The 53030-nt window shown below is 34.3% G+C and carries 59 protein-coding genes, 1 riboswitch and 1 other annotated feature; of the genes, 5 read left to right on the top strand and 54 right to left on the bottom strand.

Translation table 11 applies throughout. The annotated features are described in order from the left end of the window. Positions 1-230 precede the first annotated feature (230 nt). Complete coding sequence (locus M2098_RS01290) at positions 231-431, top strand: cold-shock protein (RefSeq protein WP_134167208.1); 201 nt, start codon at positions 231-233, stop codon at positions 429-431. Positions 432-492: 61 nt separating this feature from the next. Here M2098_RS01290 and M2098_RS01285 read toward each other — a convergent pair whose 3' ends face one another. From M2098_RS01285 to M2098_RS01180, 22 genes are all read right to left on the bottom strand, one after another. Beyond that, complete coding sequence (locus M2098_RS01285) at positions 493-1782, bottom strand: neutral/alkaline non-lysosomal ceramidase N-terminal domain-containing protein (protein WP_280680652.1); 1290 nt, start codon at positions 1780-1782, stop codon at positions 493-495. Between the two features lie 149 nt (positions 1783-1931). Further along, positions 1932-2843 (bottom strand): homoserine O-succinyltransferase, encoded by a 912-nt coding sequence (gene metA / locus M2098_RS01280; RefSeq protein ID WP_280680654.1) that lies wholly within the window; start codon positions 2841-2843, stop codon positions 1932-1934. Between the two features lie 2 nt (positions 2844-2845). Next, positions 2846-4117 carry a PLP-dependent transferase gene (locus M2098_RS01275; RefSeq protein ID WP_280680656.1) on the bottom strand — a complete coding sequence of 424 codons (1272 nt, stop codon included), beginning with the start codon at positions 4115-4117 and terminating at the stop codon, positions 2846-2848. A 36-nt stretch (positions 4118-4153) separates the two neighbouring features. Further along, positions 4154-4387, bottom strand: a binding site (T-box leader). Between the two features lie 109 nt (positions 4388-4496). Continuing rightward, on the bottom strand, positions 4497-5021 hold the full coding sequence (locus tag M2098_RS01270; RefSeq protein WP_280680658.1) for a hypothetical protein: 525 nt from the start codon (positions 5019-5021) through the stop codon (positions 4497-4499). 51 nt (positions 5022-5072) lie between these two features. Continuing rightward, positions 5073-5600 carry a hypothetical protein gene (locus M2098_RS01265; protein WP_280680659.1) on the bottom strand — a complete coding sequence of 176 codons (528 nt, stop codon included), beginning with the start codon at positions 5598-5600 and terminating at the stop codon, positions 5073-5075. Between the two features lie 4 nt (positions 5601-5604). Further along, positions 5605-7344 carry a hypothetical protein gene (locus M2098_RS01260; protein WP_280680660.1) on the bottom strand — a complete coding sequence of 580 codons (1740 nt, stop codon included), beginning with the start codon at positions 7342-7344 and terminating at the stop codon, positions 5605-5607. After that, entirely contained in the window at positions 7325-7549 is a 225-nt protein-coding gene (locus M2098_RS01255; RefSeq protein WP_280680663.1) for a hypothetical protein, read from the bottom strand. The genes M2098_RS01260 and M2098_RS01255 overlap by 20 nt, the downstream gene beginning before the upstream one ends. Positions 7550-7569: 20 nt before the next feature. After that, entirely contained in the window at positions 7570-7833 is a 264-nt protein-coding gene (locus M2098_RS01250) for a hypothetical protein (protein ID WP_280680665.1), read from the bottom strand. 109 nt (positions 7834-7942) lie between these two features. After that, on the bottom strand, positions 7943-9400 hold the full coding sequence (locus tag M2098_RS01245) for an alpha-amylase (RefSeq protein ID WP_280680667.1): 1458 nt from the start codon (positions 9398-9400) through the stop codon (positions 7943-7945). An 84-nt stretch (positions 9401-9484) separates the two neighbouring features. Beyond that, positions 9485-10153, bottom strand: coding sequence for an MmcQ/YjbR family DNA-binding protein (locus tag M2098_RS01240; protein WP_280680669.1), 669 nt, complete (start codon positions 10151-10153; stop codon positions 9485-9487). Positions 10154-10213: 60 nt separating this feature from the next. Further along, positions 10214-10714: a hypothetical protein gene (locus M2098_RS01235; RefSeq protein WP_280680671.1), complete on the bottom strand. Its 501-nt coding sequence runs from the start codon at positions 10712-10714 to the stop codon at positions 10214-10216. A 1-nt stretch (position 10715) separates the two neighbouring features. Then, the gene (locus M2098_RS01230) at positions 10716-11147 is read right to left on the bottom strand and encodes a DUF4430 domain-containing protein (protein ID WP_280680673.1); all 432 of its coding nucleotides are present in this window, start codon (positions 11145-11147) and stop codon (positions 10716-10718) included. A 38-nt stretch (positions 11148-11185) separates the two neighbouring features. After that, positions 11186-11363: riboswitch (cobalamin riboswitch) on the bottom strand. An 89-nt stretch (positions 11364-11452) separates the two neighbouring features. Then, complete coding sequence (locus M2098_RS01225; protein ID WP_280680675.1) at positions 11453-13831, bottom strand: homocysteine S-methyltransferase family protein; 2379 nt, start codon at positions 13829-13831, stop codon at positions 11453-11455. Continuing rightward, positions 13822-14445, bottom strand: a complete 624-nt coding sequence (locus M2098_RS01220; RefSeq protein ID WP_280680678.1) for a vitamin B12 dependent-methionine synthase activation domain-containing protein — start codon at positions 14443-14445, stop codon at positions 13822-13824. The genes M2098_RS01225 and M2098_RS01220 overlap by 10 nt, the downstream gene beginning before the upstream one ends. After that, on the bottom strand, positions 14438-15328 hold the full coding sequence (gene metF, locus M2098_RS01215) for a methylenetetrahydrofolate reductase [NAD(P)H] (protein WP_280680679.1): 891 nt from the start codon (positions 15326-15328) through the stop codon (positions 14438-14440). Before metF ends, M2098_RS01220 begins: the two co-directional genes overlap by 8 nt. A 154-nt stretch (positions 15329-15482) precedes the next feature. Next, entirely contained in the window at positions 15483-17714 is a 2232-nt protein-coding gene (locus M2098_RS01210) for a metallophosphoesterase family protein (RefSeq protein ID WP_280680681.1), read from the bottom strand. A gap of 70 nt (positions 17715-17784) precedes the next feature. After that, complete coding sequence (locus M2098_RS01205; RefSeq protein WP_280680683.1) at positions 17785-18396, bottom strand: hypothetical protein; 612 nt, start codon at positions 18394-18396, stop codon at positions 17785-17787. A gap of 217 nt (positions 18397-18613) precedes the next feature. Continuing rightward, on the bottom strand, positions 18614-19396 hold the full coding sequence (locus tag M2098_RS01200; protein ID WP_280680684.1) for a histidine phosphatase family protein: 783 nt from the start codon (positions 19394-19396) through the stop codon (positions 18614-18616). A 51-nt stretch (positions 19397-19447) separates the two neighbouring features. After that, the gene (locus M2098_RS01195) at positions 19448-20884 is read right to left on the bottom strand and encodes a glycoside hydrolase family 1 protein (RefSeq protein ID WP_280680685.1); all 1437 of its coding nucleotides are present in this window, start codon (positions 20882-20884) and stop codon (positions 19448-19450) included. 20 nt (positions 20885-20904) lie between these two features. Further along, entirely contained in the window at positions 20905-21249 is a 345-nt protein-coding gene (locus tag M2098_RS01190; protein ID WP_280680686.1) for a PTS lactose/cellobiose transporter subunit IIA, read from the bottom strand. Positions 21250-21268: 19 nt separating this feature from the next. Continuing rightward, positions 21269-22522: a PTS transporter subunit EIIC gene (locus M2098_RS01185; protein ID WP_280680687.1), complete on the bottom strand. Its 1254-nt coding sequence runs from the start codon at positions 22520-22522 to the stop codon at positions 21269-21271. Positions 22523-22650: 128 nt separating this feature from the next. Beyond that, entirely contained in the window at positions 22651-22962 is a 312-nt protein-coding gene (locus M2098_RS01180; RefSeq protein WP_134167251.1) for a PTS sugar transporter subunit IIB, read from the bottom strand. Positions 22963-23239: 277 nt separating this feature from the next. Here M2098_RS01180 and M2098_RS01175 point away from each other — a divergent pair, with 277 nt between their 5' ends. Continuing rightward, positions 23240-25150, top strand: a complete 1911-nt coding sequence (locus tag M2098_RS01175; RefSeq protein WP_280680688.1) for a PTS sugar transporter subunit IIA — start codon at positions 23240-23242, stop codon at positions 25148-25150. A gap of 11 nt (positions 25151-25161) precedes the next feature. Next, a complete protein-coding gene (locus tag M2098_RS01170; RefSeq protein ID WP_280680689.1) occupies positions 25162-26001 on the top strand; it encodes a Cof-type HAD-IIB family hydrolase in 840 nt (279 codons plus the stop codon). Between the two features lie 51 nt (positions 26002-26052). Here the strand turns inward: M2098_RS01170 and M2098_RS01165 are convergent, their stop codons facing one another. The 7 genes from M2098_RS01165 to M2098_RS01135 form a co-directional block, all read right to left on the bottom strand. Further along, entirely contained in the window at positions 26053-26361 is a 309-nt protein-coding gene (locus M2098_RS01165; RefSeq protein ID WP_280680691.1) for a PTS sugar transporter subunit IIB, read from the bottom strand. Between the two features lie 5 nt (positions 26362-26366). Beyond that, the gene (gene hydF / locus M2098_RS01160) at positions 26367-27569 is read right to left on the bottom strand and encodes a [FeFe] hydrogenase H-cluster maturation GTPase HydF (RefSeq protein ID WP_280680693.1); all 1203 of its coding nucleotides are present in this window, start codon (positions 27567-27569) and stop codon (positions 26367-26369) included. Between the two features lie 160 nt (positions 27570-27729). Further along, the gene (locus M2098_RS01155) at positions 27730-29037 is read right to left on the bottom strand and encodes an RNA polymerase sigma factor (protein ID WP_280680694.1); all 1308 of its coding nucleotides are present in this window, start codon (positions 29035-29037) and stop codon (positions 27730-27732) included. A gap of 98 nt (positions 29038-29135) precedes the next feature. Then, positions 29136-30527 carry a hypothetical protein gene (locus tag M2098_RS01150; RefSeq protein ID WP_280680696.1) on the bottom strand — a complete coding sequence of 464 codons (1392 nt, stop codon included), beginning with the start codon at positions 30525-30527 and terminating at the stop codon, positions 29136-29138. A 386-nt stretch (positions 30528-30913) separates the two neighbouring features. Further along, positions 30914-32326: a [FeFe] hydrogenase H-cluster radical SAM maturase HydG gene (gene hydG / locus M2098_RS01145; RefSeq protein WP_280680698.1), complete on the bottom strand. Its 1413-nt coding sequence runs from the start codon at positions 32324-32326 to the stop codon at positions 30914-30916. Then, the gene (hydE, locus tag M2098_RS01140) at positions 32326-33384 is read right to left on the bottom strand and encodes a [FeFe] hydrogenase H-cluster radical SAM maturase HydE (RefSeq protein WP_280680701.1); all 1059 of its coding nucleotides are present in this window, start codon (positions 33382-33384) and stop codon (positions 32326-32328) included. The genes hydG and hydE overlap by 1 nt, the downstream gene beginning before the upstream one ends. Then, a complete protein-coding gene (locus M2098_RS01135) occupies positions 33371-33616 on the bottom strand; it encodes a TM1266 family iron-only hydrogenase system putative regulator (protein ID WP_134167269.1) in 246 nt (81 codons plus the stop codon). The genes hydE and M2098_RS01135 overlap by 14 nt, the downstream gene beginning before the upstream one ends. Positions 33617-34037: 421 nt before the next feature. Between M2098_RS01135 and M2098_RS01130 the strand changes: the two genes are divergently transcribed. Continuing rightward, complete coding sequence (locus tag M2098_RS01130; RefSeq protein ID WP_280680703.1) at positions 34038-34337, top strand: YciI family protein; 300 nt, start codon at positions 34038-34040, stop codon at positions 34335-34337. Between the two features lie 91 nt (positions 34338-34428). Then, positions 34429-34722 carry a hypothetical protein gene (locus M2098_RS01125; RefSeq protein WP_280680705.1) on the top strand — a complete coding sequence of 98 codons (294 nt, stop codon included), beginning with the start codon at positions 34429-34431 and terminating at the stop codon, positions 34720-34722. A gap of 41 nt (positions 34723-34763) precedes the next feature. On the opposite strand, the gene M2098_RS01120 is transcribed toward M2098_RS01125, so the two are convergent. The 25 genes from M2098_RS01120 to rimP all read right to left on the bottom strand — a co-directional run bounded on the left by M2098_RS01120 (position 34764) and on the right by rimP (position 52927). Continuing rightward, complete coding sequence (locus M2098_RS01120; protein ID WP_280680707.1) at positions 34764-35924, bottom strand: aminoacetone oxidase family FAD-binding enzyme; 1161 nt, start codon at positions 35922-35924, stop codon at positions 34764-34766. Positions 35925-35968: 44 nt separating this feature from the next. Next, positions 35969-36181 (bottom strand): hypothetical protein, encoded by a 213-nt coding sequence (locus M2098_RS01115; RefSeq protein WP_280680708.1) that lies wholly within the window; start codon positions 36179-36181, stop codon positions 35969-35971. Continuing rightward, positions 36181-36666, bottom strand: coding sequence for a dCMP deaminase family protein (locus M2098_RS01110; protein WP_280680710.1), 486 nt, complete (start codon positions 36664-36666; stop codon positions 36181-36183). The genes M2098_RS01115 and M2098_RS01110 overlap by 1 nt, the downstream gene beginning before the upstream one ends. A gap of 2 nt (positions 36667-36668) precedes the next feature. Further along, on the bottom strand, positions 36669-37919 hold the full coding sequence (locus M2098_RS01105; protein WP_280680712.1) for a rhomboid family intramembrane serine protease: 1251 nt from the start codon (positions 37917-37919) through the stop codon (positions 36669-36671). Continuing rightward, positions 37916-38830: an RluA family pseudouridine synthase gene (locus M2098_RS01100; RefSeq protein ID WP_280680713.1), complete on the bottom strand. Its 915-nt coding sequence runs from the start codon at positions 38828-38830 to the stop codon at positions 37916-37918. The genes M2098_RS01105 and M2098_RS01100 overlap by 4 nt, the downstream gene beginning before the upstream one ends. Then, positions 38823-39305 (bottom strand): signal peptidase II, encoded by a 483-nt coding sequence (gene lspA / locus M2098_RS01095; protein WP_280680714.1) that lies wholly within the window; start codon positions 39303-39305, stop codon positions 38823-38825. Before lspA ends, M2098_RS01100 begins: the two co-directional genes overlap by 8 nt. A gap of 56 nt (positions 39306-39361) precedes the next feature. Further along, on the bottom strand, positions 39362-40015 hold the full coding sequence (gene nth / locus M2098_RS01090) for an endonuclease III (RefSeq protein WP_280680715.1): 654 nt from the start codon (positions 40013-40015) through the stop codon (positions 39362-39364). Next, positions 40015-40557 (bottom strand): DnaD domain protein, encoded by a 543-nt coding sequence (locus tag M2098_RS01085; protein ID WP_280680718.1) that lies wholly within the window; start codon positions 40555-40557, stop codon positions 40015-40017. The genes nth and M2098_RS01085 overlap by 1 nt, the downstream gene beginning before the upstream one ends. Continuing rightward, positions 40557-41012 (bottom strand): hypothetical protein, encoded by a 456-nt coding sequence (locus M2098_RS01080; RefSeq protein ID WP_280680719.1) that lies wholly within the window; start codon positions 41010-41012, stop codon positions 40557-40559. The genes M2098_RS01085 and M2098_RS01080 overlap by 1 nt, the downstream gene beginning before the upstream one ends. A 2-nt stretch (positions 41013-41014) precedes the next feature. Further along, positions 41015-41695, bottom strand: coding sequence for a 5'-methylthioadenosine/adenosylhomocysteine nucleosidase (locus M2098_RS01075; protein WP_280680721.1), 681 nt, complete (start codon positions 41693-41695; stop codon positions 41015-41017). Continuing rightward, complete coding sequence (locus M2098_RS01070; RefSeq protein WP_280680723.1) at positions 41692-42396, bottom strand: class I SAM-dependent methyltransferase; 705 nt, start codon at positions 42394-42396, stop codon at positions 41692-41694. The genes M2098_RS01075 and M2098_RS01070 overlap by 4 nt, the downstream gene beginning before the upstream one ends. Then, positions 42389-42730 carry a ribosome silencing factor gene (rsfS, locus tag M2098_RS01065; RefSeq protein ID WP_243833707.1) on the bottom strand — a complete coding sequence of 114 codons (342 nt, stop codon included), beginning with the start codon at positions 42728-42730 and terminating at the stop codon, positions 42389-42391. The genes M2098_RS01070 and rsfS overlap by 8 nt, the downstream gene beginning before the upstream one ends. Continuing rightward, a complete protein-coding gene (gene nadD / locus M2098_RS01060) occupies positions 42717-43754 on the bottom strand; it encodes a nicotinate (nicotinamide) nucleotide adenylyltransferase (protein ID WP_134167296.1) in 1038 nt (345 codons plus the stop codon). Before nadD ends, rsfS begins: the two co-directional genes overlap by 14 nt. Next, positions 43751-44035, bottom strand: a complete 285-nt coding sequence (gene yhbY / locus M2098_RS01055) for a ribosome assembly RNA-binding protein YhbY (RefSeq protein WP_134167298.1) — start codon at positions 44033-44035, stop codon at positions 43751-43753. Before yhbY ends, nadD begins: the two co-directional genes overlap by 4 nt. Continuing rightward, entirely contained in the window at positions 44035-45102 is a 1068-nt protein-coding gene (gene yqeH, locus M2098_RS01050) for a ribosome biogenesis GTPase YqeH (protein ID WP_134167299.1), read from the bottom strand. The genes yhbY and yqeH overlap by 1 nt, the downstream gene beginning before the upstream one ends. Then, positions 45095-45619: a YqeG family HAD IIIA-type phosphatase gene (locus M2098_RS01045; RefSeq protein ID WP_134167301.1), complete on the bottom strand. Its 525-nt coding sequence runs from the start codon at positions 45617-45619 to the stop codon at positions 45095-45097. The genes yqeH and M2098_RS01045 overlap by 8 nt, the downstream gene beginning before the upstream one ends. A 188-nt stretch (positions 45620-45807) precedes the next feature. After that, positions 45808-46365 carry a hypothetical protein gene (locus M2098_RS01040; RefSeq protein ID WP_134167303.1) on the bottom strand — a complete coding sequence of 186 codons (558 nt, stop codon included), beginning with the start codon at positions 46363-46365 and terminating at the stop codon, positions 45808-45810. A 29-nt stretch (positions 46366-46394) separates the two neighbouring features. Further along, a complete protein-coding gene (locus tag M2098_RS01035) occupies positions 46395-47456 on the bottom strand; it encodes a hypothetical protein (protein WP_280680729.1) in 1062 nt (353 codons plus the stop codon). Then, complete coding sequence (locus tag M2098_RS01030; protein WP_134167307.1) at positions 47446-47988, bottom strand: VanZ family protein; 543 nt, start codon at positions 47986-47988, stop codon at positions 47446-47448. The genes M2098_RS01035 and M2098_RS01030 overlap by 11 nt, the downstream gene beginning before the upstream one ends. Positions 47989-48004: 16 nt before the next feature. Next, on the bottom strand, positions 48005-48352 hold the full coding sequence (rbfA, locus tag M2098_RS01025; RefSeq protein ID WP_134167309.1) for a 30S ribosome-binding factor RbfA: 348 nt from the start codon (positions 48350-48352) through the stop codon (positions 48005-48007). Between the two features lie 2 nt (positions 48353-48354). Next, positions 48355-50187 carry a translation initiation factor IF-2 gene (gene infB, locus M2098_RS01020; protein WP_134167311.1) on the bottom strand — a complete coding sequence of 611 codons (1833 nt, stop codon included), beginning with the start codon at positions 50185-50187 and terminating at the stop codon, positions 48355-48357. Between the two features lie 8 nt (positions 50188-50195). Next, complete coding sequence (locus M2098_RS01015) at positions 50196-50489, bottom strand: ribosomal L7Ae/L30e/S12e/Gadd45 family protein (protein WP_280680734.1); 294 nt, start codon at positions 50487-50489, stop codon at positions 50196-50198. After that, positions 50482-50748 (bottom strand): YlxR family protein, encoded by a 267-nt coding sequence (locus M2098_RS01010; protein WP_134167315.1) that lies wholly within the window; start codon positions 50746-50748, stop codon positions 50482-50484. Before M2098_RS01010 ends, M2098_RS01015 begins: the two co-directional genes overlap by 8 nt. Positions 50749-50759: 11 nt before the next feature. After that, entirely contained in the window at positions 50760-52451 is a 1692-nt protein-coding gene (gene nusA, locus M2098_RS01005; protein WP_280680736.1) for a transcription termination factor NusA, read from the bottom strand. Between the two features lie 14 nt (positions 52452-52465). Further along, on the bottom strand, positions 52466-52927 hold the full coding sequence (gene rimP / locus M2098_RS01000; protein WP_243833708.1) for a ribosome maturation factor RimP: 462 nt from the start codon (positions 52925-52927) through the stop codon (positions 52466-52468). Positions 52928-53030 lie beyond the last annotated feature (103 nt).

Here is a 53030-nt window from a genome sequence, read left to right as displayed (position 1 = left end):
CCTCCTTTCAATTGTCCCGAAACATAAAGTCACTTATATTATACCTTGTATCATCTGATTGCAACGAGGTGTTGCAATTAAAAAAATAATTGAGGGATTTTCACTCAAATACGCGAATTCGCTTGTTGTTTTAGATTTAGTGTGTTACAATCCAAGAGTAATGTAAGAAGTAGGTTGGCTTTAGAGTTTCAGTAATACCTCTTATTGTTATAGACAGGAGGTACAACTTAATGGAATCAGGTAAAGTAAAATTCTTCAACGAAGAAAAAGGATTTGGATTTATCACAACTGATGGTGGGAAAGATGTATTCGTACACTACTCAAACATCAACGCAGACGGGTTCAAAACTTTAAAAGAAGGTGACTACGTTCAATTTGACGTAGAAACTGACCCACGTGGTGATAAAGCTGTTAACGTTACATTAGTATAATTAACAATCTAGACGGTTCATAAGAATCGTCTTTTTTTAAGCAAAGAAGCAGTATTGGCATTTAGTCCAATACTGCTTCTTTGTGTTTTTGACGAATTCTTTCTTTGATCTTTTTTACTTTTTCATTGATGAAGTGTACAAATGCTTCCCCTTCACCTTTTTCATAGTAAGTCATTAATGCTTCATAGTATTCCATATCATAGGCACTTTTATCTGGTAAGTAATATGCATATCCATTTGCATAATTTACAACGATACAATCTTCACACTCTAATTTATTTGCTAGTGTGGAGAACATCTCAAATGGCATAAAGATAAAACTGATAGGTCCAAGAACGACAATCGCAAAATGAATTTCTTGTGTTGGTAAACCATCATCATGTTTGATTAAGTTACAAAACATGGTCTCCCCTTCCACAATACTTTGTAGAAAACGAATTTCCATAGGATCTTGTAAGTTATCGGCAATCGCTTGATCTAAATGCTTTTGCGCTTTATCGATTTGGTTTTGGCAAACTTCAAGTGGTGGCAATTCACGTTTTTTCATATCATACGAAAAATGAAGTGCATAAATTTCATCAAGTGGCACTTCACGAGCCTCCACTAGTGATTCTTTAATTGCTGTTGCTACTTTTTTACCTAAACGACGAACCTCTCTAGGAGTACTGCTTTTACGGGTAAAGCGTGTACTAATATTACCCGAAGGTCCATTTAAAAACATTTGGTTTTTGTATTCTGGTAAATGATGTGCAATTCCACCAACTAAATCTGAAGAAATCGCAGTACTTTCCGCACGTAAAATCGTAGGGTGTACAGGATAATGATACAACAAGATTGGATCTTTATCTTTACGTTCAAACTTAAATGTTGTCACTACATTATCAATTGGAATGTATGGATCATGACGACTTGCAGCAACCCCTTCTACTTCTTTTTGGGCTACTGAACAAGTAAACTCACTTAAATCCATAACTGCATTTTTTACAGCACTAATACTATTCACTGCTAGATGACGTAAAAAAGCCTCGTCTACTTCACCAAACAGGTCCTGTAAAGATTTCGATTCACACACTCCTTTTGGAGCAGAATGCGTATGTGTTGCAATAATTTGAATATCACTAAAGTTGTAAAGACGTACTTCCAACTCTCTTTTAAGTTCATTATAGAAATGATAATCTACTGCGACAATATCTAGAGTTAACCATAAATATTGTTTTTTATTTTCTTGAAACACCAATGCTTTTGCATAAAGTGGTGTATCGATTTTCGTTGATACACGCTTACCTAAAAAACCGGCTAATTCAATACCGACCTTTGGTGTAATATCAACTTGGGCAAAGCCTATTTTCATAACATTCACTTCCCTTCTCATCTTTTATTATACCTTTTTTTATACAGTAATGAAAGATAATGAAACTATTGTAACATCATTGTATGAAGTTTTCGTGAAGTTTCATACGTTTTCAGTAAAAATTAAAAGAGATGCATTATACATCTCTATCATTGAATATCATCTACATTATAAGGTGTCTCTTGATAAATAAAATTTAACCAGTTTTGATATAGTAAATTCGCATGTGCTCGCCATGTATAGTATGGCAAACGTTTTGGATCTTCACCAACAAAATAGTTATGAGGTTTTGCAGTCGCAAGACCTTTGTTTGCATCGCGAATATACTCTTTAGCAAGTGTATCTAAGTCATATTCTAAGTGCCCTAAAATAAAGAAGTTCTTTTCATCTTTACTCATTATCATATTTGAACCGACATCGCTCATTTTTGAAAGCACTGTAAGTGCATCACTATTTGATACTTGCACTTCATTGACTCCTGTATAGCGCGATTGTGGACAGTCAAATATTTCATCAAAACCACCAACCACAAAATGTTTTCCTACAAGTTCTTGTTTATAGATGCCAAATAGTTTTTCATCATAATCTACTTTTTCAATACCATAGTGATAATAAAGGCCTGCTTGTGCACCCCAACAAATATGTAAAGTACTTGTTACATTGTGTTTTGACCATTCCATCACTTCACATAGCTCGTCCCAGTAATCAACATCTTGAAATGCGTATTGTTCAACAGGTGCACCAGTAATAATCAAAGCATCATACTTTGTATTTTTCACATCAGCAAATCGTAAATAGTATTTATGCAAATGTGATATATCCGTATTCTTTGATGTGTGTGATTCCATTCTTAGAAAATCGACATCCACTTGTAAAGGTGTTTTACTGATTAAACGCAATAATTGAATTTCTGTTTCCACCTTTTTTGGCATTAAATTTACAATCAACAATTTTAAAGGTCGTATGTCTTGCGACATTGCTCGCTCATTGGATAAAGCGAAGATACTTTCCTGATCCAATGCTTTTTTTGCAGGAAAGTCATCATGTACATTAATTGGCAAAACTAAACTCCAACATGTGTAAGTGCTTGTTCAAGATCTGCAATAATATCATCTGCATTTTCTAGACCAATAGAAATACGCACTAGATTTGCAGGTATATTTGCAGCTTCTAATTCTTCATCACTTAATTGACGATGTGTTGCACTTGCTGGATGTAAGGCACAAGTTGCACTATCAGCAACATGAACTTCCATTTTGATTAGTTTCAAGTTATCCAATAATTTTGCAGCATCTTCACGCCCACCTTTAAGAATGATTGATAATACACCACTACAACCTTTTGGTAAGTATTTTTGTTGGAGGCTGTAGTATTTATTTGATGGTAAACCTGGATAGTTCACCGATTCAATTTTTTCATGATTTTCTAACCACGTTGCAACTTTACATGCATTTTCATAGTGACGGTCCATACGTAAGTGCAATGTGTCAATTCCTAGATTTAAGTAAAATGAATTTTGTGGTGCTGGTGTACATCCTAAATCACGCATCAACTGTGCAAGTGCTTTGGTAATATATGCTTGTTTACCAAATGCTTTTGTATAACTTAATCCATGATATGAAGGATCTGGTTCGCTAATTTGTGGGAATTTTCCATTGTCCCAGTTAAATGTTCCTCCATCGACAATACATCCACCAACAGCTACTGCATGACCATCAAGATATTTCGTTGTTGAGTGCGTTACAATATCTGCTCCAAATTTCAATGGATTACAGAAATATGGAGTAGGAAATGTATTATCCACAATTAACGGTACATCATGATCATGGGCTAACTTACTAAACTTATCAAAGTCTAATACACTCAATTGTGGGTTTGCCAATGTTTCAGCAAATACTGCTTTTGTATTGTCTTTAAGATATGTTTTTAGTTCATCTAATGGTAAATCTTGATCTACAAATGTTACTTCAATTCCCATTTTCTTTAATGTATGCGCAAATAGATTGTATGTTCCTCCATAGATGTTACTACTAGAAAGAATATGATCACCACTATGCGCTAAGTTTAAGATGGCAATAAAGCTTGCTGCTTGTCCACTACTTGTACATAGTGCCCCAACTCCACCTTCTAATTCAGCAATACGTTTTTCAACTGCTGCAGTTGTTGGGTTTGCAAGTCTCGTATAAAAGAAGCCAGGAACTTTTAAATCGAATAAATCACCAACATATTCTGTTGAATCATATGTAAATGTTGTGCTTTGCGTAATTGGTAAAACTCTAGGTTCTCCATTTTTCGCTTCATAGCCACTGTGTAATATTTTTGTTTCTACTTTCATGTGTAATCCCCCTTATAAAACAAAAAAATCTCTCATCCATAGGACGAAAGATTCGTGGTACCACCTATATTCGTATAGCTTTCACAAGACTATACCTCTTCGTGTTCTAACAAACACTATCGCTTTAACGGGCGAACCCGATATACATTTACAAATGCTCATGTATACAACTCCAAGACCATCTTCACTAATTATATCAATGTTCCTTTTCACCACCCAGAACTCTCTAAGAATGACGCCATTAGTTACTCTTCTTTTCTTCGTTTTTGTTTTTTACATTGTAACATATCACTTTTCAGTGTCAATCACGAAATGTATTTTTTTCTTGACAACTAATCAAGTGATTGCTTTCACTCACTTAAATGTTTCTCTATTTTTTCTATCCCTCAGGATTGTATTCTATATCTTCGTACCCTTGTTCTACATACCATTCTAAATAATCAAAGAAACCTTCATGACTCAATCCATATTCTCTATAATATTGGTTTACCCATGCTTCTGCTTCCTTCATGCTTTCAATTACTTCTTCATCACAATCAGTTTCTTCTGTTTCATAATCATATGTACAATATGTAATATCTATTTTCTTATTATTATATAATTCTGCTTCTTTAGCACGACTATTATCAATACTATCAAATATCACAATATTCTTATCCTCTTCATACCTATAATCAATCGAAAATTTTTTTTGCCCAGATCCACGGTATCGCCAATAATATATTCCCAAATCGTTTTTTGGATTGATAGTAACACTTATTGAAGTTGATCGAGTATTAATTGAATCAATTACTACTCCAGCTTTATCCATTTTCTCTTGGTATTTCTCTCCACTGAATGTTTGATTACATCCCATCAACATGCACATTACAACCAATATACTTAAGATTCTTTTGTTACTCATGCCCTGTTATCCCTCTTCTCACAGCACTCACTTAAGTACTTATCCACTTTTTTATCCTTCAGGATTGTATTCTATATCTTCGTATCCTTGTTCTACATACCATTCCAAGTAATCAAAGAAACCTTCATGGCTTAATCCATATTCTCTATAATATTGGTTTATCCACACTTCTGCCTCCTCCATACTTTTAATTACTTCTTCATCGCAATCAGTTTCTTCTGTTTCATAATCATATGTACAATATGTAACATCATTTTCCTTATTACTATATAATTCTGCTTCTTTAGTACTACTATTATCAAGACTATCAAATATTACAATTCTCTTATCGTCTTTGTACTCAAAACCAATTGTAATTGTTTTCTCTCCTACCCCTTGTGATAAACGTCTATAATATACTCCTAAATCGTTTTTTTGATTGAGAGTAATACTTATTGAAGTTGATCGAGTATTAATCGAATCAATTATGACTCCTGCTTTATCCATTTTCTCTTGGTATTTTTCTCCACTGAATGTTTGATTGCATCCCATCAGCATACACATTATAACCAATACACTCAAGATTCTTTTTCTTCTCATAGTATTACTCCCCTACTTTCTTATTCATAAAATTTTCAACTTCAATTACAATGTCTTCAATTTCATTCACATATTCTAAATCGTTATACAAATCGGCTACATCTACTTTAGGCAGTTTAATGTATAATGTCCCATTCTCATTTTCACTGTACTCACAACTAGACAAAGAATTACACATTTTCTTTATTTTACTAAAATCTCTCTCACCTATTTTACTTGTATCAACCCCATACGTTGCTATTGCATCTAACTTCTGATTATAATTCTCTACTGCTGTTCCTGTAGCTTCACTGAGAATAAACTGTGTCTTATCTTTCACTGTTATACACTTCAGATCAAATTCATCTACCAACCCTGAATTAAGTAATACATTTTCTTCTGTAAATCTTGAAGTACTTGTATACTTTCCGTTTTTATACTTTTCTATTTGCTTTGAATCAATTCCATACACATTCATAATATCGGATAATGCAATTGCACCATCTACCACAGTTAGTACTCCTATTTGATCCACAAATCCGACACCATAACTCATTAACCCCAGTAGAGTATCTACCCGATCCATCATTCGTTTATTTTCTACATAATCGATTATCATTTCTTTTTCTCCTAATCGACCATGTGATTTTACTTCAAATTCCACAGAATTGTCATTACCTGAATTTGAATACGATACTCCGGTAAGCAATCCTTTTCCATCTATCTCGTCATATGAAAATAGCGTTTCTGTTCCTAATATACCTCTTAGATCTAACACATAATCTAATTGTATGCTCATTTCCAACATTGCTTCTACTTTTACAAATCGTTTCGCATATTTTTCCCATTCGAAATCTTTGTTGTTTACATTTAGGATTCCTTCTTCTCGTAGTTTATGTTCACTCATAAAAAGTACTAATTGAAATAGTGGTGAAGGTGAATACCCATTCTTCACCTGCGATTTTTCCGTGTCATATATTTGTGTTATGTCATATGGCACATTATATCCATACGTCATAATTAATGGCATTTCACTTTCATCAATGCGAATGATAATATCCGTGATATTCTCGAATTCTTCGCGACTAACGTCACCAATATCTTTCTTGAGTATTCTTTCGATATACTTCTTTCCTTCTTCAGTCAATTTACCATCTACAGCAATGTATTTAGATAAATATGCGTCTTTCGACTCTTCTACCCATGATAAATCAACATCTGTAAACTGCAGTTTTTTAGTATCAAAACTTACATCCTTTACTACTTCGATTCCGCGCTTTAACTGTTGAATGTATATCTCTGTGTGATCATAATACTTATTTGCTTGTATGTCATAATCATAAAGATCATCTATCTTTCTTCTCAACACTCTTAAATTATATTGATATAGTTCTTCAATTCCTGCAGTAAACTGCATTGGCATACTTTCCAATTTTCTCAACATTCCGTTTATACTCATAATTATTGTCTCAATTTCTTCCTCATTAAGATATTGATCTCCGAGCATACATGTATATAGATTTTCAGTACTTCGATTTGATTGAATCAGTTCCTCACACAACCAAATATGAATCTGATATAAATTATAATACACACTCCGTATATAACGTTTATGAGCTGCAAATGCTTGTCCTTGTAATTCTTGATTCACACAAAAAGCATCAATCTCTTTCAATACAGATTGACTAGTTTCTTTCATTTCTCTTAATGCACTATTTAAATCACTGAATTGGTTTTGCATTTCTCTAAGATGGAAGGACTTCATTATCTGTTTCCTCCTCTTTACTTATTTCTCTTTCTATTTCTTCTAACTCTTGACTTACTTTATTCATTGCCCTTTTATGAATATCCAAGCTTTCCTTTGACATATTCCCACTGTCAGTCAAAGGAAATATCTCATAAAGATTTGCAAACAATTCATTGCTTTCCTTTAATAATTCTCTTAGTTCTTCAAGTTTCCCTTTTTGCATATACAACACCTCTTTATTATTCATTTTCCAATTTCTTCTCCAATCTTCGCATCAAGATTTTTAAAGCTTTTGGAAATAGTCTCTACTTTACCCATATCTCTTTTAAAGTAATTATGAATACTTTTGTGTATAGTAAAAGTTTCATTTGCTTGAAATGAAATTCTTTCTTGTGTAGATAGATTAGTAGCAGATGAATATTTTACTTGATTGATAGTTGTTTTTACTTTAGCTTGTAGTTTATTAAGAAAACTATTTATATACTTATGATTAACTCGCACTGACATTCTTTTCCCCTCATATCATTTAATTATATAATTATAACAGTTGAGATTTTTTCGTCAATGTTCGTTTACTTTACCTAAAATTCGCAAAATGTAGTATTTTTTTTATTTTCTACTTAATTTTACTTAGTGCACTTTCATTTACCCAAATGGAAACGGAACCATCATTCACTGGGAATTGAGCACGACCATCTTCTTCAATCACCAGTTTCTCACTACGATTTCCAAGACAATCCACAAAGGTATGACCAGCTTGCATTGCCCCAACACTCATGCGTTTACTTCCACCTTTTGCATTGGTTAAAACAATAGCAATTCCTGAATCTGGATGTTCCAAATCTCCATAACGAGTAAACCCAACAATATCTGGATCATCAAAATAATCCATTTGTGAGCCATACGCTAAACATTCACGCGCTTTGATAATGGTACGAATTGGTGTCTTTACTTCTCCTGTTTGTACATCAAATAAATCGGTGTAAAAAACACAAGGAATTCCTTCATCTCTAAGTAATATCAAACTATATGCCTGTAATTTAAACCATTCCTCTACCCAAGATTCTAAGCTTTGTCCTTGTTGAGTATCATGATTGTCAACAAAGGTAACCGCCCAATCATGTCTTGAAGCAAGTAAGGTTTGATCAAAGATTTTTCGCATATCGTATGTACCATTTGAACTGCTTGCATGGAATAAATTAAAGTGTAAAGGCACATCAAATAGATGCATCATTCCACCACATGAATCTAAGTAATTTTCCAAACGTTCAACTTCTCCATTCCAGTATTCACCTACTGCAAATAGTTCACGTCCAGCTTCTTCATTTCGTTTTTTTAACCAATCGATAAAAAATGAAAATTGAATGTGTTTGACTGCATCAATGCGAAATCCATCCACATGAGTTTGTTCAAGATACCAACGCCCCCATAAATCTAGTTGTTCCACCGTTTCTTTGTAGTCCATATCCAAATCGGCACCCATTAAATAATCATAGTTTCCATTGTCGTGGTCAACTTCACTTTCCCACTGTTTTCCTTCAAATCCCCAAATAGCATTATTTCCTGTGCGTTCATCATGATTCACACCTTTAAAGTTTTTCCATGTCCATGTGTAATCATTATACTTTTGCTGGCGATTTGGAAAAGTAAATTTCGTCCACGCAAGAATACTTTCTGGTTGACTGATAACTTTGTTTCGATTGTTGTCGGCAAAACGTAAGGCTTCTACTTCTTCGGTTTCGTCTGCTCCTAAGAAGTGATCAAAAACAATATCGGCATATACTTGAACATCGCAATAATGAAATGTATCAATAAGGTCATGATATTCTTGTTTCGTTCCATATTTTGTTGGTATACTTCCTTTTTGATCAAATTCACCTAAATCATATAAGTCATAGGTTCCATATCCTACATCTTCGATTCCTTGTGCCCCTTTATATGCTGGCGGTAACCATACACCTGTAATTCCCGCTTCTTTGATCGTATTTGCTTTATCCGCTAAAAAACGCCAATGACTCGCATCGGCTTTTATATACCATTCAAATCCCTGTAAAATTGTTTTGTTTCTCTTCATATTCCCTCATTCTTCGTTTCCTATTATACCCTTTTTTTGACACTAACAAAACTCTAAAGCAAGAGGATATCCATCATAATCAAACTAGAGGGCTAATTCGTAACTTATATCAATGCGACGTTTTATTTCCTCAATAGATACAGAGTCATCAAGAATTATCGTATACCAATGTTTCTTATTCATGTGATAACCAATATGATATCGCTTATAATCAATCAAGTGTTCTAATTCCTCTGGTTTTGCACGCAACCCAATAATTTCTACTTTTTTTGTATCTGCTAGTCCAAGTTTTTGTTTAGAAATACGCATCATTGTTCCAAACCATTTATTACTATCTGCACGACGTAATATCGCATTATCAGAAAACTTCTCCCATAGAAATTCAAGTTCTGCATGATACATTTCACGAACATAATGTAGAATGTCTTGGGCTTGTTGACTATGAAAGATTCCTTGTTCAAAACATGCTTCTTTGATTGCAATAAGCACTGCTTCATATTCACTACGAACCGTGGCAATAAATGCACCACCTTCAATGTTTGCTTCATGTAGGTGATATGGTTCATGTGTATCTACATCGATCAGTTTGGTTTGTACATGACCTTCTATATCAATTTCTACTTCCATTATAAATTGTTCATTTACAATTTTCGTAGTGTATACAAATCTTGAATTTGATTGCACAAATCCATATGGTTCTAATGTATCAAAATTAACTTGTTCATTTTCAAAAATGTAATCGACTCGTTTCATGTATCTATCATATCATGTAGACAGTCACTTGCGTATAAGAAAAGCATGTGCAAGCACATGCTAGAGTTTGTATTTTATACTAAGTTGACCAAGTACTTGGTTTACTTTTGAAAATAGTATTAGCATAATCATAAAATTGGCAATTCCGTGAATTACATCGTATGGAATTCCACGCACATAATATGCAATTCCTGTTTCAAATGACATCATAAAGTATGGAATCGAAAACAAGAAACCAAAACTTAAACCAAATAGTCCGCTAAAAAATGCCCAACGATATTCATCCGTACATATCTTTTTACACAATTTCGTTATACAAACAAGTCCTGGCCAAACCATGAAATAAACAGGTGTCCAAGTTCCTACTCCATAGAGAATCATTTGCAAAAAGCAAAAGAGCACGCTTATAAATAAACATCCACGTAGTTGAAAATGTAACGCATACATAATCAGTAGAAAGCTCACCAATTCGACATTTGGTAGAAAAGCTAACATCTCTTTGGAAACAACAAGTAAAGCTGCACACATTGTGTAAATGACAATACTTTGTACATTACGCATGCTATTCAAAAGCCATTAAAGTAAATGTAAAGGCATCGTTATCAACGATATTTAAATCTTCAGCTGATGGGCAAAAATCCGCTTTTGTACATTGTTCATTTGTATCTGATGTATAAGTCCAAAATGTATTGGCAGTTTTATCTTCTTTATACATTTTTGAGCCACCCATTCCCGTAATATACATTCCATAGTCACTGTTTGTATAGTCTAGTTTAATGGTTTTTTCATCCTTCAATTCTTTTAGTAAATCAGCAAGTGAACTTGCATTAGTTTTTACTTGTTCATTGAAGACTTCTTTGTCATCAGCAACAATTACGACTTGCACTGTTTTTTTACTATCATCTTTGTTGAGTTCGCGATATCCATAGATTCCACCTACAACAGCAAGTAGTAAAACAAGTGCTCCAACTATCAATTTTGTTTTTTTATTCATCTATCTCTCTCTTTCCTTGCTTCAACCCTAGAAAACAATTATAAACATTAGACAATGGCAGGTCTTCTGACTCTACTTCAACAAGTATATCCCTTCCCATGGATTCCACAGTGGTTTGATATACTTTCCATATTACAGCTGCTAGGACAGTTGTAGATTTTCACTACATTCCCTATTCTCCATCTTTAGGATGGCACCATTGAATATAAATTGACATTGATTATTATAGCATGCCAGTCAAGCAATTCGACACCTTCATATAAACAAAAAAAGGATATGGCACGATAATCCATATCTCTTTTGCTTTATCCGATAATTTTTTTCACAATTTTGACTGTAGCCATAGCATCCACACCATAATAGTCAGCATGAATCTCATCTGCGATTTCCTGCGTTAAGACTGCCCCACCAACCATTATTGGACAAACCTCATCATATTGACGTAAGGCTTCAATGGTTTTCTTCATTGAAACAACAGTTGTTGTCATCAATGCAGATAATCCTATTGCTTTTGGCTTATATTTCAAAAATGCATCAACTACACTTTGCACTGGAACATTTTTTCCTAAATCGATGACTTCATAGCCATACGATTCCAATACAACTTTCACAATATTCTTACCAATATCATGAATATCACCTTCCACTGTAGCCATTATAATAGGCCCTTTTTTTGTTGCTGAGCTTCCTTGCATTCTACTTTGGAGTACTTCAAAAGCTACTTTCGTTGTTTCTGCTGATTGAATGAGTTGTGGCAAGAAGATCTTTCCACTTTCATAATCATCACCTACTTGATTTAAAGCAGGAATTACAATATCTTGGACGATATCGAGTGGTTGTTTAGTTTCTAATTCTTGTGTAGCTAATGTATGCACTTCATCTTTTAAGCCGCGTTTTATTGCTTCATATAGTGACATTTGATCAAAACTTTGTGTTGTATTTGTATGATGTTGAATCACTTTCTTTTCGACAGTCACATTTGCTTGATGTGCAATGTACTTTGTACTATCCACATCTTGATTTGTGATTACATTGAATGCATCAATGGTTGACATCAATTCAAAATCCAGCGGATTAATAATTGGCAAATCTAGACCTGCTTGCATCGCCATCGTAAGGAACGTACGGTTTAATAATGGACGATTCGGCAAACCAAAAGATACATTACTTACACCTAGTACCGTGTGATATCCAAGCTCTTTTACCATTTGTAGAGCTCGTAGTGTTTCTTGCACTTCTTTTTGTTGAGCACTTGCAGTTAAAGTTAAACAATCAATAATTACATCTTTAGGATGAATTCCATAAGCTACTGCTTGTTTTATCATATCCTTAGCTATTTGAACACGTTCACTAGCTAATAGCGGAATTTGATCAGCAAGAGTTAAACCAATAACTACTCCACCATACTTCTTAGCAATCGGTAGTATACTATGCATTACTTCTGGTTTCGCATTAATCGAGTTAATTAGTGGTCGTCCATTGTAATAGCGACACGCTTTTTCTAGCGCTTCGGGTGAAGAACTATCCATCTGTAGTGGTAAATTAATCACTTCTTGAATCATTTTCACCACTTTTGTCATGACTTGGCTTTCATCGATACCTGGCACTCCGACATTTACATCAAGAATATCTGCACCAGCTTCTTGTTGGTGAATGGCTTCACGTAATACTTCATCATATTTTTCATCTAGTAGTGCTTGTTTTAACTTTTTCTTTCCCGTAGGATTCAAACGTTCTCCACATACAATTACCTGGTTATTAAAAGTAACCGTTTTACTACCACTAGATACTCTTGTTTTCTTCTTAGCAGGTGTAAAATGCAATCCTAACTCACTTGCTTTTTTTGCTTCTTGAATAAATGCAGGTGTTGTTCCACAACAACCACCAATGATACTGACTCCCATTTCTACAAACTTTTGGACATACATTGCATATTCTTCACTTGTTAAATGATAATGCGTTTCTCCATGTTCTAAGCATGGTAAACCAGCATTTGGTTGTACAATCATTGGAATTCTAGCAACTGCTAAAATTTCTTTGACAATCGGTAATAGTTCTTTAGGACCAAGTGAGCAGTTTACACCAAGTACATCTGCACCTAAACCTTCTACGATATTCACAAATGATAATGGATCTGTTCCGGTTAATGAACGTCCATTTGCTTCAAAGGTCATAGATACAATAATTGGTAAATCACACGTTTCCTTGATTGCTAGTATTGCTGCTTTGATTTCATAAATATCAGTCATTGTTTCCACAATAAATGCATCTACTCTATCTTTAGCAAGTTCTACTTGTACTTTGAATTGTTCGTAAGCTTCATCAAATGATAATGTTCCCATTGGTTCTAATAATTGTCCAATCGGTCCCATATCATAGGCGATATACACTTCACGATTTACACCTATCTTTGCTTGATTTGCATTATCAATTGCATGTGTAATCAAATCTTCTAATTCATACAAGCTGTCTGCCATCTTATAAGGCGAACAACCAAATGTATTTGTACTAATAAAATCAGCACCTGCATCAAGGTATGACTTGTGAATACGAATCATATCCTCTTTACGGGTGATGTTGTATTCTTCAGGAATGTCTCCAGCTTTTAAGCCAATGTTTTGCAGTTGGGTACCCATCGCCCCATCAAAAACGAGAACTCTCTTCTTTAACTGTTCTAGTAACATGTGCTCCCCCTTTTCAAATACTCGCAGTGTTCTTTTTGTGTGCAGCTTTTACACGTCTTCTTTTGTTTATCCATATGTAAACCTACAAATCCAGTCATACTTTTCATTGGCACAAATAAACTGGATGCATCTAATGAAACCCCAATCTTTTTATGCAAATTCATAAGTTTGCATAACTGTTGATTTAATTCTAATGGTATATCACCATACCCAGGTGCATAGCGAAAACTATGATCTTTGCCAAACACTTCATCTTCATATGCATCGCAACAAGCTTCCACATAAGCAGAAGCAACTGCATCAAAAACTACAGCTTTTTGCATATCAAGTGAATGATAATATCGAGTTCTACTATCAATTTTGCTTCCTAAAGTACAAGCGATAATCGCAATTTCTTTGCATGAACCTAATGCTTCAATTAAGTCATTTGCATCTACACGTAAATCAAAGGCACTTAAAATAAAAGGTGCTTGTAACTCACTAATCACATACGTTGCTTTAAAGTGTGAAAGCTCTTTTACTTCTTTCTCGCATGCATCTAATAGTTCAAGAAATGTATCACTCAATTCTTGATTACTATACCCTAAGTATTTTAATGCAGTTTGTTTAATCATAATGATAAAAATCTTTCAGGATATTTGGAATTTGCGCAAAGATACTTTTGGCAATTTCTGGTCGATTCATTGTGTAAATATGAAGTCCATCTACACCATTCGCAATTAAGTCAATGATTTGATTTACAGCAAAACTAATTCCCACTTCTTGCATTGCATCATCGTTGTAATAGTACTTTTCAATTCGTGTAGATAATTCATAAGGTACAGTACATCCACACATTCTTGTTGTTCGTAAAAGTTGTTTTGCATTTAAGGCAGGCATAATTCCCGCAAGAATTGGTACATCAATACCAATTTTACGTGCTTCACGTACTAAGCGATAGTAATAGTTATTGTCATAGAAAATCTGTGTAATTACAAACTTTGCACCTGCATCTACTTTTGCCTTCAACGCTTTTAAATCATTTTCAAAACAATCTGCTTCTTGATGCACTTCAGGATAACAAGCACCAGCCAAACAAAAATCATTTGGAAATGTTTCTTGAATGTGTTCAATCAAATCTGTTGCATATGAAAACTGTTTTGGACATACAACACGATCATCTAAAGGCATATCTCCACGTAATGCCAATATATTATCTACATTACTTTCTTTAAGCTTCATACAAAAATCATTTACATCTTCTTTTGTTGAAACGATACTCGTAAGATGTGCCATCGGTTCGATTCCATAGGTGTTTTTAATCATATCCGCAATTTCTAAAGTTTTACCAATAGTAGAACCACCAGAACCATAGGTTACAGAAATAAAATCCGGATCCAAATCTTTTAGTGCTTCAACCGTTTGATAAATACTTGAAATATCTCCACTTTTATTCTTTGGTGGAAAGATTTCAAATGATAATGTTTTCTTCTTTTTTAATATTTGATCGATATGCATAACGTGTCCCCCTATTACAATTTTGTTTATTATAGCATAAACAATTCTAAATATAGTTATAAAAACAAAGAAAAACACCAGACCAAAATCTGATGTTTTCTTCCATTCATCCATACATATATAGCTGTTGTACATATCTAACTACTGCTTATTGTTATTGCTTGCTATCTTTTTTGATAAAATACGTGCCAAGTATAATTCCACTTACTAACATAAGTAATATAAGTACATATGTTTGTGTATGATCCATCGTATCTACAGCAGCATGAACCGTACTACTATTTTCTGGTTTTGTTTTTGTATCTTCTGTTGGTGTTTCTGGTGTTTCTGGTTGTTTGATTTGTTCATCTGTTTTCTTTGTTTTCTTAATTGTATAACTATCAAACACAGCTAGTGAATCTGTACGATAGGATTCCATAGTAAAGGTATCTTTTGTAAATGAAAGATGCATAAATACTGGAACTTTATATTGTGCAGAAAATGCAAGATATTCATATCCGCCAGCAACTAAATCATAGTACTTTGAACCAGTTGATGAACTTGTTGTTAGATAGAGTGTTCCTTCTGGATCTTGCACTTGTGTTTGTCCAACATACTCTTCCATTACTTCGAATTCTTTCATGAGTTCACTTCTTGCATAACAGTGATCATGTCCCATTAAAACAACATCAATTTCATGTCGATCAAAAGCAGGTACAAGTGTTTCTCTTCGTAATGGTACATCTTTATTTGTAGATTGTTTTCCAGCTGCATAGATGGAATTATGGAACATGACAACTTTCCAATCAAATGTTTGATCCTTAGTTTCTTCCATTACTGCATCCATGAATGCAACATGTTCTAAATCATTTGCTGAACTTGTATTTAAAACCATATACAGCACATTTCCATATACAAAATAGTAATCACTATTCGCTACTGTTTTCCCATAAGACGAAGCATTTGGTTCATTGAAATGTGAACCATAATTAGATGCAATATCATGATTTCCTACAGCAGTTGCTGTTGGTAGTGTTTGTAGGATTTCTGTTGAAAAATATCCATCATACTCCCCTTCTTTTGTTGCTACGTCAACAAAATCTCCTGTATTAATAATGAAACTAAGATTTGGAAATAATGAGGTAGCCTTTGTTAATGTATCATTCCAAGCATGTTTATCAGTCAATACTGTACCCGTTCCGATTTGAGGATCTGATACAAATAAAACCTCATAACCACTTTGTATATCTTTTGTTTGCAGCTTATATACTTTTGAAAAACCTTCATCATTTCCTACCCGATAGACATAATTCTTTCCAGGTGCAATTGTTGTATAGACTGCTTTATTTGAGTAATAATGTTGATCTGTAAATTTGGTATACGCTAATGTTGGACTACTAGCCGCAATAGATGTCGCACGCTCTAATGGGAATGTAACATTTGGATCATCACCTTCAGCGATTTGTAAATATCCTTGTGCATTTGAACGTGAATACCATGCAACATTCAGCTCATTTTCAGATGCACCTGTGTTTAATGCAACACTTTTTATCGCATCACTTTCTGGCAAAATATCTGTTGCCGGATTTAGACGAAATGACAACAACTCAAAATATGCATCTGTATCATTTTCATCACTTGTATGTAGTTCAACCGCTATGGTTATATCGCGGTAACGATTTCCATCAGCATCCACATAATATACCGTGTTTTCTTCATCTACGACTTTTTGATTTTCTCGCTCGGTGCCATCTACATATTGATAGTCACCTGCAATTCCACCATTTTTAAAGCTTGTTGTATCTTCAATTAGAAATGCTTCTTCCTTATAGCCATCAACAACTTTATCCTGACAACCATATGAAAGATTTGTTTTATAGTTTGAAGTAGGTATGTTAAACCATGAGTCTACTGGTTTTCCATTAATGTACATAATCATCGCATCATTGTAGCGTACTGCACCACTAATGGTGTACACTTCATTTGCTAAATCTTCACGTACACGAAATGTATGACGGAAGAAATATGTCGAACCAACAAGTTCTCCTTCTCTTTTTTCTAGAATTTGTCCGTTAGTAGATGCATCAGTCGAAAAAAGCGATCCTTGATAGTCTTTCCATCCATCTTCTTCAAATTGTAAATAGACTTCTCCATCCCAATCATGCCATGTTGTAGGATAACTCCATCCATTTCTTTTATTCCAACTTTCAAACCATGTCCCAGTGTTTGGATCACTAAAATCATCCAAATATTTCCATTGCATATCATTCGTTACCAATTCTAAATTATCAACAGATGTAATTGTTGATTCTGCTGCACTCACTTTTGATTGTTCAACGTTTAAAACAAGCGAACCGCTAGCTAATAACACAAAAGCGATAATACTAATCCCTATTTTCTTAAACATTTGTTTCTCCTTTATTTTTATGAATCTCCCCGAATTTTTTTCCCCTAAAGAGTTCACCCAAAAGAAGTTTTTATGTAGTAATCGTTTTTCGATCTTTTTTTGTGATTGTTTGTAATGTGAATTGTAGAACGGGACCAATGCATATAATCCCACTAATAGGACCTAAGCCAACCGTTCCACCTAGTAGAAAACCAATCACACATAAGATTACATCACATCCACTTTTACTTAACCAAATTGGAATTCCTAGTTTATTGGATAATCCACCGATAATTGCATCATAACTCGACCGTCCCATATTGGCACTCACATAAACACCTAAGCCAATTCCAATACAAACAATACCGAGTCCCATCGCTACAAGATGTGGCAAGGCATATAACGTTTGCCAACCATATAGAATGGTTGCATCTAGTGTAATTGAAGCAATCACAGGTGATGCAATCGTTCCAATCCCTAATTGCTCACGATAGAAAATAAATGCGAGTGGTATCCAAATAAAATAAAATAAAACTGTCGCATTTCCAATACTCGTACCAATTAAGATACTCACACCTTCTGAGAACACAGAAATTGCATCTCCTCCTTGGGTAGAACATATCGCAAGTGCAATTCCAAAACCTAAGATAATTGAACCTACAATCATACGTATAATACGTCTACCTACATATTCATCATTCATGATTTGCACCTTCTGTTTTCTGTAAGTGCTTTATATTTTTATATTTCATATTTCCTCCAATGAATTAGGTCACGACATAACTAATTCTTTTATTGTTTTGATGTCGCGGTTTTAAAAAAAGCCAGCTAGAAAACCTAGCTAGCTTTTCTAAGTTACCTTTTGGTATACTTATGAAATTTCAAACTATATCGGTCTTGTTTGAATCTTTTTATTAATTTTATTCTACGTACGTTGTGTCACCGATAACATCAACTGTGTACTTTCCATCTTTGTATTTCAGTACAGTAACACTGCAGTTTGCAATTTTTTCACCATTATACTCACCTGGTGCAATCGCTTCTAAAATTAGTGGAATAATTCCTCCTGATGAGACAATCAGTACATTACTTCCATCATCTCCAACTGACTCCATCATTAATTCCATTGCTTTTGCTCCACGTTCTTTAACTTGTTGCGCAGTTTCTGCAGTTTGTGAAGGATCTACTTCTGCAATTTTACTTGCTAGTTCTTCTGCAGTCATCGTTTCTTGAATGAAATCCCAAAGTGCATCACTTTCTGTTGGGTATTCGACACCAAGTGTTTCTACTACTGCTAGATTCATTGTGTCATTTGATCCACCTTCAAAGCTACCATAATTCTTCTCTCTAAATTCTAAGAGTTCAGTAATCGATGGAATCTCATTTGTATTCTCAGACAAAATATACTGTGCAGTACTTCTTTGTCTACCTAAATCACTTGAAAATGCATGACTAAATGCAACATCCTTTAATCCAACACCTACTTTTTTAGCTTGTTCTACTCCGACATCAGTAAGTGGAGAATCACTCCATCCTTGTACTTGATTGTTTGTATTGAACCAAGTTTTTCCATGTCGAACTAAATAAATTGTAATTTCTTTTGACTCTTGCTTTTCTGCTTCTTCTTTATTTGCGCTTGTATTACATGCAGCCATTCCTACAAGTAATACAATGCTTAGTATCACTTTACATATTTTTTTCATATTCCCTCATATATTCGATCAATTCTAATTTTCTATTATTTACGAACTGTTTTAATCTAAATCTGTTCCATCTGAAGCAATGACTTTTTTATACCAATAGAATGAATCTTTACGAATTCGTTTACATTCTTTTGGATCTTCATCTGTACGATCTACATAAATCAACCCATAACGTTTTTTGTATCCGTTACTTGTTGATAATAGATCTAATGCTGACCATGGCATGTATCCAAGTACTTCTACACCTTTATCCATTGCACGTTTTGTTGCTTGAATATGTGCTCTTAAGTAGTCAATACGGTAATCATCATGAATCTTTCCATCTTCAGTTAAATCATCATATGCTCCAAGTCCATTTTCGGTAATCATAAATGGTACTTTGTATCTTGTGTATAAATCACGGTATACATATTCAAGTCCAATTGGATCAATCGCCCAATCCCAAGCAGTTGTATCTAATTCTGGGTTTGGACACATTTGGTAGAACCCTGGATGTGTTTCGAATCCTGACATATCCCCTTTTTTCCCTGTAAGGTTATATCCAGACCATGAACGTTCTGCACCTTCTGGACATGCATGTGCACATTGTGAATCATAGTAGTTAATGGCAAAGAAATCTGAGATGTTTGCTCTAAACAATTCTTCATCTCCTTCTTCAATAACTGGAGCCAGTCCATTTTCTTGAAGATATGTTAGTGGAGCCACTGTATAATATCCTTTAAAATAAACATCTAAGTAGTATGAGTTACGTAAATCATTTGCATTCAATGCAGCAATTTGATCTTCCGGCTTACATGTTCTTGCATAAATTGGTGAATATCCAAGTGCTGGACCTGCAAGTGCTCCAACCTCATGTGCGTATTTTACTGCAATCGCTTGACATAAATTCATATGGTGATTAATTTGATAGCGTAATTGATTTTGATTTTGGTACTCTTCAGGTACATAACATTTTTGTGTCCAGTATTGAACGATAATACTTTGCTCGTTAATTGTTACCCAATATTTAATGTCATCTTTGAATTCATTAATAATGAATTTTGCATAAATTTCAAAATCTTTAACTACTTCCCTAGATAACCAACCATTGTACTTTTCAACAAGTGCCCATGGCAAATCATAATGATATAGCGTTGGAATTGGTTCAATCCCGTTATCTTTACACTCTTTAATTAGATCGCGATAGAAATCGACTCCTGCTTGATTGACTTCATCTCCTCCATTTGGAAAAATACGAGTCCAAGCAATGGAAAAACGATAACTTGTAAATCCCATTTCTTTAAACAATGCGATATCTTCTTTATATTTATGATAATGGTCACTAGCAATACTAGCATCCGCAAAACCATATGCTTTATGTCTTTCTGCATTAATCACATCTTGTTGTGAAAGGCCTTTACCGTCCTCATTTGCTGCACCTTCTACTTGATATGCACTCGTTGCAGCTCCCCAAAGAAAATCTTTAGGAAATCCTTCTAATTTACTCATTTATATTGCCTCCATGTTTCTTAATTTTTGCAGCATTTGTGATACATCACTTCAAACATATCAATCATTTCATTGGCCATATTATTTTCACTCATAATGGTCATCAATGTATCTTGTGCGTGGTTAAATAATAAGCTTGGTTCATACACCATTCCACGTGTTTCGTTTTGAATCACTTCCGTTTGGCTTTGATGCGCCAAGCGGATACATTCCTTTGCTTCAACTAGACTTTTTCTTGCTGCTTCAAAATCTAATTCTTTACCATGTTTCAATGCTTCTTGAATTTTGATACGTGCATCTCCTGCATGTAAAATAATCTGCATTGCAACACTGATTAATTCATTTTCTTTCATTTGTTCACTCATACCCTATGCCCTTCTTCCGTTACATGTTTGCTTTTTCTGTCACTGCCTCTGCTGTTTCAGCCGCAATACATTGTTTTTCATATACTTTGTAGAATGGATACCATGTTAATCCATAAATCACACATAATACGACATACCAGATAATTGCACGTAAATCTCCATTTGTTACTAAGACAGAGTTGATTGGTGCTGGTACTTGTGCAATTTGCATTAATTGATCTGGAATATTTAGTAATCCACTACTCATCGCAAACCAAATCACAATTGGTCCAGTAATTGAGTTAATCCACATTGGTAACATCAATAATGGGTTAAATACAATTGGTGCTCCAAACACAAGTGGTTCATTAATGTTGAATAATGAAGGTCCAATACAAATACGACCCATTGTTTTTAATTTCTTTGATTTTGAGAATAACATGAAGAAGTTAAGCATTAACGTTGCTCCAGTTCCTCCCATCATAATAAGTGCTAATGTATATACTGTTTCGTTAGTTACGATGTTTGTTGCTGCACCACCAGCTGCAACAGCTGCAATATTTGCATTGATTCCAGCCATGAAAATTGGTGTTTGTACTGCTGAGAATAGCCAAGTTGAAATCCCCATTGTATAGAAGAATGCAGGCACAAATACCAACAGAATAAGTCCTGGTAATGTTTGTCCAAACGCTTGTAGTGGTAAAAAGAAATCTTCTAATGCTTGATATACGTCAATTTGTAGTACAACTGTTAAAATCATTCCTAATCCCAATGTTGCAATAATAGGAATTACCGTATTGATCCATTCTGATACGAAATCTGGTAATGTTACATTATTCTCTAGTACATGTAGTTTTGCATATAAATTAAATACGATAGCTACAACATTTCCTGAAACCATCCCTGTTAGGATACTCGATGGTCCCAAACGATCCATTAGGTTTGTTCCTTCAGGTGCTGCTGCTGTACAAAACATAAACATTAAACAAACAGATACAATCCCAACATTTACACTGTAATGTGATAAATCTTTTTTCTCCATTAATTGGTATCCCATCATAAATGCTGTAATCATACCAATTAAGAAGAAACTGTATGTTGATATTGGACCTAAGTCTGGTAAGAAGTCCAGATATCCTTTAAATACGTTGTAGAAGAAAATTACCGATCCTGTAAGAATAAACGGTAAAATCTTTTGCATTGCGCTTGAAATCCCACTAATCCATGGTTTACTAAATAGTTTATTAGCTGCTGGCGCAAATGAATTTGCTAACCAATCCATAAATTTTTTCATTTTCTAATTCTCCTTTTAAACTTTTCTTAAGTTTCTGTTATCTCTTACAATCGTATTTATGCTATACTTTCGTAAAGAGATATTCGCGTGTCTCTTGGAGTTAAGCTATCGCTTAGCTCTTTTTATTTTTATTCAATTGTTTGTATTGCCAAATCCAACAATGCTTCCCCATTCAAACCTGCATAAATATCTTGTGGAATTACGACTACAGGAATATTATATGGTGCTGCCATTTGTTCGAAGTTTTCTAATCGTGATGCGTAATGTGGTCCAACAAATAAGATATCAATAGATTTAAGATATGCACCTACTTCACTTTCCGCTCTTGCATCAACTGTAGCCGCAATTTTTCTTTTCTTTGCTGCTTGTCGTGTCTTTTGTGCTAAAAACCCACTCGACATACCTGCACCACAGCATAACAATACTTTCATTTCATTCATGATGTTCACCTCCTTGTGCTTTTGTCACCCTCATTATCTAAAAATTGATTTTTTTGTTCAACTTAACTTTTGCACCACCTAGTGCAAATCATGTTATGCAAACACATAATACACATCATAACTCACTGTTTTTGTGTATATTTTGGTTTTATGCAGGAATCGTGAAGTGTATATGTTATGATGAAATTACAAATTTGCACCACCTGGTGCAAATAACGGATTGATGTAGAAACTAAAGATTTCTATAATAAAGTAAAGGAAACCACGAGGGGACATAATGAATAAAAAATATGTAGATGTAATTGAACTTCTTTATAATAAAAACACTTCAGTTACCAGCAAAGAAATTGCAAATAGTCTAGGTATTTCTGTGCGTACTGTAAAAAATTATGTAAGTGCAATTAACCTTGAACATGGTGAGTCACTCATTTATTCTTCAAACAATGGGTATCAAATCAATCGAAGTTCATGTGCTAAATACTTGGAAAAGGATACGTCATATATACCGCAAACAAGTGAAGAACGTTCTTTTGAAATTATTAAACGTATTTTAATCGAACATTGTCTACAACTTAATATTTATGATCTATCAGAAGATTTGTTTGTAAGTTATTCAACAATTAAAAAAGATATCTCTCGAATGAATCATACATTCTCTAATTTTCATGTAGAATTTGTGATTGTAAACGATACGATTCAAATTGTTGGAAAAGAGAAAAACAAACGAAAATTAGTAAGTTATGTACTATACGAAGAAACAAATAAGAATTTTATGAATACGGAGATTATCTCTAATAGTTTTGATACTTTACCAATTGAGCGTATCAACCACATCATTGTCTCGACCTTCGAAAAGTATAATTATTACATCAATGACTTTTCTCGTGTAAACTTACTTTTGCATTTTGCAATTATTATCGATCGAATTTTATCTGGTCACTCTATGGATGTACAAAATGAGAGTTTTCAAATTGATGATGAGAATGAGCGTTCTTTAGTCAATGAACTATGTCATACCTTTGAAAACGAATTCCACATATCTTTCGAGACTAGTGAAAGATATGAAGTCTATATGTTATTTAAAACCAATGCAAACTACTCACTTCCAACCAATGATGAGACATTGCATAAAATTATCGGATCGGATATTTTGTCACTTGCAAAACGTATTGTTGAGAAAATTAATGACTATTACTTTATCAACTTGGATAATGAAAACTTTGTGACACCGTTCGCTTTACACCTTAAAAATTTAATTTTACGTGCATCGAATAAACAATACACAAAAAACCCAATGGCTGAAAGTATTAAGAGCAGTTGTCCAACGGTCTATGATATTGCAATCTTGATGGCAGTAGAAATTCAAAACCAATTCCATGTAGATATTAACGAAGATGAAATTGCCTTTTTAGCATTGCATGTTGGTGCAGAAATTGAGCGACAAAAAGTAAATGATTCTAAATTAAAAGTTATTCTAATTTGTCCAAACTATATGAAAATTGCAGGCCAACTATACAATGATTTACTTATTAGTTTTGGAAATCAAATTGATATCGTAAAAACAATCAATGCTGAAGAAGAACTTCATAAATATAGTTTTGATATGTGTATTACCGTTGTAAAAATTAATGCACCTATTTGGCAAGAAGTTGTTCTTATTCCACCATTTATTAAACAACCAGAGAAAAATGATATTTATGCAGCAATCCACAAAGTGCAAATTGACAAGCAAAACTGGATTTTAAAAAATGAATTTCATCGCTTTTTCTCTAAAGACTTATTCTTGGTTGATCCGGAGTTCAAGGATAAAAATGAACTCATCAACATTATGAGTGATGCATTAATTGAACTAAATTATGTACCAGAAGATTATACTGAAAAAATCTTCGCAAGAGAAAATGCTGCTTCTACCATCTTTGGGAACATTGCAATTCCACATGCTATGAAAATGGAAGCATTTAAAACCTGTGTTTATGTTTGTGTTTCAAAAAAAGGAATTGATTGGGGTACACAAAAAGCAAATGTAATCTTACTTATTGCAATCAATAAAACAGACTCTAGAATATTCCATGAACTTTATGAAGCACTTATTGGTTTATTCAGTCGTGAGGAAGTTGTCAATCTTGCAAAGAATTGCACAACCTTCGATGAATTTGAAAAGCTAATTTATGAACAAATCAATATGTAAAGGAAATCACAATGAAAGATCAAAAATATATATTTATCGATATTGATGGAACGCTTTTCCATCAAAGTGTGGGAATCCCACAAACTGCAAAAAGTGCAATCGAAATTGCACACAAACACGGACATCAATTATTTATTTGTACTGGACGCCCATTACAGGAAGTTGATGAAACATTTCGTCAACTTCCTTTTAAGGGAATCATCGCATCAAGTGGCTCTATTATCGAAATAGATAACGAAATACTTCAAGTTCATACTATTGATGAAGCTGATGCTAAACAAATGATTGCATCAATTGAAGCACTGCAAGTAAGCTACAAAGTGGATACACCAAACTTCTGCTTTATGGATACCTTTGTATTTGATAATTTCAAAACAATGTTATTACATGAATTATCATATGATGAAGATGAAGTATTAGCGTATATGGAGCGTACTGGTATGGTTTTACTTGATCAAATGACTGCAGATGATATGAAAGAGATTACCAATATTACAGTATTTAGTGATGATGTAAAATCATTGGAAAAGATCCAAACTAAATATACTGAACAATATCATATTGTAAAACAAGTGATGCCAAACCTATCACTACACACATTAGAAATTAATCAAAAGGACATTAGTAAAGCACACGCCATTGCCTATATACTTGATACCTACAAAGCAAATCAAAAAGATACGATTGCCTTTGGTGATAGTATGAATGATGTGGAAATGATTTCCTATTGTGCAATTGGCGTTGCTATGGGTAATGCGCATGAACACGTAAAAAGTATAAGCAACTATATCACAAATGATGTGTGTGAGAATGGACTTGCAAATGCATTTATTAACTTAAATCTAATATAAACACAAAAAAGAAGAAGCTGAGTAGTGATAGTATACTCAAGATTCTTCTTTTTACTTATGTTCTTCAATTGCTTTCAATGCTTTTTCTAATGTTGCTTTTCCATTCATCATTCCATAATCTTGCATATCAATCATCTTTACTGGAAGTTCAGGAAATTGTTTTTCTAATGCAGCTAAACGGTAACGGATTTGCGGCCCAAGTAGAATGATTTGTGCATCATCTACTTTACGAACTGCTTCAGATTCACCGATTGCCCAAATATGAATATCTAAGCCTTTTTCTTTTCCTGCTGCTTCCATATTACGTGCTAACATGCTTGATGACATTCCACCAACACATATCAATACAATTTTTATCATATAAATTATTCCTTCCCTTTTGGTAAACTGATGTGATCAAGAATCCCTTGTATATGTGCAATAGTAATTCCATAGTTCGTAATTGGAATTCCTGCTTCACTTGCTTTTTTTATTCTTGAAAGTACATACTTACGATTAAACATGCATGCTCCACAGTGAATAATCAAGTCATAATTAGAAAGATCATCAGGAAAATCATTTCCTGAGGCAATATCAATATGTAAAGATTCACCAAATCGTTGTTTTAACATACGTGGGATTTTTACTCTTCCGATATCTTCTGTAAGTGGTGCATGTGTACATGCTTCAGCAATTAATACTTTACTGTTTGCATCCAGTAAATCAATTGCATTTGCACCTTTCACATAACTTTCAATATCTCCTTTGTAATCTGCAAATAGTACCGAGAATGAAGTGAGTTTACTTTCTTTTGGTTTCATTTCATAGACTGTTTTAAATACTTGCGAATCGCAAATAATAAGATCAGGAGCTTTTTGTAAGGAAGTTAACGTTTGTGCAAACATGTCTGTAGTACAAGACACTGCAATCGCTTTTTTATCAAGCAAATCACGTAGTGTTTGTACTTGCGGTAAGATAAGACGCCCTTTTGGTGCTTGAATATCTTGCGGCATAACAAGAACAACGACATCACCTTGTTTGACAAGTCCTTTTGTGATACTTTCTGGATCAAAAGCTTCAGGAATATTACGTAAAATTGATTCACGTACTTTTTCTATACCATCTTCTTTATTTGCATCTACCACAAGAATCATTTCATCAGAGAAACTACGAATTGCTAGTTCAATTGCACCAACATTTCCAATTCCCTTATCATTAATCAATAGAATGGTTTTCGTGTTTTGTTGCTTAAAGAAATGATACCAAGATTTTCCTTCTTCAATATCTTCATCTGCAAAGACAATAATTGCGATATCACTTTTCAAAGAAGCAAGTCTTGTTTTTTCCATTCGTTTTTCACCTAGTTCAGTGATATCACCAAACCCAGCTGTATCAATAAAGACAACCGGACCAATCCCGTGTAATTCCATTGCTTTGTATACTGGGTCAGTTGTAGTTCCCTCTTGATCTGATACAATAGCTACACTTTGTTTGGTCAAACCATTTAACAGTGTACTTTTTCCACTATTTACCTTTCCAAAGATCCCAATATGTAGACGATTTGCATGTGGTGTATTTTGTAAACTCATATTGCTATTGCATGTAGAATTTCTTATTTCTACATACATCTCCTTTCCAAACTATCTAGAACGTACACTTCATACTCTCTAATGAAATGATGTTTTTTTCTCTGTATTTATTATACATCAAAACATGTATAGAAAAACGAGCAATCGCTCGCTTTCTTACTTATTCTACTTTATCATGCAAAGTGATTTTTAATTCATTTCCTGTATGATCTGCAACATATAAAACTGCTGTTACACCATAATCACAGTCAAGGATGATGCTTTGATTTACTGTGTCGATTTGAATATCTTTCGGCTTTTGAATTCCATTTTCATAATAACGAAGACTACTAAAATTCACCTTCGATTGCTCATCAAATAAACGAATAACATAATTCGTTCCATTGATCGTATAGTTTTCAATGACAGGACTGTGCATATCAAAATTTTGAATCTCTATTACACGCTCATCAATTTGCTTTCCCTGATATTCCAAACTTACCACATAACTTCCATTAGCGACAATTTCTAATGATTCATTTCCATTTACTAATATTTTGTCATACACATCATTCGTTGTTTGTACTTGTAAAGTTATTGTTTTATTTGTCCAGGCAGTTGGATACATAATATCTTGTATTTTGGCAGATTCAACTTGTACAACTTCCTTTTCAATTGGCGGTGGGGCAATTGAAGGACTTGGTATATCTTGGTTAAATAAGGTAATTCCTACAATACCAGCTACACTCACAACAGATGCAATTGCAATTTTACTTCCTGTACCTAAAGCAAATTTAGTACCAATAGTTGCAACACTACCAGCTCCGACAGCTTTAGCAATTTGCATCGTAGGTACATTAACACTTTCTGCAGCACTCATATACACGGTATGTAAAAGCAATGGTGATAAGACAAAACCTTGAAGAGAGTTTACACTAATTCCTTGTCTTTCGAGTTTTACTTTTAATTTGTTACGTAGACTATTTAATCTTGAATTCACGGTTCCTTCAGGTATTTGTAAGACATATGCAATCTCACTAACCGAAAGTTCATCATAATATCGCAGTAAACCAACTGTACGCAGTGGTGTCGTAAGTGATTGAATACTTTCATAGACAGTATCCACTACTTCTTTATTGTCGAGGATTTCTTTGGCAGTTTTTTGGTTTAGATCCTCAAAATCATCTACTGTAATATCTTCTCCTAAATCAATCATATGCTTCTTCTTTTTATCATAGTCATAACACATGTTAATCGTAATTCGTTTAATCCATGTTCCGAATGCTTCTGGGCTTTCTAGTGTATCCAGTTTCTTATGCACACGAATAAAAACATCTTGAACAACATCTTTTGCTGTATGTTCATTATGAAAATGATCCCATGCTGTAAAATATACATTCTTTACAAACGCATCATACAACGTTTGAAATGCATCCTGATCACCTTTTTTTGCTTTTTCTATTACCTTTACTAATTCTTGTTTCTCCATCATCACACATCCTTATTTCAAAGTTTACTATCACTTTGCTAGTATCAAGCAAAATAAGACACACTATACCTTATTTTGCTTGTATACGTTTTCTTTATTTATGTACGTTTTCTTTTTGTACTAGCATATACACAAACGAAACCACTGAGCGCAAGAAGTACGAATAAACTAGATACAGCTGTTGTATCAGCTGTTGCTACACTTGGTTCACTTGTAAGATCTTTTTCTGGCGTCTTTACTGGTAATTCAATTACAGGGTTTGTTGGTGTTGGATCTACTGGCTTTGGATCCACTGGTTTTGGATCCACTGGTGTTGGATCAATTGGTGTTGGATCCACAGGAGTTTCATCTTGTTTCAAAGAAACATTTGACACAATAAACATATGTGTTCTTCTGTATGTATCCTCACCAATTTCATATCCTTCTGGACTAAGCATTCGCGGATTAGTAGCTTTTTCTTTAAATTTATAATAGTAATTTAGCGCTTCTAATTCATCTGCTTTTAATACAAATGAGTCACTACCTTCTTTTTCCCAATTACTGTCTTTATGAAGTGTTACACGGTCCATATCAATACCAGGCATTGTCACCATAAATCCACCTTCAATTTCTTCAGCAATTAGCTCAATAACATTGGAATTAATCATTGCTTGATTTTTCATACCATTCGTGTTGCTACCGTCAATAAACGATACGTTTCTTTCATAATTTACCGTTTCTATGTAAGGGAATTTATTTCCTCCTAAGTATACATTCATCAATTCCGTTGCATTATTAAACAACTTTGGATTACTAAATTTTGTATTATGTACTTTTATCATTCTTACATTGCGCATATCAAAATTTTCATCTGTGAGTGGAACATCTTCTAGTGTAAGTCCAAGAGGACTAACAACACCAGTCCAATTTTCTAAAACTGGAGCATTTGTAATATCAATAACTCCTCTAAACCCTTCGACTATAGTTACTGTTTCTAATGATTCAGTATTGCTGATTGTTAATGTTCCATCAATATCCATACTTGATACGTCAATAGATTCTAAACTTGGGCAATTTTCAAGGTAGAAATAATTTGGAATTCCAATATCGCTTTTCGACAAGTCTTTGAGATTTGGCGCATTTACAATCATTAACAATTCTGTCTCTAAATCATTTGGTAATTCTAACGTCTCTTGCGTATATCCATCAATGATAATTGTTTCTACTCCCAAATACTCAACACCTTTAAAGTTTTTAACATCATAAGTACTTGAGACAATAATTAATGATCCTTCAAAATTTTTAACATTTTCACTAGTTAGTACATCTGCTTTTACTTTATCTTTCACTAATGCACGCAAATTTTCATCTGGAAAATTAATAGCATCAATTGCCAAAGACATTTCTGTTTCTTGCATAACAGGCTCAATTGTTTGTGCACTCACTGCACTTGGTTGCATGATTCCTAACGATAGCGAAATCACTGCGACTGATTTAAATAATAGTTTCATCTTTTCCTCCTATAAACTTCATTCACACACATATATATCATTATTTATCGTTTTGTTTCAGACAATAATGAGTTACAAACAAGGTATTCTAGTGTGTCGTAAGGAACACCTCTCAACCCTTAGACGATTGATTTCAAACTAAACTTCGATGTTTTTTAAAAAAACAACCACTGTAAAAGTAGTTGTTCTGGTTTTGAGATATTCAATTCAAACACATTCAAAGTCGTATACAATAAAGATATATACATGACTTTCAATATTACATAGATTTCTCACACACTTTACGACACACCTTCACTTAGTACTATTCATTCTATATGAGTACTTCGAAGAAGTAAAGCAAGAAGAAATTTATGTTTTTCTTATTTTCCATAACATTCTAAATACTAAAATCTAAAATCTCTTTTTCCTTCATGTAATTGATCTAAGTACGCTTGTGCTTTTTCTTTTACTTTTGCATTTGGAATAGTTTCCATTTCCTTCGCAATAATTTCTTCACCTAATTTACGTGTTTCTTCACTTGCATAATCCTCTAAATATTCTTTAAGTGTCATCAATGCATTAGGTTGACAAATATTGGCAATTTGTCCATTTTTAACAAGTGACATAAAGCGATCACCAGTTCTACCTTCACGATAACATGCAGTACAGAAACTAGGTACATGCCCTAGTGATAACAACCAGTGCACAACTTCATCCAGTGTACGTGTATCTTCTACATCAAATTGTGCACTGTTTTCTTCTTCTTTTTCAGCGTATCCACCTACGCTTGTTGATGATGCTCCTGAGATTTGTGATACACCTAATTCAAGAACACGTTCTCTTGATTTTTGCGTTTCTCTTGTTGAAATAATCATACCTGCGTATGGAGCACTAATACGAGTTACTGCAGTAATTTTGGCAAAGATATCATCATTAATCGCATCTTTGAAATCTTCTGGATTAATATCATCTGCCGCACGAATTCTAGGTAATGAAATTGTATGTGGTCCACAACCCATTGCTGCTTCTAAGTGTTCTGCATGCATCAATAACCCAACAAAGTCATACTTGTAGGTGTTTAATCCAAATAATACACCGATACCTACATCATCTAGTCCAGCTTCCATGGCACGGTCCATCGCTTCTGTATGATATGCATAGTTGTGTTTCGGTCCTTTTGGATGTAGCTTTTCATAGTTTTCTTTATTGTAGGTTTCTTGGAAAAGAATATATGTACCAATTCCTGCATCTTTTAAACGTTTATAGTTTTCCACTGTTGTTGCTGCTATGTTTACATTCACACGACGAATGGCACCATTTTTATGATGAATCGAATAAATGGTTTTAATACTTTCTAACACATATTCAATTGGTGAATTGATTGGGTCTTCCCCAGTTTCTAAAGCCAAACGTTTATGTCCCATATCTTGTAAAGCAATCACTTCTTTTTTGATTTCTTCTTGTGTTAATTTCTTACGTGCAATTGTCTTGTTTTCATAATGATATGGACAATACACACATCCATTTACACAGTAGTTTGATAAGTATAAAGGTGCAAACATTACAATACGATTTCCATAAAATTTTTGTTTGATTTCTTTTGCAAGTTCTTCAATACGTGCATTTTCTTCTGGTAAATCACATTCTAATAAGACTGCAGCTTCACGGTGATCCAATCCTTTGTATGTTGCTGCTTTCTTTAATATTTCATCGATAAGTTCTTTATTACTTTTATTTTTCTCAGCGTAAGTTAGTGTATCAAGTATTTCATCATGACTAATAAACTCCTCAGCTTTTTTTGACATTTTATTGTACATTATTTCTCTACCTCTTTCTTATAATCTCCTCTATCATAGGAAATTGTGTATCCGATTTTTTGTAATCGTGCTTCTAACAAATGCAAACTTTCTGCTGCTTCTGCATTCATATTTGCTTTATCGTTGTATAAACTATATGACTCTCGATGCTTCACTGGTGATAGATTTGGCATCACAACATTGGCTCCTGCTAAAATTCCCTTCTCTCTACCATCATCAGAAATTGTGGCAAGTGCTGTTGTGGACGGAATTAAAGCTTGTGGGTGCATCAAACGCATAATTGCTAGTAAATTGATTGTGACTTCTTCATCACCTTTTGTTTCATCTTTAAAAGGTGTATCCTTATGTGGTAAATACGGTCCGAGTCCAATCATTTGTGGTTGAAGTTGTTCAAGAAAATGAATGTCTTCAACAATATGATCGATACTTTGATATGGTGAACCAACCATAATTCCGCTACCTACTTGAAATCCGATTTCTTTTAGGTCCCACAAGCATTGCACGCGATTTTGTATTTGCATGTTGCTTGGATGTAATTGCTTGTAGTGAGATTCACAAATCGTTTCATGTCGTAGCAAATAGCGATTGGCACCTGCATCATAATACTGTTGATACATCTCTTTGCTTTTTTCTCCTAGGCTCAATGTAATCGCGCAATCTGGATAGGATTTGCGAATACTTTTGATAATATCCACCATCATATAATCATCGTAGCTTCCATCTTCTCCACCTTGCATTACAAATGTACGAAAGCCTAGTTCATATCCTTGTTTACATGCTAATAGAATTTCTTCTTTATTTAAGTGATAGCGTTTGACATGATGATTGCTTTTTCGTATTCCACAGTAATAACAATCATTCTTACAATAGTTTGATATCTCAATCAATCCACGAATAAAGATACCATTCCCATAAATTGACTGGCAGACATCTCGTGCTACTTTATGTAAATATGCTTGTTGTTGTGCATCTTTTGTTTGTAGTAATATCTTATACTCCTCATCTTGTAGCGTTCGCTTTTCCTTTAAGCGATCGACGATCTCTTTAAACTTTTGCATATAGTGTTTTACTATTGATGCCTTTAATCATTCCTAGTTTCCCAGAAAGCGCTGAGATGATATCTTGTGGAGCATCCATAATAATCGTAACCACATTCACATTACGTTTACGATATGGAATTCCCATTCGTCCGACAATATATTCTCCATAAGCTGATAATAATTTATTCATTTCTTCTGTAGCGTTACTATCTTCTACAAAAATACCTATTTGTGCAATTCTAGTGTCCATCTTTTCCTCCAATAAAAAAATCCTTGCCTGAGTGACAAGGATGAGACCACATGAAAAAAAACTACATATGATTTCGCCTTCATCCGCGGGACGTACCCTTGTACTCAGAACGTATGCTACAAGTAGTTTACCCAATAATGATAAAGAATGCAAGCACTTACACATGGCTAACTTAGATAAATACTCCCAAATAAATCGTGTCTTTAAAAATGCATCCTTTCAAAGCTTTATATAATATGATAGGTACATGTTCTAGTTAATGTGTTATAGTTTGTTTGTTAAGTGAACATGGATCACAGATTGTGATTCGCAAATCAACAGGAACATTACAATGCTTAGAAAAAAAGCATTAGAAATTACAAAAATATACAAGTAATTTCGATAAGAAATGTATTGTTTATAAAGAAAGGTAGGTGTAAAAATGGAAAATTGGTTATACGTCATGATGATTGAGCGAACTAAAAACTACAATAGAATGACAAAAGCAGTTGTTGAGCGTCACGTTGCAAACTTAAAACGTTTGGATGATAATGGCTATCTAGAACTTGGCGGTGTCTTCAAAGGATATCCTGGTATTGCTGGAATGTATATTTTAAGAGCCAAAAGTTATGAAGACGCAAAAAAACTTTGTGAGTCAGAACCCCTGGTTGTTGAAGGATATGCAACATATAAGTTAGTTTCATTTCAAGCAGCAAATAAAGAAAACAACTATTTACTCTAAATGAAATAAGAGAGATTGTGCATTACAGTAGTATACGTATATAGAAGTGTTATAATTAACATAACGAAATATAAAAGAAAGGGGTCTCTATATGAAACGTATGAAAAAAGTATTTGGAGTAGCTGCTGGTGCTTTGCTAGCTACAGGAGCTGGTGTCTTTGTTGCCACGAAAGTGAAAGAACGCCAAGTAAAAAAAGCCTTCGCTCAAAAAGATCCAGAGGAGCTAATCAACACATTGAAAGAAGCTGAATTATTACTAGATTTTGCTGGTGATGATATGGATGAAGAAACTAAGGCAAAATTTGAAAAAGCAAAAGCAAAGCTAGCAACAAAAGTTGGACAAGATAAAATCGTACACGTTGTTGAAGAAAAACTAGAAAAATAAGCATGAAAAAAGCAATACCTCTTTGTAGCGTATTGCTTTTCTTATGCATAATAACCAGCGATGTATCCACTAATAAAGGCAATGGATATATTATATCCTCCAGTATACCCATGAACATCCATCATCTCGCCTGCAAAGGATATACATGGATGTATTTTTGATTGCATCGTTTTTGGGTCAATATCTTTAATACGTACTCCACCATCACTCACAAATGCTTGTTGCAGTCCTCGGGTTGTATAAACACTCAAGGCAAAGCGTTTGATATGAAGTGCTTTATCACCTGTCATCGTATCGACATATTGTAGAAAACGTTTAGGTAATCCATAAATTTTCGCTAAACTAAGTAATCCATCTTCTTTGATTTGTTTAGCAAGTTGCTCACTATTTACATCAGGTAAAAAATCAATCGCTAAAGTGATGGGTCCTTTTTGCAGTTGTTTATTTATATGACTACTTGCTCGTAATGCTCCTGGACCAGAAATTCCAAAATGTGTAAAAATCAAATCATGACGAACTAAATCTTTGTATTTATTATTCTTCTTTATCTTGATTTGAACATCATGAAATGATAATCCTTGAAGTTCTTTACTTTGGATGCAAGCATCATTACTGACGAGTGATACCTCTGCTGGTAGTATATCAGTAATGCTGTGTTCTACTTGTGTAGCTAATTCATAGCCAAGTCCATCACTTCCTGTATCTGGATAGCTTTTTCCTCCACACGCCAAGATAAGATGATCAAAAGGAAAAACATCTTGGTTGGTGATGACTTTCTTATTTTGTAAATCAATACGTTTGACTGTTTGTTGGTATGTAATCATAACACCCAAATCTTTGAGTATATTACGCAACAATGCAATTACATCTTCTGCTTTTTCCGTGATTGGAAATAAGCGATGATGATCTTCTTCTTTGAATGGTAAACCCGCATCCGTAAAAAACTGTTCAATGTCATCAAGTGTAAATTGATGAATTGCACTATATAGAAACTTTCCATTACGGATCGTATCTTTAATAAACTGTTCATCTGAAACACGCACGCTTAAATTACAGCGTCCTCCACCACTTAATGCTAGTTTTTTTCCAAGTGTGTGATTTCGCTCTAAAAGATATACTTGCGTATCAGGATGATGTTTTTTGGCGGATATAGCTGCCATCATACCAGCTGGTCCACCTCCTACAATTACGATATTTCTCATGTGCCCATTATAACAAAAAGTAGCGTCCAAAGACACTACTTACTTTACTCATCAATAATGATATAGAGAATGAATAATGCAATCAAAATTACAACTGGTGAAAAGAAGAAATTCACAATGTTTAAAATAGTCTTTATAACCCATAAGATAAACATTATTACAAGAAATGGAATTGCAAAGCGAATAATTGCCGTGCCATAATCTTCTTGTCTCCACGCGTTAACAATGCTTTGTATATACGTGTTAAATGCACGCATTAGACATTGTCCTCAACATCAATGTGAATCGTATAACGCTTTGGTAGTTTGTCATAAGTCACACAGGCTGCATCAAACATCTTGCGTGAAGCAATTGCCCCCTCACTGGTCCAGTTTTTATCGCATTCATATACGACACGTGTAATTCCTGCTTGAATGATTGCTTTTGCACATTCATTACATGGAAATAGCGATACATATAATGTACAATTACGTAAATCTGCACCACTGTTTAAAATCGCATTTAATTCTGCATGGACAACATATGGATACTTTGTATCTAGGTTGTCCCCTACTTTTCCCCAAGGGAACTCATCATCATCGCATCCTTTAGGCAAACCATTGTAGCCAATTCCTACAACTTTTTTGTCTTGAGAAACAATACAAGCCCCCACTTGTGTGTTTGGATCTTTACTACGCAAAGCACTTAAATGTGCTAAGCCAATGAAGTATTCATCCCACGATAAATAATTTTCACGTTTCATTTCTAGTCCTCCGGTAAATAATGAATCAATTGATTTTCTAGATAGTTGGCATATCCATCTAGGTTTATATATTCTAAGTCTTTGATGACTTGTTGATTTGTGTTGTAGTAAACATTTACATTATTTCTAGGTTGAATGGCAAAATAAGCAGCCACAAGTACAATAATACTCATACTAATTGCAACGTGAATTTTATATGGTTTGTAGCGGCGTGCATGTGAGAATAAAAATGCGATTCCTACTCCCACAATAAATCCACCTAAATGTCCGGTTAATGAGATTCCTGGCATTAACGAAATTAGAATATTGATTAATACTACTTGAATCACACTATTACGAATTTGTGGAATACGGATCATATCATTTTCAATAATGGATAATAAATATGCACCTAATAACCCATATAGTCCCCCAGAGATTCCGACCATCAAAGGTGTTGGACTTACAATGTATGTTAGTAATCCCCCACCAATAATGGAAGCTAGTAAAATCACTAGAAATTGTTTGCGTGTATACACACGTTGCAAGTAATTACCTAAATAATACAACGACATCATATTCACAAACAAGTGAATAATGTCAGCATGTAAAAATCCATACGTTAAAAAGCGCCAGTATTCATGTGCACCACTAATAAAGTTTGTATAGTATGCACCACATAAAATAAGTGTACTATTCCAATCATGACCAGGCACATTTGAAAGCACTTGACCTAGAATGAACTGTAAAGCATAAATAAGTATACATATTGCCATTATTCCAAGTGTGAACTTAGGAATACTTTTACGTTTTGCCTCTTTTGCCTTCTTCATTTGGAATGCTTCAATGTTACGGTTGATTTGCGCTACTGCCTCATCGTTATTTTCTACTGGATGCACATATTCCTTCAATTTAGGAAACGCTTCATCTAGACGTGCAGGAAGTGGCTCATAACTAATCGTAATTTGACTAAAGTTTTCCTCTTGGAAATCCACACTTTCGGGATTACTGTTAATAATGATGATTTCGCTTTGTGTTTCTTTGGCGAACATAAATTGTCCTAAAAAGGATTTTACACGATTTAAATAATCTTTTTCAAAAACAATGGATGAACTAACTTTCGAAGTTAATCGAATAATAGGAAAATGTGGGTTATCTTTATTCGTTAGCCATAGATCTTTCTTTTGTCCTTGAAAGCGAATGATATGGTATCCATAATTTGCAACCAAACAATCCATGACTTGGTATAACATCACATCTCTATTTTCAATCATAGTTCCTCCGTTTCTAAGTTATGTAGTACATCTAAGAATACTTGAGGAAGCTCACATTGGAAAGTCATACGCTCATTTGTGCTTGGATGTACAAAGGTAATCTCATATGCGTGTAGTAACTGTCCACCTACATCCATCGTCTTGCGATACCCATAGGTTGGATCACCAACGATAGGGTGTTTGATGTATTGCATATGTACCCGAATTTGGTGTGTTCTTCCAGTTTCCAATGAACACTCAACAAGAGTGTAATCATGAAAACGTTCTAACACTTTAAAATGCGTAATAGCATCCTTACTGTTATGTTCAGTAATCGCCATACGTTTACGATCTTTGACATCACGACCAATAGGTGCATCAATTGTTCCATAGTCGTGTTCTAAAACACCATGAACAAGTGCTTTATATTTACGTGATACACTTTTATCCTTTAACTGTTCACTAAGTGAAAGGTGTGCTTTATCATTTTTGGCAATTAGTAATAGTCCACTTGTATCTTTATCAATACGATGCACAATCCCTGGACGTAATACCCCATTGATACCACTTAAATCTTTGCAGTGGTATAAAACTGCATTTACAAGCGTCCCTTTTAAATTTCCAACTGCTGGATGTACAACCATACCTCTTGGTTTATTTATAACCATTACATCGCTATCTTCATAGACAATCTCAATTGGGATGTTTTCTGCTTCTACTTCAAGAACCTCATCATCAGGAATCACCACCGTAATCACATCATCTACTTTTACTTTATAGTTTGCTTTTACTGGATTTTGTTGGACTAAAATATGTCCATCTTTAATTAAACTTTGTACACGACTACGAGAAAAATCATAAGCATCACTTAATAACTTATCAATTCGTGTATTTTGGTGTTCTTCTTTTACAATAATTTCTTCTCTAGTCATTTGCTTTTACCCCATATACATCTAATAATTCAAACAGCAACAACAAGGAAATTCCAATGACTAAACACATATCTGCGACATTGAATACAGGAAAGTCATAACCAAGTAGATTAAAATCTAAAAAGTCTGTAACATATCCCATTTGTAAGCGATCAATAAAGTTTCCAATCGTTCCTGAAATCATCAGGGTAATGGCAACACTTGACATCAACTTATCTTTCCATGTACTCCATAAAAATACAGTTAAAACGATTAATGCGACAATCGTCACAACAAAAAACATCGTTTGTTTTCCAGAGAATAGACCCCAAGCGGCTCCCGTATTTTGTACATGCGTGAATGCAAAAAAGCCTGGAATAATTTCATGACTTTCTCCAACATGCATCGTTGTTTCTACAATTTGTTTTGTATATTGATCGATTCCTAGTGTTGCTAGTAATACGACAATCAATATGATTCCTTTTTTTAACTTCATATATACCTCAATCGTGTTGTCATTATATCATTTTTGCCTAATAGAAAAAAGCAATACTACTGTTTTGCTTTTTCTTTACGTTTATATGCTTCAAATTTATCTTTTTTACAAATTGATACAAATGGACATTCTTCACATTTTGGATTTCTAGCCATACAGAAATATCGACCAAAAAAGATAAATAATTGGTGTGCCATGTTCCATTCACTGCGTGGAATTTTGCGTTTCAATTTACGCTCTACAGTTTCTACACTATCACCAAATTTCGCAAACCCTAAACGTTTACTAATTCGTTCCACATGTGTATCCACTGGCATTGCTGGAATATCAAAATATTCAGTTTGCATCACACTAGCGGTTTTACGTCCTACTCCTGGTAATTCCGTTAACTTTTTAAAACTACTTGGCACATTTCCATCATAAACATCTGCTAATACTTTTGCACATGCTTTAATGTTTTTTGCTTTTGCATGATATAAGCCTAGGCGTGCAATATCTTTTTCAATGAGTTTTAAATCCCCATCAGCTAATGCTCGCGGTGTTGGAAAATGATGAAATAAAGCAGGCGTTACTTTATTTACAGCTTTATCGGTTGTTTGTGCACTTAAAATAATCGCGATGAGTAACTCGTAATCACTTGTATAATTCAATTCACAATGCGCATCTGGAAACATCTGTTGAAGTTTAGATAAGATAAAAGAGACATCCATTAGCGATCTCCCTTTTCATAATCTTCTTTTGTGAATCCTTTATTTTTCCATGCACGTAAAATTGCTTCTACGTATTCCATTTTCACCTTATTGTAAACAATGGCTTCACGAAGTGCATAATCAATCAATTGTAAATCATAGGTTGTCATCCATTCACTGAGCTTAGCAGTTTCACTTTGACTAAGTGGACGACCAAAACTATCTTCATATAGTTCAAATAAATCCATGAATTGTTTTTTATTCACCGGTTCATTATTGATGGACATCGTAAATAACTGATCCATGTTATATACAACTTTTCCATTGACCATTTCCATTTCCAAATATCCAACTTGGATTACATTGGCAATTAATTCATCTACTTCTTCCATGCTAAGTCCTAAGTTTTCGCTAGCAAGTTCCATCGTAAATTCCATTTGAAACTCATTACAAAAATCAATGTATAAAAGTAGAAATGCTTCTTGAATCGTAATATCTAAATGTTTTATTTCACTCAAGATATAATTCCGGTGATTAAAATATGGCATCTTTGCGATATTCATTAGCGTTGTCCTCCATTATAAAATAAGACTTCGTAGCTATCAAAGTCGATAATTAGCATTGTGCTACCTACTTCAGCTACATAAGCAACCCCTTCATATCCATATCCGATTTCCACACGTACATCCTTGAATTCATCATAGGTTTGCGCAATTTCATTTGCCTTTTGAAAATCGACATCGCTTTTCTTACGACTTGCGATTTTCTTTGCGTTTTCATCATAGATGGTATATGCACTATCACTTTCACAAGTAAAAGTTACATAACGAAAACTGTGACGCACAACTTGCTCACAAGCTTTATTCTTAGTTTCTATTTTACTTATGATGTTTTGATTTACTTCTTCATTTTTCATTACCGGACCACTAACGAATATTCCCATAAATGAGACGATAATGATCAAAAGTAAAAAAATGATAAAAGCTGTCAAACCAAATCGACGAAACATATCTCGCATAGTTAACTTCTTTCTACAAATTTCTCTACAAAGTCAGCATTTTGCTTTGTGGCATTTGCCAAGTTTACTTCATAGTCATTTTCACTATTATCTAAACATACGGTATCAGAAATAGCGCGTATTACGATACAAGGAATGTCTTGTTTATTACAAACACGTGAAATCGCTCCACTTTCCATTTCACAAGCAATAACATTTGTGAAATGACGATTGATGGAATTGATTTGTGATTTCTTTGATACAAACTGGTCTCCACTTGCAATGGTCCCAACATGTAAATTTCCACTTCCAATTTCAGGCCAAATCTTTTGCGCAAGTTGAATTAGAGTTACATATGAATATGAGTATTCTCCATATCCTTTATCCCCATCAATTGCACTTGTATCAAAATCATGTTGCACAAGTTTATCACCAACAACGATGTCTAGTATTTTTTGGTCTTCAGTAAATCCACCTGCAACACCTGTACTTAAAACATAACGTACTTTATATTGGCAAAGTAAAATTGCTGTTGTCATTGCAGCTTGTACTTTTCCAATTCCACTTTGTGCAAGTAAAACACGTTTTCCTGCTAGCTTTCCTTCAATTACAGGAATTTCCATTACTTTTTTTCTTTTCACACCCGTCATTTTTTGACTGATTGCTTCAACTTCACTACTCATAGCCGCTATAATACAAATCATGCTATGACCTCCTTTCGACAAATATAGAAATATTTTTCACCTTCTTGAATTCCTGGCTGTACAAAATCTGTATAGATTTCCACTTGGAATCCCAATTCGGTAAGTATTTGTGTAATTTGATCGGGGTTAAATACCCATTGTTCATGATGTTCATACTGTGTCGAACCATCTTTTTCATAAAATACAAAGTTATGTAACAAGCGATTTTCATCACTTATAATACTCCAAATAAAATCTGTATCATCTACTTTTCCTGCTTCATAGAACTCTTCTTTGAATTCATCCAAACGGTCTAATGCATGCATATCAAATAGAAAGATGCCATCATCTTCAAGATGGTCATAGACTTGTTTCAAGACGGATGCAATATGTTGTTCATCGATGTAATTCATACTATCACAGTAACAAATTACAGTATCATAGATACCTGCTTGGCTCATATCATACATATTCATGTATGCATAATCAACAAGTCCTTCTACATCTTTCTTACGTGCTTCATCAAGCATTTGATTAGATAAATCCGTTGCGACAAGTTGATATCCTGTTTTTGCTAATGCCAAAGAGATTTCTCCAGAGCCACAGGCAAGTTCTAACATGTTTTTTCCTTTTGCATATCTCTTGGTAAAGTCTACATATGCTTGAGTTGCATCATCATCTTTGACCAAACTATCATAATGCTTTGCCAGTTGGTTATACATGGGTTTCCAATCTTGGTAAATCACCATATAAGCGTTCTAATTTATAAACACTTCGTTCTTCATCTAAGAAGACATGGACGATTACTTCATCCGCATCGATTAAAATCCAACGTGAATTCTTATCCCCTTCAAAGTGGTGGATACGTAGATCGTTTTCTTTTAATGCATCTTCAATATTACTTGCAATGGCATACACTTGGCGTAAGTTATCTGCGCTTGTAATGATCACACGATCAATAAATGGGTTTAGTGATGTAAAATCATACATCATTACATCTTCCCCTTTTGTGTTTGCGATTGCTTCAAGTATCACTTGTACTTTATTTTCCATCATTGTATTGTTCTCCATAATATATTGCTTGATCTTTCTTTACTGCTTCATATCCTTTGTGGATATCTTGTTTACTTAATTCAATAAATGCAGATGTATCATAATCCCGCAAAGGGTCACACTTATCTGCTACATATAATAGTTTAGCATAAACGGACTGACTATTTCCTAAGACATGGTGCGCAATGGCTTCTAAAAGCTGTTTATTTTGCAAATGCAAGTAATGCTCACATACATATGCTCCCATAAATCCATGCCAAATACTCTCTTTTTGTTTTGCGACTTCTGGTGCAAGTTCTTGTAAAATCTTCAAACTATCTTCTTTATTAATTATCTTAAATTCTTTATTAATATCATGATAATAACCCATCAAGTATGCAAGTGTAGCATCAAGTTGATTACAAGTTGCTAGTTCTTTGCATACTGTTGCTACTGATACAGAGTGTTGATAGCGATACTCACTCATTGCATGTTTTAATATATCTTCATATAAGATATGTTTGCTGAAGTAATTTACAACTGCAGGATCCACATGACACAATTTTCCATTACGTATTTCACTAGAACTAATTGGAATATCTTCCATTTGCAAATACGTCAGTGTATATGGACTTTCACTTTTCTTTCCATCGCGGGCAAAGGCACATAAATTCACCATCTTTTGTAGCTGGTCAATATCTTTCCAAGCATGTAGTTGTTCTACCTGGTCGTTTCCTAAAATAAAGTAGAACGTATCCTTTGGATACAGTGTTTTTAGTTTTCGCACAGTATCTACTGTATAGTTTTTTGATGTACTACCTTTTTCGATATCACAAATCTTGTATGCATCAATTTTGTGAAAAGCAAGTTCTAACATCTTTCTACGATCATCATAGCTTGTTAGTTTTCGGTCTTTTAAAGGAGTTTGCTCACTTAAGACAAACCATACTTCATCTAGATGCAATTGTTGTAGTGCATGTTTTGCCATTGCCATATGTCCATCATGCACAGGATCAAAACTTCCACCTAATAAACCGATTTTTCTCATATTGTAATTAATTTCTTTTTACTTGGACGATATAAGACGATTACACGCCCCACGACTTGCACAAGTTCACTGTTTGTCATACTTGCTAAATCAAGTGCCATTTCTTTTACATTATCATCACAGTTTTTTAAGACTGTGATTTTAACAAGTTCATGTGCTTCTAAACTCACTTCTGTACTTTCCACTAAGTTGGCACTAAGTCCACCTTTTCCAATTTGTACCAAAGCTTTTGTATTTACTGCAAGCGCACGTAGCGCTCTTCTTTGTTTTCCATTTAACATTATATCATTGCCTTTCTAAGCAGTACGTCCACGTGTTTGTTTGCATATACATCAATACGTGATACATTTCCATGAATACAGAACCATCCAAGCCCTGCAATCACGATATCAATTTTATCTTCTTTTTTTGTGAATGATGTTTTCTTCATTTCACTTGCATCTTCTTCAATTGTAGGTGCGAGTAGTTCTCCTAAATGCTCACTCCATAAACGATCTGCATTTTCTGCTTTTGAACGATGAATCGCTAAACGATCCGAGAAATAACAAACACAGCTTACATCCTCACAATCAAATAAATCTAAACGAACATATCCTGCTAACGCCAAACTTTGATTTTGACGAAGTTGAAATTTCTTTGGATTTACTTCTTTGTGAAACATGACATCTTTTAATTGTGTTTCCGGAACATATGTCAAATAACTTTTTGTATTTACCATTCCTGGAGTGTCATAAAGTGTATATCCATCAAAAGGAATTGGGTTTAAATCTAGGGTTGTTCCTGGGTGATGGGAAATCGTTAGATCATGTGAGTGCATTAGTGCATTAAGTAGTGTACTTTTTCCTGCATTTGCATTTCCTAGCATGACAACATCACGTTGTTTACGATACATTGCAATCGCTGCTTCTACATCACTGACACTTTGTGCTTCTTGTTTATGTAAATTAGGTACTGCAATAATTCCAACGACTTGGATACCGTGTGTACGTAAACGGTTTTGAATAAAGTTTCCCATCTTACCAGCACTTGTTGTTTTTGGTAATAGATCACTTTTCGTACAGACAAGTAAAATATCTTTTCCCATAAAATGACGATTCATTCCAGGAATGATACTTGCTTCAAAATCCATAATATCCACAACCCATACAATCAATGCATCAAGTGCATTTACACTTTGCAATAAGGCATCATTATCGATTCCTTGTTGCATATTGATCATGACATCACCATAGTGTGACAAGCGATAACAACGCTTACAATACTCTTGATCCATGTTTTGGACAAAACCAATGGCATTTGGATTTTCTGTTTGGAGTGTAACTCCACAACCTTTACATATTTTACTCATCAAATACTCCTTTTTTAAGTATATTTTTCTTTTCTAAACGTTTGTATACAAAGTTTTCAAAAATACGATTTAGCTTTGTTGCTTTTATATCACGTTGTACAAGTGGTGCTGTATGAATGACATACATATGCATCCGTTTTGCACCTAAGACATCGGTCATTAATTGATCACCAACAGCAACCACTTTGTTTGCAGGAATATGATAATCACGTAGGATTTTCTTATACGTACGTTTTAATGGTTTATTGGCAAAACTATAAAATGGGACATGTAAGGCATCCGCAAATGTTTGTACCCGATTTTTATAGTTATTTGAAATCATACAAACTTGCATCCCACTTTGCTTTACCTTCTCAATAAAAGAAGCGGCAGCTTCACTTGGATGTGACTGGTCATGTGCAACCATCGTATTGTCGATATCACAGATCATCAATTGAAATCCTTGCTTTGCAAGTGCATCAACATCAATACTTTCGAAACTTCTCACATATTCATCTGGAATAAAGTATTTTAACATATTTCACGCTTCCTTTTCATTTGGTTATTTTACCATTGTTACCCCATTTTATCAATTTAATACGTAGTGAATTGAAACATGCATAATTTAGTGTTTTCCACCACATTCATGAAGCATAAGACAAAGAAAGGCATCAATCGTTTATAACCGATGATGCCTGTCGCTATAATTATTAAATCTATTTTCTTTTACATAGGTGCGATGATACGTTTTGAGACAATATCTTGGATATAGTTTTTTACTTCAATACGTACATCTGGTGCATGTTGTTGTAAATATGCAATCAATGCATCATGCTTATCTTCATCTAATTTAACAATCACTTGTCGATGTTTGCTTTGCAGCAAAACAAACTGTTTTGCGATTACCACACGGACAAGTTTTGGATATGCCTTATCATTTACATATAGTTTACCCTTATCAAGTTTTGCTATTGCATCTAAGTTTTTACCTAAGCTTGCTTTCCACTCTTTTTGCACTTGTAGATATGCATGCTCATTATCACGATATGCCCAAGTTCTTTTTTGAAAACCAATTAAAAAGATATCCACGATCAATAGAATACTTCCAAAGATAAGACTGCTAATTGTATACGTAAGTGTTGTTGCATAATAAAGTTGTGCAAACAAGAGTACACAAATCATGGTAAGTACGGCAATGATGATATTTACCAAGCGATACATACGAACATACACATACGTATCAATATGCTTGTTGGCGTAATCTAAGACGTCATCAAAGCTCATGGGCGTATCAAAGGTAAATATGTGGTTCATTATGCGATTTCGGTTGTTTCGTCGTTAAAAGCCCGGTATTCAAGTTTTACACTTAAGTGTTCATTGATATTCTTCAGTGCTTTAATAAACGCTTCCTTATCATAAATCGCTAGGTCCACATATGCATAAGTAGCTCCCATGGCACCACCAATACTTTTTGCAATTCCCTTTTCAAATAACAATTCATTAAACTTCTTTTCTAATGCTTGACGAAATAAAGCATCGCTTTCATTTCCATTTTGATTTTCATAATATACATAACCAAATTCTCCACCAAAATCAAAGAATTCATGACTTGTGACATATTGGTCTTGTAAGCTTTCTGCAATTAACACAGGATGTGTTGTAAAGATGATTTTCATGTCTTGACGCACTTCATCTTTAATCTTCTTTTCATCAAGTTTATAAACTCGATAAATTTGTGTTGGATCTTGATACATCGGCCATTCTTTTTCATCAATGATTTCCATTAATAGTTCATAAAATTGTGAAAGGACAACTTGTGAACCACCATGACGTTCTCTAACAATTTCATAACTTGCAATATATGCTTCAAGTGCACATTCCCCAATGAATAGTTGTAGCATATATACTGCTACTTCATTTGCTTTAGACTCATCCATAACTTCAAATGCATCACAATATACTTCACAGTGTAATGCTTTTGCATTCTCATCAATTTCATAGTACACCATGAAATCATTCGCTGTGTATTCTTTATCTTGTACACGTAAAATCGTGTGTAATGCTTTTGTTGATAAAGGCGGTAAATAACTATTTACAATCCATGTATCTAAAATTGCTTCAGGTGCTAATTGTTTTAGTAATACACCAATTAGTTGAACATTTTTATCTTGTCCACTTAAAAATGTAATTTCATAACTATCTTCTTCTTTTGCAATATCTAATTGTGAGTTAGAAAACTCTTCAAAATAGGTATTTAGAATTTTAGTAATCTCCGTTATTTCAGCTTCATCGTTGTGATCTAAAGCTCGTTCTAAGTTACTTCTTTCTTCTAAGAAGATTCGCCAAAATCGTTGTACTTGTTGTTTAATGTTCATCTTTTTTCCTTTCCGTATGTAACCATCGATAGAGTAAGTACCCCAATAATCCACCAAGCGTATTTAAGATTATATCATCAATATCACTAATGCCAACACGTAATACGTATTGTCCTAATTCGATATAAAATGAAAGCATAAAACTATACAAAATAACGCGTTTTACATTGATTCGATTCACAAAATGATGCAACATATACCCAAAAGGCATAAACCAGATAATGTTACCCATAATGTTGTAAATTAAATACATAAATGACTGCAAAGGGTACTGCAATGCAGCATAACGATAATTTTCAAACATGTGATAAAACGGAATATAATTGATGATTCCACTTTCATTACTAAAGAATCCTTCACGTATCACGGTAATGTAAAACAAATTGCATAAGTAAAATGCAAAAAGAAAAACATGCAGAGTTCTCTGACGTTTTTCTTTTTTACTTTGGCGGTAAATGAGCGTAATCCCACTTGCCACGATAAAGGACAGAAGTAGGCTATGCATCATCAAATCTACTATCCAATGTGTCATCGCCTGTCCCCCTTACTTATTTTTCTTTTTTGTGTAAATCGGCAATAATTTGCTCGATTTTATTTCCTTGTTCCAAAGACTCATCTAATACGAATTCCAATTCTGGAACTTTACGCATTGATAACGTTTTTGCAAGTTCGCTACGGATAAATCCTTTTGAACGATTTAGTGCATCCATTCCTGCTTCTTTTCGTGCATCTTTGCCTAAGAATGATACGTATACTTTCGCAAGTGATAAATCACTTGTTACTTGTGTATCCATCACAGTTACGAATCCAACTTTTGGATCTTTTACTGCACGTTGAATGATTTCACTAATGTTTTTTTGAATTAATCCAGCAACTCTTTCTTTTTTGATACTCATAACTAAGCCACCTCTACTTGTTGGTCTTCAAAGGCTTCGATGATATCTCCTTCTTTTATATCGTTAAAGTTTTCAATTGTTAAACCACATTCGTATCCGTTGGATACTTCTTTTACTTGGTCTTTGAAACGTTGTAGTGATCCTAATTTACCTGTGTAAATTACAACCCCTTCACGAATCAAACGGCATCCACTGTCACGACGAATGACTCCATCTGTAACCATACATCCAGCAATGGTTCCAACTTTACTAACTTTATATGTTTCACGCACTTCGGCTTGTCCAGTGATTACTTCTTCATATACTGGAGCTAACATACCTTTCATTGCGCTTTCCATTTCTTCGATAACTTTATAGATAATGTTGTGTAAACGGATTTGTACACCTTCATCTTCTGCTTTCTTACGAACTGCAGCATTTGGTCTAACATTAAATCCAACAACGATCGCCTGTGAAGCACTCGCTAACATAATATCACTTTCTGTGATGGCACCTGCAGTAGAACGAATGACATTTACACGTACACCATCAACATCAATTTTTTCTAGTGATGATTTTACAGCTTCTGCACTACCTTGTACATCGGCTTTTACAATAACATTAATCGATTGAATTTCACCTTCTTCAATTTGTTTTGCTAAGTCTTCTAAAGACATTGCACTTGAAGCGTTACGTTCTTCTTCCACACGTGCTTGTAATCTTGCTTCTGCAATTTGACGTGCTTTCTTTTCTTGATCAAAGGCTTTAAATACATCCCCAGCAATTGGAACTGAGTTAAGCCCAATAATTTCTACTGGTGTACTTGGTCCTGCAGTTTTGATTTCACGACCTAAGTCATCAACCATTTTACGTACGTGACCAAACGCTGTACCTACAACAATTGCATCACTTGCATGAAGTGTACCGTTTTGGATTAATAACGTTGCAACTGCACCACGACCTTTATCAAGTTTTGCCTCGATAACAGTACCTGTTGCCATTTTGTGTGGGTTTGCCTTTAAGTCTTGCATCTCAGCAACAACTAAGATGTTTTCTAATAAGTCATTTACTCCATCACCGTTTTTCGCACTTACAGGAACAAAGATTGTATCTCCACCCCATTCTTCTGGCATACATCCAAGTTCACTCATCTCAGACATAACACGGTCAGGGTTTGCCCCTTCTTTATCCATTTTGTTGACAGCAACAATCATTGGTACGCCTGCTGCTTTTGCATGGTCAACTGCTTCTTTTGTTTGTGGCATTACACCATCATCCGCTGCAACAACGATAACTGTTACATCGGTAACTTTTGCTCCACGTGCACGCATTGCGGTAAACGCCTCGTGACCTGGTGTATCTAGGAAAGAAACTTTTTTCCCTTTTACTGTAACTTGGTAGGCACCAATATGTTGTGTAATCCCTCCAAATTCACCTTCCGTAACTTTTGTTTTACGAATGGTATCCAGTAATGTTGTCTTACCATGGTCAACGTGACCCATGATAGTAACAACTGGTGGGCGGCTTTCAAGCAATTTTGGATCATCCTCTTCGTCTAATTCCTCAAAATTGTATTCCTCCACAATGTGTTCTTTTGTGACTTCAATGTTAAACTCCATACCAATAAGTTCAACGGTTTCATCATCTAGCACCGTATTAATTGTTGCCATATTCCCCATAAGGAATAAGAACTTAATAATATCAGATGCTTGCTTATGCATTAATTTTGCAAGTTCTCCTACAGTTGGTTGCCCACTGTATGTAATCTCAGTAACGACAATCTCAGGTTTCTTTTGTTCATGCCCTCGATTGTTACCTCTACGATTGTTATTTGGACGTCTTCTTGCTTTTGCCATATTGTCACCTATCCTTTCTTTTTCATCATACTATTTGCAAATCCACGATCTAATACACCCACTGCTTTCACATTGGCTCTACCAATCGCATTGCTCAACAGTGCACTACTATCTACAAAATCATATTTCACATTGTAGAAGTTGCACTTATCCATAATTTTCTTCTTTGTGTTATCTGATGCATCTTCAGCGATTAACACCAAATAACATTTCTTTGCACGTATTTTTTCAATTAATGTTTCTCCATAGGCAAGCTTACGTGCTGCATTTGCTATACCTAAGGTTCCGTAAATGTTACTCATGAATTAAACTTCTCAACTCATCATAAAGTGCATCATCAATGTCCACATTTAATGCACGTTTGAGATACCCTTTCTTCTGTGCTAAATCGATTGCTTCTTTTGAACGTTTCAAATATGCTCCACGTCCATTAGCTTTTCCGCTTTCATCCACAATCACCGTTTTTTCTGGTGTGCGAACCACGCGGATCAGTTCTTTTTTTGGAAGTTGCTCCTGTGTTGCAACACATTTACGTAATGGAATCTTGCGTTTTGTTTGCATCATTTACTCCTTTAGTCCTCGTCGTAGTAATCATCGAACTCATCAAAGTCGATGTCATCATCATAAACCCAATCTTTTTCTTGTTCTTGCTCTTGAGCTGCCTCAATTTCAGCAAGTTCTTCTTCTGTATAAATTGGTTTTAATTCGTAATCCTTTTCATTTGGATCAAATGTTGGTTTTGTGATTGGTTCATCTTCCACAAACAATTGATCTTCATCTGTTTTCTTCTTTTTCTTTTTCGGTTTCGCTTTTGGTGCATCTTCTTTTTTCGCTTCTAGAATTGTTTCTAGTTTTGATTTATATGCACGTTTTTCTTCTAAGTCGATTCCTTGTGCTTTCTTTTCTTTAGCAATACGTGCTGCCTTTTCAAGTTCTGTTTCAATCTTTTCTTCTGCAGCTTCTTCTACTTTTTCAAGTTCTTTATTTGTTTCTACTTCCACAGCAGTTGGTTCTTCTTTTGCCACTGTTTCTGGTACGAATTCTTCTTCAATGTATTCATCAGCGAACAATTCATCCACGTAATCCGCATCCACTCCAGCATCTGCAGCTTCTTGTTTTTGACGTTCTTCAAATGCTTTTGCTTGCTCGATTTTACGTTTTTCTTCTTTTTGGGCAGCAATTACTGCAGCTTCTTCAGCTGCCAATGTTTGCCAATCAATATCCATGTTTGCTGCATCACTTACAGATTTAATATCAATTGTTTGACCTGTAAGTTTTACTGCAAGACGTGCATTTTTACCTTTTTTACCAATTGCTAATGATAATTGATCATCTTCAACAATTACCATCAATCCGTTTTCACGGTTTGGGTTTTTAATAACTGCTAAGATATCTGCTGGTGCAAGTGCGTTTGCAATTAACTTACTAACGTCTTCACTCCATTCAAAGATATCAATTTTTTCACCTTTAAGTTCTTCGATAATGACTTGTACACGGCTTCCTTTTGGTCCAATACATGCACCAATTGGGTCAATGTTTTCATTGTGTGAATATACAGCCATTTTACAACGTTCCCCTGCTTCACGAGCAATTGCTTTAATTTCAACAATTCCTTGGTAAATTTCAGGAACTTCTTTTTCGAATAAACGTTTCACAAGAACAGGATCTGCACGACTTACAAGTACTTGCGCTCCTTTTGTTTCCTTGTTTACATCACTAATTACAACTTTGATGTGTTGCCCTTCACGATATGTTTCTCCTGGAATTTGTGCAACCATTGGCATAAGTGCAATTGTGCGACCAATATTCACTAAACAGAATTTTTCTTCTACGGTTTCTACAACCCCAGTCACAAGTTCTTCTAACTTATCAATATATTCATCATATACTGCTTGTTTTTGAGCTTCTCTTGTTTTTTGTTTCATTACGTTTTTCGCTAAGATGATCGCAATACGACCAAATGAAGTAATATCTACTTCTTCCTCAACGAACTCACCAAGTTCAAAGTCTTCTCTGATTTTCTTAGCATCTTCTAAAGAGATTTCTAATTCATCATCTTCAACTTCTTCCACAACTAAGCGTTGTGCAAATACTTTGATGTTGTTATCTTCAAACGATACACGAACATATGCATCTTGTAGTTCCACATGTTTACGGTACGCTTTAATTAGCGCTTCCTCTAGTGCATCGATGATTGTTTTTTCATCAATGTTGCGATCCTTTTCGATTTCTTGCATCGCTTTTACGAATTCTTTCAGTTTCATGACCAATTCCTTCCTTAAACTTTAACTGATAAACGAATAAGACCAATATTGTCTTTTTCAATCGTTATTTCTTTTTTTCTTGTTTTATCTACATATTCAACGACAATATCTGCTTCATTGACTTTACGTAAATATCCTTGGACTTCGTCCATTCCTGCTTTTGGATCTTTGAATTTCACGTATATGTATGAATCAATTGCAGCATTGATTTCTTCATCATTGCGAAGTTCACGCTCCGCTCCAGGAGAACATACTTCTAGATAGTATTCATATTGGATATTGTCTAGTGCATCTAATTTGTCAGATATCTCATTACTGACTTTCGCACATGTATCCAAATCCATTTTTCCATCCTTGTCCAAAATTGAAACTTGTAAGATTTTCATTGATCCATCTTGTGTCCAAATCACATCATATAGTGTACAATCATTGGCTTCCACAATTTCCTGAATCATCGTTTTTAGATTGTTTTCCAAGCGTTTTCCTCCCATAAGTAAAGTTAAGAGAGGGCTTGCGCCCTCTCGGTTTTTCTTATCAACATGGCTATACTACCACAAAAATCAGTATTTATCAATGTTT

The organism is Breznakia sp. PFB1-19, from assembly GCF_029893935.1.
GTDB lineage: Bacteria > Bacillota_I > Bacilli_A > Erysipelotrichales > Erysipelotrichaceae > Breznakia > Breznakia blatticola.
Note: the sequence above shows the minus strand (reverse complement) of the source record. Positions and strands in the feature narration are given on the sequence as shown.

What these genes read in the sequence shown, in the direction of transcription:
- metF (WP_280680679.1), bottom strand. Translation starts at nt 15,328, where the DNA reads ATGCATATCGATCAAATATTAAAAAAGAAGAAAACATTATCATTTGAA.
- M2098_RS01035 (WP_280680729.1), bottom strand. Translation starts at nt 47,456, where the DNA reads ATGAACATTAAACAACAAGTACAACGATTTTGGCGAATCTTCTTAGAA.
- M2098_RS01175 (WP_280680688.1), top strand. Translation starts at nt 23,240, where the DNA reads ATGAATAAAAAATATGTAGATGTAATTGAACTTCTTTATAATAAAAAC.
- hydG (WP_280680698.1), bottom strand. Translation starts at nt 32,326, where the DNA reads ATGTACAATAAAATGTCAAAAAAAGCTGAGGAGTTTATTAGTCATGAT.
- M2098_RS01265 (WP_280680659.1), bottom strand. Translation starts at nt 5,600, where the DNA reads ATGAGAAGAAAAAGAATCTTGAGTGTATTGGTTATAATGTGTATGCTG.
- M2098_RS01200 (WP_280680684.1), bottom strand. Translation starts at nt 19,396, where the DNA reads ATGAAAAAAATATGTAAAGTGATACTAAGCATTGTATTACTTGTAGGA.
- M2098_RS01275 (WP_280680656.1), bottom strand. Translation starts at nt 4,117, where the DNA reads ATGAAAGTAGAAACAAAAATATTACACAGTGGCTATGAAGCGAAAAAT.
- M2098_RS01225 (WP_280680675.1), bottom strand. Translation starts at nt 13,831, where the DNA reads ATGTTACTAGAACAGTTAAAGAAGAGAGTTCTCGTTTTTGATGGGGCG.
- M2098_RS01150 (WP_280680696.1), bottom strand. Translation starts at nt 30,527, where the DNA reads ATGAAACTATTATTTAAATCAGTCGCAGTGATTTCGCTATCGTTAGGA.
- M2098_RS01030 (WP_134167307.1), bottom strand. Translation starts at nt 47,988, where the DNA reads ATGACACATTGGATAGTAGATTTGATGATGCATAGCCTACTTCTGTCC.
- M2098_RS01165 (WP_280680691.1), bottom strand. Translation starts at nt 26,361, where the DNA reads ATGATAAAAATTGTATTGATATGTGTTGGTGGAATGTCATCAAGCATG.
- nth (WP_280680715.1), bottom strand. Translation starts at nt 40,015, where the DNA reads ATGGATGTCTCTTTTATCTTATCTAAACTTCAACAGATGTTTCCAGAT.
- lspA (WP_280680714.1), bottom strand. Translation starts at nt 39,305, where the DNA reads ATGAAGTTAAAAAAAGGAATCATATTGATTGTCGTATTACTAGCAACA.
- M2098_RS01235 (WP_280680671.1), bottom strand. Translation starts at nt 10,714, where the DNA reads ATGCGTAATGTACAAAGTATTGTCATTTACACAATGTGTGCAGCTTTA.
- infB (WP_134167311.1), bottom strand. Translation starts at nt 50,187, where the DNA reads ATGGCAAAAGCAAGAAGACGTCCAAATAACAATCGTAGAGGTAACAAT.
- M2098_RS01105 (WP_280680712.1), bottom strand. Translation starts at nt 37,919, where the DNA reads ATGATTGAAAATAGAGATGTGATGTTATACCAAGTCATGGATTGTTTG.
- M2098_RS01240 (WP_280680669.1), bottom strand. Translation starts at nt 10,153, where the DNA reads ATGAAACGAGTCGATTACATTTTTGAAAATGAACAAGTTAATTTTGAT.
- yhbY (WP_134167298.1), bottom strand. Translation starts at nt 44,035, where the DNA reads ATGTTAAATGGAAAACAAAGAAGAGCGCTACGTGCGCTTGCAGTAAAT.
- yqeH (WP_134167299.1), bottom strand. Translation starts at nt 45,102, where the DNA reads ATGAGTAAAATATGTAAAGGTTGTGGAGTTACACTCCAAACAGAAAAT.
- M2098_RS01285 (WP_280680652.1), bottom strand. Translation starts at nt 1,782, where the DNA reads ATGAAAATAGGCTTTGCCCAAGTTGATATTACACCAAAGGTCGGTATT.
- M2098_RS01135 (WP_134167269.1), bottom strand. Translation starts at nt 33,616, where the DNA reads ATGGACACTAGAATTGCACAAATAGGTATTTTTGTAGAAGATAGTAAC.
- M2098_RS01010 (WP_134167315.1), bottom strand. Translation starts at nt 50,748, where the DNA reads ATGCAAACAAAACGCAAGATTCCATTACGTAAATGTGTTGCAACACAG.
- M2098_RS01045 (WP_134167301.1), bottom strand. Translation starts at nt 45,619, where the DNA reads ATGTTAAAATACTTTATTCCAGATGAATATGTGAGAAGTTTCGAAAGT.
- nusA (WP_280680736.1), bottom strand. Translation starts at nt 52,451, where the DNA reads ATGAAACTGAAAGAATTCGTAAAAGCGATGCAAGAAATCGAAAAGGAT.
- M2098_RS01210 (WP_280680681.1), bottom strand. Translation starts at nt 17,714, where the DNA reads ATGTTTAAGAAAATAGGGATTAGTATTATCGCTTTTGTGTTATTAGCT.
- M2098_RS01125 (WP_280680705.1), top strand. Translation starts at nt 34,429, where the DNA reads ATGAAACGTATGAAAAAAGTATTTGGAGTAGCTGCTGGTGCTTTGCTA.
- M2098_RS01155 (WP_280680694.1), bottom strand. Translation starts at nt 29,037, where the DNA reads ATGGAGAAACAAGAATTAGTAAAGGTAATAGAAAAAGCAAAAAAAGGT.
- M2098_RS01185 (WP_280680687.1), bottom strand. Translation starts at nt 22,522, where the DNA reads ATGAAAAAATTTATGGATTGGTTAGCAAATTCATTTGCGCCAGCAGCT.
- rsfS (WP_243833707.1), bottom strand. Translation starts at nt 42,730, where the DNA reads ATGATGGAAAATAAAGTACAAGTGATACTTGAAGCAATCGCAAACACA.
- M2098_RS01255 (WP_280680663.1), bottom strand. Translation starts at nt 7,549, where the DNA reads ATGCAAAAAGGGAAACTTGAAGAACTAAGAGAATTATTAAAGGAAAGC.
- M2098_RS01180 (WP_134167251.1), bottom strand. Translation starts at nt 22,962, where the DNA reads ATGAATGAAATGAAAGTATTGTTATGCTGTGGTGCAGGTATGTCGAGT.
- M2098_RS01110 (WP_280680710.1), bottom strand. Translation starts at nt 36,666, where the DNA reads ATGAAACGTGAAAATTATTTATCGTGGGATGAATACTTCATTGGCTTA.
- M2098_RS01100 (WP_280680713.1), bottom strand. Translation starts at nt 38,830, where the DNA reads ATGACTAGAGAAGAAATTATTGTAAAAGAAGAACACCAAAATACACGA.
- M2098_RS01040 (WP_134167303.1), bottom strand. Translation starts at nt 46,365, where the DNA reads ATGAGCTTTGATGACGTCTTAGATTACGCCAACAAGCATATTGATACG.
- hydE (WP_280680701.1), bottom strand. Translation starts at nt 33,384, where the DNA reads ATGCAAAAGTTTAAAGAGATCGTCGATCGCTTAAAGGAAAAGCGAACG.
- M2098_RS01230 (WP_280680673.1), bottom strand. Translation starts at nt 11,147, where the DNA reads ATGAATAAAAAAACAAAATTGATAGTTGGAGCACTTGTTTTACTACTT.
- M2098_RS01195 (WP_280680685.1), bottom strand. Translation starts at nt 20,884, where the DNA reads ATGAGTAAATTAGAAGGATTTCCTAAAGATTTTCTTTGGGGAGCTGCA.
- M2098_RS01190 (WP_280680686.1), bottom strand. Translation starts at nt 21,249, where the DNA reads ATGAGTGAACAAATGAAAGAAAATGAATTAATCAGTGTTGCAATGCAG.
- rbfA (WP_134167309.1), bottom strand. Translation starts at nt 48,352, where the DNA reads ATGAGTATCAAAAAAGAAAGAGTTGCTGGATTAATTCAAAAAAACATT.
- M2098_RS01070 (WP_280680723.1), bottom strand. Translation starts at nt 42,396, where the DNA reads ATGTATAACCAACTGGCAAAGCATTATGATAGTTTGGTCAAAGATGAT.
- M2098_RS01220 (WP_280680678.1), bottom strand. Translation starts at nt 14,445, where the DNA reads ATGATTAAACAAACTGCATTAAAATACTTAGGGTATAGTAATCAAGAA.
- M2098_RS01245 (WP_280680667.1), bottom strand. Translation starts at nt 9,400, where the DNA reads ATGAAGAGAAACAAAACAATTTTACAGGGATTTGAATGGTATATAAAA.
- M2098_RS01130 (WP_280680703.1), top strand. Translation starts at nt 34,038, where the DNA reads ATGGAAAATTGGTTATACGTCATGATGATTGAGCGAACTAAAAACTAC.
- M2098_RS01270 (WP_280680658.1), bottom strand. Translation starts at nt 5,021, where the DNA reads ATGAGTAACAAAAGAATCTTAAGTATATTGGTTGTAATGTGCATGTTG.
- M2098_RS01080 (WP_280680719.1), bottom strand. Translation starts at nt 41,012, where the DNA reads ATGCGAGATATGTTTCGTCGATTTGGTTTGACAGCTTTTATCATTTTT.
- M2098_RS01290 (WP_134167208.1), top strand. Translation starts at nt 231, where the DNA reads ATGGAATCAGGTAAAGTAAAATTCTTCAACGAAGAAAAAGGATTTGGA.
- M2098_RS01085 (WP_280680718.1), bottom strand. Translation starts at nt 40,557, where the DNA reads ATGAATATCGCAAAGATGCCATATTTTAATCACCGGAATTATATCTTG.
- M2098_RS01120 (WP_280680707.1), bottom strand. Translation starts at nt 35,924, where the DNA reads ATGAGAAATATCGTAATTGTAGGAGGTGGACCAGCTGGTATGATGGCA.
- M2098_RS01015 (WP_280680734.1), bottom strand. Translation starts at nt 50,489, where the DNA reads ATGAGTAACATTTACGGAACCTTAGGTATAGCAAATGCAGCACGTAAG.
- M2098_RS01250 (WP_280680665.1), bottom strand. Translation starts at nt 7,833, where the DNA reads ATGTCAGTGCGAGTTAATCATAAGTATATAAATAGTTTTCTTAATAAA.
- hydF (WP_280680693.1), bottom strand. Translation starts at nt 27,569, where the DNA reads ATGAGTTTACAAAATACACCACATGCAAATCGTCTACATATTGGGATC.
- M2098_RS01170 (WP_280680689.1), top strand. Translation starts at nt 25,162, where the DNA reads ATGAAAGATCAAAAATATATATTTATCGATATTGATGGAACGCTTTTC.
- M2098_RS01260 (WP_280680660.1), bottom strand. Translation starts at nt 7,344, where the DNA reads ATGAAGTCCTTCCATCTTAGAGAAATGCAAAACCAATTCAGTGATTTA.
- M2098_RS01115 (WP_280680708.1), bottom strand. Translation starts at nt 36,181, where the DNA reads ATGCGTGCATTTAACACGTATATACAAAGCATTGTTAACGCGTGGAGA.
- M2098_RS01075 (WP_280680721.1), bottom strand. Translation starts at nt 41,695, where the DNA reads ATGATTTGTATTATAGCGGCTATGAGTAGTGAAGTTGAAGCAATCAGT.
- M2098_RS01205 (WP_280680683.1), bottom strand. Translation starts at nt 18,396, where the DNA reads ATGAATGATGAATATGTAGGTAGACGTATTATACGTATGATTGTAGGT.
- nadD (WP_134167296.1), bottom strand. Translation starts at nt 43,754, where the DNA reads ATGAGAAAAATCGGTTTATTAGGTGGAAGTTTTGATCCTGTGCATGAT.